The 56015-nt window shown below is 73.6% G+C and carries 54 protein-coding genes (2 of these 54 cut by a window edge); 30 read left to right on the top strand and 24 right to left on the bottom strand.

From position 1 onward, the window contains the following. Positions 1-113, bottom strand: partial view of an SDR family NAD(P)-dependent oxidoreductase gene (locus AC07FV_RS07490; protein WP_479085378.1) — the 5' end (the start) only. Its footprint begins 688 nt before the window's first position; the window shows 113 of its 801 coding nt (coding positions 1-113); its start codon is at positions 111-113; its stop codon lies off the left edge, out of view. Between the two features lie 45 nt (positions 114-158). Here AC07FV_RS07490 and AC07FV_RS07485 point away from each other — a divergent pair, with 45 nt between their 5' ends. Continuing rightward, on the top strand, positions 159-698 hold the full coding sequence (locus AC07FV_RS07485; RefSeq protein ID WP_479085377.1) for a hypothetical protein: 540 nt from the start codon (positions 159-161) through the stop codon (positions 696-698). Here AC07FV_RS07485 and AC07FV_RS07480 read toward each other — a convergent pair. The 4 genes from AC07FV_RS07480 to AC07FV_RS07465 form a co-directional block, all read right to left on the bottom strand. Beyond that, positions 682-1596: an SDR family oxidoreductase gene (locus tag AC07FV_RS07480; protein WP_479085376.1), complete on the bottom strand. Its 915-nt coding sequence runs from the start codon at positions 1594-1596 to the stop codon at positions 682-684. The two genes, AC07FV_RS07485 and AC07FV_RS07480, sit on opposite strands and share 17 nt — an antisense overlap. Before the next feature lie 153 nt (positions 1597-1749). Further along, positions 1750-2379: an MBL fold metallo-hydrolase gene (locus tag AC07FV_RS07475; RefSeq protein WP_479085374.1), complete on the bottom strand. Its 630-nt coding sequence runs from the start codon at positions 2377-2379 to the stop codon at positions 1750-1752. Next, complete coding sequence (locus AC07FV_RS07470) at positions 2379-3467, bottom strand: S-(hydroxymethyl)mycothiol dehydrogenase (protein WP_479085372.1); 1089 nt, start codon at positions 3465-3467, stop codon at positions 2379-2381. Before AC07FV_RS07470 ends, AC07FV_RS07475 begins: the two co-directional genes overlap by 1 nt. A gap of 184 nt (positions 3468-3651) precedes the next feature. Next, positions 3652-3936: a hypothetical protein gene (locus AC07FV_RS07465; protein ID WP_479085371.1), complete on the bottom strand. Its 285-nt coding sequence runs from the start codon at positions 3934-3936 to the stop codon at positions 3652-3654. A gap of 172 nt (positions 3937-4108) precedes the next feature. Between AC07FV_RS07465 and AC07FV_RS07460 the strand changes: the two genes are divergently transcribed. Then, complete coding sequence (locus AC07FV_RS07460; RefSeq protein ID WP_384697202.1) at positions 4109-4474, top strand: nuclear transport factor 2 family protein; 366 nt, start codon at positions 4109-4111, stop codon at positions 4472-4474. 14 nt (positions 4475-4488) lie between these two features. Here AC07FV_RS07460 and AC07FV_RS07455 read toward each other — a convergent pair whose 3' ends face one another. Beyond that, a complete protein-coding gene (locus tag AC07FV_RS07455; protein ID WP_479085370.1) occupies positions 4489-4989 on the bottom strand; it encodes a metallophosphoesterase family protein in 501 nt (166 codons plus the stop codon). 109 nt (positions 4990-5098) lie between these two features. Here AC07FV_RS07455 and AC07FV_RS07450 point away from each other — a divergent pair, with 109 nt between their 5' ends. Both AC07FV_RS07450 and AC07FV_RS07445 read left to right on the top strand, forming a co-directional pair. Further along, positions 5099-5611 (top strand): MarR family winged helix-turn-helix transcriptional regulator, encoded by a 513-nt coding sequence (locus AC07FV_RS07450; protein WP_479085369.1) that lies wholly within the window; start codon positions 5099-5101, stop codon positions 5609-5611. A 13-nt stretch (positions 5612-5624) separates the two neighbouring features. Beyond that, positions 5625-6209, top strand: coding sequence for a hydrolase (locus AC07FV_RS07445; RefSeq protein WP_479085368.1), 585 nt, complete (start codon positions 5625-5627; stop codon positions 6207-6209). Between the two features lie 140 nt (positions 6210-6349). Here the strand turns inward: AC07FV_RS07445 and AC07FV_RS07440 are convergent, their stop codons facing one another. Continuing rightward, positions 6350-6529, bottom strand: a complete 180-nt coding sequence (locus AC07FV_RS07440) for a hypothetical protein (protein ID WP_479085367.1) — start codon at positions 6527-6529, stop codon at positions 6350-6352. A 47-nt stretch (positions 6530-6576) separates the two neighbouring features. Then, complete coding sequence (locus tag AC07FV_RS07435) at positions 6577-9126, bottom strand: SpoIIE family protein phosphatase (RefSeq protein WP_479085365.1); 2550 nt, start codon at positions 9124-9126, stop codon at positions 6577-6579. A 200-nt stretch (positions 9127-9326) separates the two neighbouring features. Between AC07FV_RS07435 and AC07FV_RS07430 the strand changes: the two genes are divergently transcribed. Beyond that, a complete protein-coding gene (locus AC07FV_RS07430; RefSeq protein WP_479085364.1) occupies positions 9327-11477 on the top strand; it encodes a SpoIIE family protein phosphatase in 2151 nt (716 codons plus the stop codon). Positions 11478-11826: 349 nt separating this feature from the next. Here the strand turns inward: AC07FV_RS07430 and AC07FV_RS07425 are convergent, their stop codons facing one another. Further along, a complete protein-coding gene (locus AC07FV_RS07425) occupies positions 11827-13152 on the bottom strand; it encodes a S1 family peptidase (protein WP_479085363.1) in 1326 nt (441 codons plus the stop codon). Between the two features lie 568 nt (positions 13153-13720). Between AC07FV_RS07425 and AC07FV_RS07420 the strand changes: the two genes are divergently transcribed. The 9 genes from AC07FV_RS07420 to AC07FV_RS07380 all read left to right on the top strand — a co-directional run bounded on the left by AC07FV_RS07420 (position 13721) and on the right by AC07FV_RS07380 (position 23409). After that, positions 13721-13936 (top strand): type A2 lantipeptide, encoded by a 216-nt coding sequence (locus AC07FV_RS07420; RefSeq protein ID WP_311574573.1) that lies wholly within the window; start codon positions 13721-13723, stop codon positions 13934-13936. A 204-nt stretch (positions 13937-14140) separates the two neighbouring features. Beyond that, the gene (locus tag AC07FV_RS07415) at positions 14141-14947 is read left to right on the top strand and encodes a hypothetical protein (protein ID WP_479085362.1); all 807 of its coding nucleotides are present in this window, start codon (positions 14141-14143) and stop codon (positions 14945-14947) included. Next, the gene (locus AC07FV_RS07410) at positions 14944-17169 is read left to right on the top strand and encodes an NHLP family bacteriocin export ABC transporter peptidase/permease/ATPase subunit (RefSeq protein ID WP_479085360.1); all 2226 of its coding nucleotides are present in this window, start codon (positions 14944-14946) and stop codon (positions 17167-17169) included. The genes AC07FV_RS07415 and AC07FV_RS07410 overlap by 4 nt, the downstream gene beginning before the upstream one ends. A 1-nt stretch (position 17170) precedes the next feature. Then, entirely contained in the window at positions 17171-19993 is a 2823-nt protein-coding gene (locus tag AC07FV_RS07405) for an NHLP bacteriocin export ABC transporter permease/ATPase subunit (protein ID WP_479085359.1), read from the top strand. Between the two features lie 85 nt (positions 19994-20078). Beyond that, positions 20079-21089, top strand: coding sequence for a Ppx/GppA family phosphatase (locus AC07FV_RS07400; RefSeq protein ID WP_479085358.1), 1011 nt, complete (start codon positions 20079-20081; stop codon positions 21087-21089). A gap of 148 nt (positions 21090-21237) precedes the next feature. Further along, a complete protein-coding gene (locus AC07FV_RS07395; protein WP_479085357.1) occupies positions 21238-21417 on the top strand; it encodes a hypothetical protein in 180 nt (59 codons plus the stop codon). Positions 21418-21473: 56 nt separating this feature from the next. Next, positions 21474-22505, top strand: coding sequence for an iron-containing redox enzyme family protein (locus AC07FV_RS07390; protein WP_479085355.1), 1032 nt, complete (start codon positions 21474-21476; stop codon positions 22503-22505). Between the two features lie 30 nt (positions 22506-22535). Beyond that, positions 22536-23180, top strand: a complete 645-nt coding sequence (locus AC07FV_RS07385) for a HemK2/MTQ2 family protein methyltransferase (protein WP_479085780.1) — start codon at positions 22536-22538, stop codon at positions 23178-23180. After that, positions 23161-23409: a CDGSH iron-sulfur domain-containing protein gene (locus AC07FV_RS07380; RefSeq protein WP_383638241.1), complete on the top strand. Its 249-nt coding sequence runs from the start codon at positions 23161-23163 to the stop codon at positions 23407-23409. The genes AC07FV_RS07385 and AC07FV_RS07380 overlap by 20 nt, the downstream gene beginning before the upstream one ends. A 180-nt stretch (positions 23410-23589) precedes the next feature. On the opposite strand, the gene AC07FV_RS07375 is transcribed toward AC07FV_RS07380, so the two are convergent. After that, the gene (locus AC07FV_RS07375; protein WP_479085353.1) at positions 23590-24024 is read right to left on the bottom strand and encodes a protease inhibitor; all 435 of its coding nucleotides are present in this window, start codon (positions 24022-24024) and stop codon (positions 23590-23592) included. Positions 24025-24383: 359 nt separating this feature from the next. On the opposite strand from AC07FV_RS07375, the gene AC07FV_RS07370 reads away from it, so the two are divergent. Beyond that, the gene (locus AC07FV_RS07370; protein WP_383638235.1) at positions 24384-25553 is read left to right on the top strand and encodes a lactate 2-monooxygenase; all 1170 of its coding nucleotides are present in this window, start codon (positions 24384-24386) and stop codon (positions 25551-25553) included. An 81-nt stretch (positions 25554-25634) separates the two neighbouring features. Here the strand turns inward: AC07FV_RS07370 and AC07FV_RS07365 are convergent, their stop codons facing one another. From AC07FV_RS07365 to AC07FV_RS07345, 5 genes are all read right to left on the bottom strand, one after another. Continuing rightward, positions 25635-27242 carry an RICIN domain-containing protein gene (locus AC07FV_RS07365; RefSeq protein WP_479085352.1) on the bottom strand — a complete coding sequence of 536 codons (1608 nt, stop codon included), beginning with the start codon at positions 27240-27242 and terminating at the stop codon, positions 25635-25637. Between the two features lie 329 nt (positions 27243-27571). Beyond that, the gene (locus AC07FV_RS07360; RefSeq protein ID WP_356605024.1) at positions 27572-27949 is read right to left on the bottom strand and encodes a toxin Doc; all 378 of its coding nucleotides are present in this window, start codon (positions 27947-27949) and stop codon (positions 27572-27574) included. Between the two features lie 3 nt (positions 27950-27952). Next, positions 27953-28201 carry a hypothetical protein gene (locus AC07FV_RS07355; RefSeq protein WP_053140837.1) on the bottom strand — a complete coding sequence of 83 codons (249 nt, stop codon included), beginning with the start codon at positions 28199-28201 and terminating at the stop codon, positions 27953-27955. Positions 28202-28298: 97 nt separating this feature from the next. Continuing rightward, positions 28299-30545: a glycoside hydrolase family 9 protein gene (locus tag AC07FV_RS07350; RefSeq protein WP_479085350.1), complete on the bottom strand. Its 2247-nt coding sequence runs from the start codon at positions 30543-30545 to the stop codon at positions 28299-28301. 171 nt (positions 30546-30716) lie between these two features. Further along, the gene (locus tag AC07FV_RS07345; protein WP_479085348.1) at positions 30717-33803 is read right to left on the bottom strand and encodes a glycoside hydrolase family 2 TIM barrel-domain containing protein; all 3087 of its coding nucleotides are present in this window, start codon (positions 33801-33803) and stop codon (positions 30717-30719) included. 274 nt (positions 33804-34077) lie between these two features. Here AC07FV_RS07345 and AC07FV_RS07340 point away from each other — a divergent pair, with 274 nt between their 5' ends. Then, complete coding sequence (locus AC07FV_RS07340) at positions 34078-36456, top strand: SpoIIE family protein phosphatase (protein WP_479085346.1); 2379 nt, start codon at positions 34078-34080, stop codon at positions 36454-36456. A gap of 140 nt (positions 36457-36596) precedes the next feature. Beyond that, positions 36597-37253 (top strand): DUF4232 domain-containing protein, encoded by a 657-nt coding sequence (locus AC07FV_RS07335; protein WP_479085345.1) that lies wholly within the window; start codon positions 36597-36599, stop codon positions 37251-37253. Positions 37254-37276: 23 nt separating this feature from the next. Here the strand turns inward: AC07FV_RS07335 and AC07FV_RS07330 are convergent, their stop codons facing one another. The 3 genes from AC07FV_RS07330 to AC07FV_RS07320 all read right to left on the bottom strand — a co-directional run bounded on the left by AC07FV_RS07330 (position 37277) and on the right by AC07FV_RS07320 (position 39310). Beyond that, positions 37277-38245 (bottom strand): aldo/keto reductase, encoded by a 969-nt coding sequence (locus AC07FV_RS07330; protein WP_479085344.1) that lies wholly within the window; start codon positions 38243-38245, stop codon positions 37277-37279. A 78-nt stretch (positions 38246-38323) separates the two neighbouring features. Continuing rightward, positions 38324-38866, bottom strand: coding sequence for a flavoprotein (locus AC07FV_RS07325; protein ID WP_479085343.1), 543 nt, complete (start codon positions 38864-38866; stop codon positions 38324-38326). 9 nt (positions 38867-38875) lie between these two features. Continuing rightward, entirely contained in the window at positions 38876-39310 is a 435-nt protein-coding gene (locus AC07FV_RS07320; RefSeq protein WP_479085342.1) for a nuclear transport factor 2 family protein, read from the bottom strand. 138 nt (positions 39311-39448) lie between these two features. Here AC07FV_RS07320 and AC07FV_RS07315 point away from each other — a divergent pair, with 138 nt between their 5' ends. Then, positions 39449-40060, top strand: a complete 612-nt coding sequence (locus AC07FV_RS07315) for a TetR/AcrR family transcriptional regulator (RefSeq protein WP_479085341.1) — start codon at positions 39449-39451, stop codon at positions 40058-40060. A gap of 41 nt (positions 40061-40101) precedes the next feature. On the opposite strand, the gene AC07FV_RS07310 is transcribed toward AC07FV_RS07315, so the two are convergent. Further along, positions 40102-40542: a nuclear transport factor 2 family protein gene (locus tag AC07FV_RS07310; protein ID WP_479085340.1), complete on the bottom strand. Its 441-nt coding sequence runs from the start codon at positions 40540-40542 to the stop codon at positions 40102-40104. Between the two features lie 194 nt (positions 40543-40736). On the opposite strand from AC07FV_RS07310, the gene AC07FV_RS07305 reads away from it, so the two are divergent. Continuing rightward, positions 40737-41186, top strand: coding sequence for a nitroreductase family deazaflavin-dependent oxidoreductase (locus AC07FV_RS07305; protein ID WP_391970670.1), 450 nt, complete (start codon positions 40737-40739; stop codon positions 41184-41186). A gap of 64 nt (positions 41187-41250) precedes the next feature. Here AC07FV_RS07305 and AC07FV_RS07300 read toward each other — a convergent pair whose 3' ends face one another. Further along, positions 41251-42171: a cation diffusion facilitator family transporter gene (locus AC07FV_RS07300; RefSeq protein WP_479085778.1), complete on the bottom strand. Its 921-nt coding sequence runs from the start codon at positions 42169-42171 to the stop codon at positions 41251-41253. Positions 42172-42440: 269 nt separating this feature from the next. On the opposite strand from AC07FV_RS07300, the gene AC07FV_RS07295 reads away from it, so the two are divergent. Both AC07FV_RS07295 and AC07FV_RS07290 read left to right on the top strand, forming a co-directional pair. Then, the gene (locus AC07FV_RS07295; protein WP_479085339.1) at positions 42441-43466 is read left to right on the top strand and encodes a glutathione S-transferase family protein; all 1026 of its coding nucleotides are present in this window, start codon (positions 42441-42443) and stop codon (positions 43464-43466) included. Positions 43467-43514: 48 nt separating this feature from the next. Further along, a complete protein-coding gene (locus tag AC07FV_RS07290) occupies positions 43515-43817 on the top strand; it encodes a DUF4235 domain-containing protein (protein ID WP_053140797.1) in 303 nt (100 codons plus the stop codon). A 49-nt stretch (positions 43818-43866) separates the two neighbouring features. Here the strand turns inward: AC07FV_RS07290 and AC07FV_RS07285 are convergent, their stop codons facing one another. Then, positions 43867-44262, bottom strand: a complete 396-nt coding sequence (locus tag AC07FV_RS07285) for a VOC family protein (protein WP_479085338.1) — start codon at positions 44260-44262, stop codon at positions 43867-43869. A gap of 298 nt (positions 44263-44560) precedes the next feature. Here AC07FV_RS07285 and AC07FV_RS07280 point away from each other — a divergent pair, with 298 nt between their 5' ends. Together AC07FV_RS07280 and AC07FV_RS07275 are read left to right on the top strand one after the other, a co-directional pair. Next, complete coding sequence (locus AC07FV_RS07280; protein WP_479085337.1) at positions 44561-45511, top strand: NADP-dependent oxidoreductase; 951 nt, start codon at positions 44561-44563, stop codon at positions 45509-45511. A 124-nt stretch (positions 45512-45635) separates the two neighbouring features. Further along, a complete protein-coding gene (locus tag AC07FV_RS07275; RefSeq protein ID WP_479085336.1) occupies positions 45636-46022 on the top strand; it encodes an anti-sigma factor antagonist in 387 nt (128 codons plus the stop codon). On the opposite strand, the gene AC07FV_RS07270 is transcribed toward AC07FV_RS07275, so the two are convergent. Then, on the bottom strand, positions 45988-46941 hold the full coding sequence (locus AC07FV_RS07270; protein ID WP_361015077.1) for a ribose-phosphate diphosphokinase: 954 nt from the start codon (positions 46939-46941) through the stop codon (positions 45988-45990). The genes AC07FV_RS07275 and AC07FV_RS07270 overlap by 35 nt on opposite strands. Before the next feature lie 202 nt (positions 46942-47143). Between AC07FV_RS07270 and otr(A) the strand changes: the two genes are divergently transcribed. From otr(A) to AC07FV_RS07250, 4 genes are all read left to right on the top strand, one after another. Continuing rightward, positions 47144-49021, top strand: coding sequence for a tetracycline resistance ribosomal protection protein Otr(A) (otr(A), locus tag AC07FV_RS07265; protein ID WP_479085335.1), 1878 nt, complete (start codon positions 47144-47146; stop codon positions 49019-49021). A gap of 114 nt (positions 49022-49135) precedes the next feature. Further along, positions 49136-49798, top strand: a complete 663-nt coding sequence (locus AC07FV_RS07260; RefSeq protein ID WP_479085333.1) for a DUF4230 domain-containing protein — start codon at positions 49136-49138, stop codon at positions 49796-49798. 184 nt (positions 49799-49982) lie between these two features. Then, complete coding sequence (locus AC07FV_RS07255; RefSeq protein WP_479085332.1) at positions 49983-50546, top strand: VanZ family protein; 564 nt, start codon at positions 49983-49985, stop codon at positions 50544-50546. 131 nt (positions 50547-50677) lie between these two features. Then, positions 50678-51925 carry an RICIN domain-containing protein gene (locus AC07FV_RS07250; protein WP_479085331.1) on the top strand — a complete coding sequence of 416 codons (1248 nt, stop codon included), beginning with the start codon at positions 50678-50680 and terminating at the stop codon, positions 51923-51925. A 78-nt stretch (positions 51926-52003) separates the two neighbouring features. Here AC07FV_RS07250 and AC07FV_RS07245 read toward each other — a convergent pair whose 3' ends face one another. Further along, positions 52004-52240 carry a hypothetical protein gene (locus AC07FV_RS07245; protein ID WP_479085329.1) on the bottom strand — a complete coding sequence of 79 codons (237 nt, stop codon included), beginning with the start codon at positions 52238-52240 and terminating at the stop codon, positions 52004-52006. A 33-nt stretch (positions 52241-52273) separates the two neighbouring features. Next, positions 52274-53083, bottom strand: a complete 810-nt coding sequence (locus tag AC07FV_RS07240; RefSeq protein ID WP_384697308.1) for an SDR family oxidoreductase — start codon at positions 53081-53083, stop codon at positions 52274-52276. Between the two features lie 217 nt (positions 53084-53300). On the opposite strand from AC07FV_RS07240, the gene AC07FV_RS07235 reads away from it, so the two are divergent. The 3 genes from AC07FV_RS07235 to AC07FV_RS07225 form a co-directional block, all read left to right on the top strand. Continuing rightward, positions 53301-54332: a PHP domain-containing protein gene (locus tag AC07FV_RS07235; RefSeq protein WP_479085328.1), complete on the top strand. Its 1032-nt coding sequence runs from the start codon at positions 53301-53303 to the stop codon at positions 54330-54332. A 46-nt stretch (positions 54333-54378) separates the two neighbouring features. After that, positions 54379-55035 (top strand): HAD family hydrolase, encoded by a 657-nt coding sequence (locus tag AC07FV_RS07230; RefSeq protein ID WP_479085327.1) that lies wholly within the window; start codon positions 54379-54381, stop codon positions 55033-55035. Between the two features lie 61 nt (positions 55036-55096). Beyond that, on the top strand, positions 55097-56015 hold the 5' portion of the coding sequence (locus AC07FV_RS07225; protein WP_479085325.1) for an FUSC family protein. 272 nt of this gene lie beyond the right edge of the window; 919 of the gene's 1191 nt are visible here — the first part of the coding sequence; its start codon is at positions 55097-55099; the stop codon falls past the right edge of the window.

Here is a 56015-nt window from a genome sequence, read left to right as displayed (position 1 = left end):
AGCAGCACCCGGGCCCCCTCGGCGGCGAGCCGGCGTGCGGTGGCCGCGCCGATCCCGCGGGCCGCGCCCGTGACGAGTACCCCGTGGTCCGTGAAACGCCGTGTCTCCGTCATGGGCCCGACCGTACTGCCGCGCCGGTCGGGCAGTACGGTGCGTCCATGTCCGCGTTCCTCCAGCAACTCCCGGCTCTCCTCGGCGTCGTCGTCGGCGCGCTCGGTTCGTACCTCGCCGTGGTCCGCAGCGACGGGGCCCGGTTCCGCCGGGAGACCGCGGCACGCTGGGAGGAGCGGCGGCTCGCCGTCTACGCCGACTACGCGCGGACGCTGAAGACGTCCGTCACGCTGACGTACCGGGTCGCCGCCCACTTCGGCAACGACCCCCACCCGCACCCCCTGTCTCCGCAGGAGGCCGCGCCGGCGCAGGCCGAGGCCACGATCGCCCGGGACCCCGCCGGCGAGGCGCTGCTCCTGCTGGGCAGTGCGGAGGTGGTGGAGAAGGCGCGGGCCTGGGTCGTGACGGTGCTGGAGATGGAGCGCTTCCTGCGCGAGGAGACGCACGACCCGGGCGCCTGGCAGACGCTGCTGGAGCGGCAGCGCGCCGGACGCGAGGGGTACTACACGGCCGTGCGCCAGGATCTGGCCCTGCCGCCGGGTCATCCGGCCCGGTGGCCGCTGCCGCCCGTCAGCGGTAACCGGTGACGTCGGCCGGCTTGTCGGCGTCCTGGACCTCGACGAGATAGCGCCAGGCGTCCGGACGGCTGCCGTCGAGGTCGGTGAACCCGTACTCCTGGGCGAGAGCGCCGCTGGAGAGGGACCGGGCGTTGTGGCGCGCCACGTCCGGGTCGGCGGCGAGGGCCGTGACGGCACGGCCGACGTACCGGGGCGTCTCGGAGATGGCGAAGTGCGGGACACGGTCGAGGGCGTCGCGCCAGTTGTCCTCGCGCACGCCGAAGTGGTCGAGCATCATCTCCGAGCGCAGCCAGCCGGGGGTCAGCGCGACGGCCGTGGCACCGCGTGGTCCGAGTTCGTGGCCGAGGGCGAAGGCCATGCGCAGGACGGACGTCTTGGCGAGGTCGTAGAAGAAGGAGACACGGTAGTGGTCGCGGTTGTAGTCGTCGGTGCCGTCGGTGACCTCGACGACCAGCCCGCCGGGGTGGCGCAGCAGCAGCGGCAGCGCGTGGTGGCTGGTGACGGCGTGGGTCTCCACCGCCAGCCGCAGGAGTCTGAGCCCGTCGTCGAGATCGTGCTCCCAGACGGGGCTGTCCCACGCGAAGAGGTTCTCGCCGCCCCAGATGTCGTTGACCAGGATGTCGAGGCGGTTCTGCTCGCGGGCGATGCGGTCGACGAGCACGGCGACCTGCGTGGGATCGAGGTGGTCGGTGGGCACGGCGATGCCGTGCCCACCGGCCTCGGTGACCAGGTCGGCGGTGTCCTCGATGGTCTCGGGGCGGTCGTACTCCGAGCGCCGGGCGCGGGTGCTGCGGCCGGTGACGTAGACGGTGGCGCCGGCCGCGCCCAGTTCGACGGCGATGCCGCGTCCGGCGCCCCGGGTCGCCCCGGCGACGAGTGCGATCTTGCCTTCCAGTGACCGTGACATGTCCGGCCTCCCGTTTCTCCTCGTTCACGTGCCCGCATGAGCGGTCTCGTGATCGAGAGTGCCGTGGAAACCGGACAACTTCTGTCACCTTTTACGCGTGTCCCGTGCTTACCGCGGACCGCTCGCCGGGCTCCCCCGTCCCCATGGGGTGGATCAGTGCCCGCGGGCGATCCACTCCTCCAGGTGCGGTGCCTCGGCGCCCACGCTGGTCGGGTCGCCGTGGCCGGTGAGGACCTTGGTCGCGGGCGGGAGCACGAGCAGCCGGTCGCGGATCGAGTCGATGATGGTCGGGAAGTCGGAGTACGAGCGTCCGGTGGCGCCGGGGCCGCCCTGGAAGAGGGTGTCGCCGGTGAACACGGCGCCCAGGCCCGGGTCGTACAGGCAGACCGCGCCGGGAGCGTGCCCGGGGGTGTGCAGGACGGTGAGGTCGGCACCGGCGGCCTCGATGACCTGCTCGTCGGAGAGCCAGGCGTCGGGGTCCCGGTCGGGGTGGGTCTGCCGCCACAGCGGCAGGTCGTCCCGGTGCAGCCAGACGGTGGCGCCGGTGCGCTCGGCCAGGGCGGGCGCGGCGTTGACGTGGTCGTTGTGGGCGTGGGTGCACACGATGGCGGTGAGCCGCCGGTCCCCGACGGCCTCCGCGATGGCGTCGGCGTCGTGGGCGGCGTCGATGACGATCACCTCGTGGTCGTCGCCGACGAGCCAGACGTTGTTGTCCACGTCCCAGGTCCCGCCGTCGAGGCGGAACTGTCCGGAGGTGACGAGGCGTTCGATGCGGGCAACCATCACAGCACCACCACCGAACGCAGCACGTCACCGGCGTGCATCCGCTCGAAGGCCTGCTCCACCTCGTCGAGCCGGATCGTCTCGGTGACGAACTTGTCCAGGTCCAGGCGGCCCTGGAGATGGAGGTCGACGAGCATCGGGAAGTCCCGTGAGGGCAGGCAGTCCCCGTACCAGGACGACTTCAGCGACCCGCCCCGTCCGAAGACGTCGAGCAGGGGCAGTTCCAGCTTCATCTCGGGGGTGGGTACGCCGACCAGGACGACGGTGCCGGCCAGGTCGCGGGCGTAGAAGGCCTGCCGGTAGGTCTCCGGGCGGCCGACCGCCTCGATGACGACGTCGGCGCCGAAGCCGCCGGTCAGTTCGCGGATCGCCTCGACGGGGTCGGTCTCGCGCGAGTTGACGGTGTGGGTGGCGCCCATGCCCCGGGCGGTCTCCAGCTTGCGGTCGTCGATGTCCACGGCGATGACCTTCGCGGCCCCGGCCAGGTGGGAACCGGCGATCGCCGCGTCGCCGACGCCGCCGCAGCCGATGACGGCGACCGTGTCGCCACGGCCGACGTTCCCGGTGTTGATGGCGGCGCCGATGCCGGCCATCACCCCGCAGCCCAGCAGGCCGGCCACCTGTGCCGGGACGCCCGGGTCGACCTTGGTGCACTGCCCGGCGGCGACCAGCGTCTTCTCGGCGAAGGCGCCGATGCCGAGGGCCGGGGAGAGTTCCTGGCCGGTCGAGGCGAGGGTCATCTTCTGCCCGGCGTTGTGGGTGTCGAAGCAGTACCAGGGCCGACCGCGCAGACAGGCCCGGCATTTCCCGCACACGGCACGCCAGTTGAGGATGACGAAGTCGCCGGGGGCCACGTCGGTGACGCCCGCGCCGACCGACTCCACGACGCCCGCCGCCTCGTGTCCGAGCAGGAAGGGGAACTCGTCGCTGATGCCGCCCTGTTTGTAGTGCAGGTCGGTGTGGCACACCCCGCAGGCCTGGATACTGACCACGGCCTCGCCCGGGCCGGGGTCGGGCACGACGATCGTCTCGATCCGCACCGGTTCGTCCTTGCCCGGTGCGATCACGCCGCGTACTTCCTGCGCCATGGTCTGTGAACCCCTTCTTCGGCCGTTCCACGTTCCCTCCGACCCTACGCGCAACCGGTCGGCGAGGGGCGCCGCCGGGGCGTGGGCACGTCGGTGCCGAGGCAGCCGGCACGCGCCCGCCGTCGCACACGTGCGAGGGCCGCCCGTTGCCGGGCGGCCCTCGACGGCGGATGCGGTCCGGTCGTCAGCCCAGGGCGGGGACGACGCCGAAGACCGGGGAGACCAGGCCGGTGACCTGCTGGAGCTGGTTGAGGTCCTGGAGCCGGTGCAGCTGCTGGGAGGGCCGCGGCAGCTCGGCCCGGTCCTCGGCGGGCACGTCGCTCACCGCGAGCGAGTCCAGCGTCTTCAGCACGCTGAGTTTGCCGGCGCCCGGCGCGCCCCCGTCGGCCGCGCTCGCCATGGGCGCGGCGAGGCCGGTCACACCGGCGGCGAGCCCGACAGCGGCGACGATACGTCGTGTTGAGATCATGCCCGGTGCAACGCGGGCGGGCGGGCGGCGGACACGGGCGGGTGGTCCCGCTCACCCGTCAGGACCAGTGGCCCGGCCGCGTTGCCGCGGGAGCCCGGACGGAGGAGGCTCGAAGGAGGGGGCTCGGCGGCCCGTCCCTCCGCGGGCGGGCCGGACTGCGGAGGAGGACGTCATGGGTACCCACGCACGCTCCGGTTTCGACGTCGAAGCCCTGCGCCGGGGCATCGAGGGAGACACGGCGGCCCCCTTGGTGTCGCTCTACGCGAGGGACGCCGAGGTGCGCGTCGTCGACCGGTACGACCAGCCCAGCCGCCCCAAGGTGCTGCGCGGCCGGGACGAGATCGCCGAGATGCTCGACGACGTCTACACCCGCGACATGACGCACCGACTGGCGCGGTGCGTCGTCCAGGGCGACCAGGTCGCCTTCACCGAGGAGTGCACGTACCCGGACGGCGTGCGGGTGCTCGCGGAGTCGATGCTGTCGCTGCGGGACGGCGAGATCGTGGAGCAGACCACCATCCAGGCCTGGGACGAGTAGCCGGGGGCCGGGGCCTACCGTCTCGGCAGCCGGTGCAGTTCGACGTCCCGGAGCCTGCCGCCGGTGACCCCGGCCGTCATGTAGGTGCAGTACGGCTGCCGTCGCCGGTCGGTCGGCGACCCCGGGTTGAGCAGGCGCAGACCGGTTCCGGCGGTGGTGTCCCAGGGGATGTGGCTGTGCCCGAAGACCAGGACGTCGAGGTCCGGGAAGCGGGCGGCGCAGCGTGCCTCGCGGCCCTGGGCGGCGCCGGTCTCGTGGACGACGCCGAGACGCAGGCCCCCGAGTTCGGCCCGGGCCACCTCGGGCAGCCGGGACCGCAGGTCCGGGCCGTCGTTGTTGCCGTACACGCCGACGAGTCGACTGCTGCGGCTCTCCAGCAGGTCGAGGGTCTCGGTGTCGACCCAGTCCCCCGCGTGCACGACGACGTCGGCGCGCGGGATCTCCGCCAGCAGCCTCTCGGGCAGCTCCTTGGCCCGCTTCGGCAGGTGGGTGTCGGACATGAGCAGCAGGCGCACGCCTCCAGCCTACGGGCGGCCGGATGCCGGTGGCCTCCGCGGGCGATGGCCAGGCAGAACTGCACAGCCCGAACTGGACAGTCTTACCTGTCGGTTTTAGGATGGGGGCATGGACGCGCATGCCGCCGGAGGCGGTCCCGGGCCCGGTGCCGCCGGTACCGGGGAGGACGTCTCCGACACCGCCGCCCGTGCCGCGCACGAACTGCGCGTGGTCTTCAGCAGGCTGCGGCGCCGCATCCGGGAGGTCGCCCGGGACGAGGACCTCACGCCTCCCCAGGTGTCGGCGCTCACCCTGGTCGGCAAGCACGGCGCGGCGACCGCCAGTGCGCTGGCGTCCGCCGAGGGGGTGCGCCCGCAGTCGATGGCGGCCACGCTGGTCGCCCTGGACCGGCACGGTCTGATCCGCCGCAGCCCCGATCCCGCGGACGGCCGCCGGCAGCTGGTCACCCTCACCGAGGCCGGCCGCGCCCGCATGGAAGGCGACCGGCAGGTACGTGAGGAGTGGCTGGCCCGGGCCTTCCAGGACCGGTGCACCGCGGAGGAACGGGACACGGTCCTGCGAGCGCTCGCCCTGCTGGACCGGCTCACCCGGCCGGATCCCGGCGCTTCTCGATCCACCTGAAAGGCACCACCTCATGGCAGTCACCTCCCTCGACCCCCGCACCGCCCTCGTCGTGATCGACCTCCAGGCCGGCATCGTCGCCGCGCCCACCGCCCCGTACGGCAGTGCCGAGGTCGTGGCCCGCAGCGCCCGGCTGGCCGAGGCGTTCCGCGCCCGGGACCTGCCCGTGGTCCTGGTACGGGTCTCCTTCGCCGCCGACGGGGCGGACGCCGTGCCCGGCCGTACGGAGGCCGGTGGGGCGGGCGGCCCCCGGCCCGAGGGCTGGGACGTCGTCGTCGACGAACTCGCCGGTCACCCCGGCGACCTCACCGTCACCAAGCGCAACTGGGGCGCCTTCCACGGCACCGGGCTCGACGTCCGGCTGCGCCGCCGCGGCGTCACCCAGATCGTGCTCACCGGCATCGCCACCAGCATCGGTGTGGAGTCGACCGCCCGCGCCGCGCACGAACACGGCTACCACGTCACCCTCGCCACCGACGCCATGAGCGACATGGACGCCGAAGCGCACCGGAACAGCGTCGAGCGGATCTTCCCGCGCCTCGGCGAGACCGGCACCACGGACGAGATCCTGGAGCTGCTGGCCAAGACGCACCACTGATCCGCGGTGGGCCGCCCGCGTCGCTCGGTGGCCCTCAGTCGCGTGCGTTGCGTCGCGGTGGGCCGTGAACGGCCCGGACGCGCACCGCGCCGGCCTGCCGGCCGGCGCGCCGGGCGGATGCTACCGCCCCCGGGGCGGAGTCAGTCCTCGCCCCTGACGATGTTCGACTCCTGTCCCGGCCGCGGTGCGCGAGTCGAGCCGTCGTCCTCGACGGCCGGTATCCAGGTGCGTACCGCGCCCCGGCCTCTGAGGCGCCGGGCCGCCGACCACCCCGTCTCCAGACGGCGGACAACGGGTTTGTCGCCGGTTTCGGTGGTCATGGGTGCATCATCTTCCTTCTGTGTCCGGTCTGCGTCCAGGAGGACCGTCACCCTGCGGGTCCCCGGGTGTGCCCCGGGGAAACACCGGTCTCAGGTGCCCCTGGGGGCGCCCCCTCGGCGGGAGCCCGGCGCACGGGGATCTCGCTCCACACCTGCTTGCCCCCGCTGACCGGCAGCGTCCCCCAGGTCGCCGACATCGCCTCGACGAGGAGGATGCCCCGCCCCCCGGTGGCCTCCCAGCCGATGCTGGTCGGTTTGGCGGGCGTACGGGGCGAGGCGTCGGCGACCGCGACGCGCAGCCTGCCGTTGATCAGGGTCAGATCGAGACGGACCTGGCCGTCGGTGTGCACGAGGGCGTTGGTGACGAGTTCGGAGACGACGAGGAGCACGCCGTCGATGTCGTCGTCCGGCACGCCCCAGGAGCGCAGGACGCGCCGGGTGAAGCGGCGGGCGTGCCGCACCGCCTCGGGCAGCCGCCACACCGACCAGCTCTCCCGCAGGGGGCGCACCGCCATGCCGTCGTAGCGCACCAGCAGCAGGGCGACGTCGTCGCTGCGGCGGGCGTTGCCGAGCAGGGCGTCGGCGACCAGCCCGAGGTGGACGGGATCGGAACCGGCCAGGGCGTGCGCGAAACGGTCCATGCCCTCGTCGATGTCGGCGTCGGCGGACTCCACGAGACCGTCCGTGGTGAGGGCGATCAGCGTGCCGGGCCGCAGCCGCAGCGGGCTCATCGGGAAGTCGGCCTGGGTCACCACGCCCAGCGGCGGGCCGCCCTCCGTCTCCGCGATCTCCGTCGTGCCGTCGGAGTGGCGCAGCACCGGCGGGGGGTGTCCGGCCCGGACGCACCAGGCCGAGCCCTCCTCCATGTCGAGGTCGACGTAGACGCAGGTGGCGAAGAGGTCGGTCTCCATGTCCATGAGCAGCCGGTTGGCGTGGGAGACCACCACGTCCGGCGGGTGGCCCTCGACGGCGTAGGCGCGCAGGGCGGTCCGCATCTGGCCCATGAGGGTGGCCGCGGCGGCGCTGTGCCCCTGGACGTCGCCGATGACGAGGGCGACGTGGTGGTCGGGCAGCGGGATCACGTCGTACCAGTCGCCGCCCAGCTCCAGTCCGGCCGTGCTGGGCAGGTAGCGGGCGACGGCGACCGCGCCGGGCAGCTTCGGCAGGCGGCGCGGCAGCAGCTGGCGCTGGAGCATGCCGACCAGTTCGTGCTCGGCGTCGAAGGCGTGGGCGCGCATCAGGGCCTGCCCGGCGAGGCCGGCGGACGCGGTGAGCAGGGCGCGTTCGTCGGGGCCGAAGTCGTGCGGGGTGTCCCAGCCGATCAGACAGGCGCCGGCCATCCGGCCGCCGGCGGGCAGCGGCAGTACGGCCAGGCCCCCGGGGCCGACGTCGGCGAGGGCCGGCTCCAGCTCGCCGGTGCCTGCGGGCCAGATCCGGGCGCGGCCCTCGCGCAGCGCGGCGGCGAGGGTGGGCATGGCCCGTACCGGCGCGTCGGGCCACTCGGTGCGCCATTCCAGCCGCCACAGCTCGGGCCAGGACTCGGGCTCGGGCGGGTCGAGGACGGTGACGACGAGCCGGTCGTTCTCCAGCTCGGCCAGCGCGATCCGGTCGGCGCGCAGCGGTCTGCGCAGCGCGGCGACCACGGCCTGGCTGACGTCGCGGACGGTGCCCGCGGTGGCCAGCGCGGCGGCCAGCCGCTGGACCCGGGCCACGTCGGTCACGTCGGGGCGCAGGGTGGAGGCGTCGACGACGGTACCGGCGAGACGGGCCGGGCGGCCCTCTCCCTGGGGCAGCAGGCGTCCGCTGAGCCTCAGCCATCTCGGCGGGCCGGTGGGCCGGAGCACCCGGAACTCCAGCTCGCGTTCGCCGATGGACAGGTGGTCGGCCTCCGTCACCGACATCAGCGAGGGCAGGTCCTCGGGCACGGTCAGGGCGAGCAGCGTCTCGACCTTGCCGTCGAACTCGCCGGGCGCGAGGCCGAACAGGCGCAGGATGTCGTCGCCGACCTCGACCCGGCCGGTGTCCATGGCGAGGGTGAAGGCCCCGGGCCGCAGCTCCCCGCCCTCGGGGGCCGCGGCCGGGGCGGGGCAGGGGACGGCGCCGGCGACCAGTTCCAGGCAGGCCCGGTCCTCGGCGTCGAAACCGTCCGGGCGTTCGGTCAGGGCGAGCAGGCAGCCGCCGTCGTTCCCGTGCACGGGAAGGGCGGCGAGGGAGAAGCCGCTCGACGGCACGTGGCGCGACTCGGCCGATCCGGCGAACTCCTCGGGGCCGAGCCACACGGGTGTGCCGCCGCGGTGGGCGTCCGCGACCGGGGAGCCCCCGGCCGCGGGGTAGCCGTCGCGTACGCCGTACAGGGTCCGGGGCACGCCGGCCGACTCGGCCAGGCACAGCAGCTCGCGGTTGCCGCCGGGCGTGTAGAGGGCGGCGAAGGAGGCACCGGCGAAGACCAGTGCCTGTTCCAGGACGCGGCGCAGCCGCTCGCCGCTGTCCGGGCCGGAGGCGATCGCCCTCAGGGCACCCTCGGCACGCAGCCTCCTCGATCCGCGTTCCCCAGCGCCCTCACCGACCACGCCGCCATTACAGCGCTTGTGGGACATCGGCGCAGCCCCTGTGCGCGGGAAACCGGAGGATCGGGGCACGGAGGGGCCTTCCGGGCGCCCCGCGGGACGCGAGGGAGGGCGGGCACCGGGGTCGGCCGCACGCGCCGGGACGTGCCGGGGCCGTGCTCGCCGTGCGCGGCGGGCCCGCGGGGAGGAGATTTGAATCCGGGGGTTGCCGTGCCCGGGCGTGCGAGGAGGTGGTCGGCGTGGCCGACGATCAGCCCTCCGCCGCGGCGCCCGGCGCCGAGAGCGCGCCGGGCGGCCATCCGGTGCTGTCCCTCGCGCTGGCCTCGATGATGGAGGCCGTCCACGCGCACTCCGGCGCGGTCTACCTGCTCGGCGCCGATCCGCCGGTGCTGGAGATGGCGGTCATGGCGGGCCTGCCGAGGGCCTTCGCGGCGCCCTGGGAACGGGTGACGCTGCACGCGCCGGTGCCCGTGGCGGACGCGGTGCGTGAGCGGCGGACGGTCTGGGTCGGCGACGAGGAGGAGATGGCGCGGCGCTACCCCCGGGTCGCGGTGGTCCTGCCCTATCCGTTCGCCATGATCGCGCTGCCCGTCGCGACCGAGTCCGCGGCGTACGGTGCGGTGTTCCTGACCTGGCCCGGCGCCCGTCCCACGGAGCTGTCCGAGCAGGAGCGCCGGCAGCTGACCGCGGCCTGCGAGCGGCTCGCGGTGCGGCTGGAGCGGGCGGCCGCGGCGAGCGTGCCCGTGCACCCGGAGCCCGATCTGCTGGCCGCCCCGGTGGTCGGCGGCGCGCCCGGCACGCTGGGTTCGCTGGAGGCCGTGCGGATGGTGGGGCGGCTGCCGTACGGGTTGTGCTCCCTGGACCTGCACGGCCGGGTGGGGTTCGCCAACCCGGCCGCCGCCGACCTCATGGGCGTACCGGTCGGGCAGTTGATCGGCACCCAGCTGTGGACGTCGGTGCCGTGGCTCAACGACCCGGTGTACGAGGACCGGTACCGGGCCGCGCTGCTCAGTCAGCACACCACCTCCTTCGTCGCGCTGCGTCCGCCCGGCGACTGGCTCTCGTTCCGCCTCTATCCGACCCGGACCGGACTCAGCGTGCGGATCAGCCGGGCCCGGGGGGTGTCGCGGCCGGGGCCGGCCGGGGCGGTGCCGGAGGGGGCCGCCCCGCCCCGGCTCGTGACGATCTCCCAGGTGGTCAGCCTCACCGGCGCGCTGTCCGAGGCGGTGGGGGTGCGGGACGTGGTGCAGTTGATCGCCGACGAGATCGCGCCGACCGTGGGCAGCCAGGGCCTGGTCGTCCTCGGCTCGCGGGCCGGGCGGCTGCACGTCCTCGGGCACCGCGGCTATCCGGACCCGCACGCCGCGGAACGCTTCGACGGGACCCCGCTCACCGAGGCGATCCCGGGGGCGCAGGTCCTGCGGACGGGGGTGCCCGCGTTCTTCGAGTCCTGGGAGCAGCTGGAGCGTCTGTACCCGGCGCGACGGGGCACCCACGACGGGTTCGCGGCCTGGGCGTTCCTGCCGCTGATCGCCTCCGGTCGGCCGGTGGGCACCTGTGTCCTCGCCTACGCGCGACCGCACTCCTTCACCACGGAGGAGCGGGCGATCCTGACCAGCCTGGCCGGGCTGGTCGCGCAGGCCCTGGACCGCGCCCTGGTCTACGACGCCAAGTACCGCCTGGCGCACGGGTTGCAGGACGCCCTGCTGCCGCACTCGCTGCCCGCCCTGCCCGGTGTCGAGGCCGCGGCCCGCTATCTGCCGGCCACCCGGGGCATGGACATCGGCGGCGACTTCTACGACCTGGTGCCGGCCGGGGGCAGGCCGGTGGCGGTGATCGGGGACGTCCAGGGGCACAACGTGACGGCGGCCGGGCTGATGGGCCAGGTGCGTACCGCGGTCCGCGCGTACACGGCCGTCGGCCAGGCACCCGAGGAGGTCGTGAGCAGCACCAACCGGCTGCTGATCGACCTGGGCACCGAGCTGTTCGCCAGCTGTCTGTACCTGCGGCTCGACGCGGCCCGCGGCCGGGCGACGCTGGCCCGCGCGGGACATCCGCCGCCGCTGCTGCGCCGTCCGGACGGGCGGGTGGAGGTGCTGGACGTCGCCGGCGGGCCCCTGCTCGGCATCGACCCCTCGGCCGCGTATCCGTGCACGGAGATCGACCTGGCGCCCGGCTCCCTGCTGGTCCTGTACACGGACGGCCTGGTGGAGTCCCCCGGCACGGATTTCGAGGACGCCCTGGCCGACCTGGGGCACCGCCTGGCGGGCGCCGGCGGCCTGCCGCTGGACGCGCTCGCCGACCACCTGGTGCGCGATGTGGCCGGAGCGGAGGAACGCCTCGACGACATCGCCCTGATGCTGCTCCGGGCGCGGGGCTGAGGCGGGGGCGCATGGAGGGCCGTCGGGGGTGCGGGTCTCGGCCGGGACGGGACGGGGGTGCTTCCGGCGGCGGGCGGCGGTCCGCCCCTCCCGCCGGAGGAGCGGACCGCCCACCACCGGCCGGCCCTCGAGGAGCCGGCCGGGGCGGGTGAATCGCCCCACGTCCCGAGGCGCTCGGCGGCGGGCCGTCAGCCCGCCGAACAGGTGAGCGCGCCGGACGGTGATCCCGTCGGACGGTGAGCCCGCCGGACCGTCAGCCCTTCGGACCGGGAGCCCGTCAGCCCCTCGGACCGTCAGCCCGTCGGACCGTCAGCCCGTCGGACCGTCCACCCGTCAGCCCCTCGGGCCGTCAGCCCGTCGATCCGGGCCCGTCCTCGTGGCCGGCGCCCGTGCCGTCACCGACGTCGCCCGCGCCCGCACCGGCGTCACCACCGGCTCCGGCGCCACCGGCCTGTCCGTCGTCGGCCTGGTCGCCACCGCCGACGGCGTCACCGGCCCCGCCGCCCTCTTCCGCGCCGGCCTCGCCGCCCGCCTGCTCGCCCGCGTCGCCGGGCGCGTCACCGCCCAGGGTGGCGCCGACCGCCTCCAGGGCGGTGGTGACCGGCTGGAAGAAGGTCTCGCCGCCGACGGCGCAGTCACCGCTGCCGCCGGAGGTCAGTCCGATCGCGAGACCGTCCTGGGTGAACAGGGAGCCGCCACTGTCGCCCGGTTCGGCGCACACGTCGGTCTGGATGAGGCCGGTCACCGTGCCCTCCGGGTAGTTGACGGTGGCGTCCAGGCCGAGGACCTGGCCGTCGGCCAGTCCGGTCGTACTGCCCATGCGGAAGACCTGCTGACCGACCGTCGCCTCCGCGGCCCGGCTGATCGGGACGGTCTGGTCGCCGAGGTTCACCTCGCTCGGTGCCTCGGTCGCCGGGTCGTCGTACCGCACGAGCGCGAAGTCGCCCTCGCCGGGGAAGACCGCCTGGTCGACGGTGGCGATCGGCTGTCCGCCCTGCGCGTCGGACCACTGGTCGTCCGCGACTCCGCAGTGACCGGCCGTCAGGAAGGCGGGCGCGCCGTCGCCCGCGGTGACGTTGAAGCCGAGGGAGCAGCGCGCGCCGCCGCCGAAGATGGCGTCCCCGCCCGAGGCGAAGGTCTTGAAGGTGCCGGCGGACTTCCGGATGGTCGCCATGCCGGGTCCGAGGCCGTCGACCGTGGCCTCCAGCCGGTCCCACTCGGCGCCGGTGACCGTGCTGTCGGCGGTGACCAGGATCCTGTTGGTGCGCGGGTCGATCGCCCACGCGGTGCCCGGGACGCTCGCCTCGGACGTCAGGGTCCGCGCGCCACCGCGCAGCTCGCCCATGCTGTTGTCGACCTCGCGGACGTCGGCGCCCGCCTTCTTCGCCTCCACGATGACCTGGTTGTCGTCGCCGGGCACGACGTTGACGACGAGCTGCTGCTCGCCGGCGTCGTAGTAGGAGCCGGCGAAGGCGTCGCCGAGCAGGCCGGCGAGTTGTGAGGCGAGATCCGACGCGTCCGCCGCCTTGAGGGTCCTCGGCGCCGCCGTGCCGCCGGCGGACCCCTCGTCCTGCGAGGCGTTGGCGTGCGGCAGCAGGACGGCGGCCGCGCCGAGCGCCACCACGCCGCCTGCCGCGATCGCGGCCCTGCGCTTCGGAATTCGCTTGTGACTCAACCTTCTCGACCTCCTGGGACGGGGTCCGTGCCGCCGGTCCGGCAGCTGTCGGGGGAGCGCCTGGATGGCTGTTGGTACGCACGGGCCCGACGGGCCGTTCAAATGCGCCGGAACAGCACGGTCCGTGACTGGTCGGCGACGTTCCGTCGCGATCGGGAGCGGAATCCTGGCTTCAGCGAATCTGCACATCGAATGCCCAACCCGGTCACCCCCACTGGGGGATCTGCACAAGCGCACCGCGCCCTCCGCGCCCCCGGGACCGAAGTGCCGGATTCACCGCCCGCGGGCAAGGGCTCGCGGGGGTCGATGTCGCGGGCCGTGTGAAGAAGTGGCCGCCAAGGCGTGAGAGCCCCTGCACGGATGGTTGCCCAAGCCTCGCAAGTGCCCTGGTGGGAGGGGGTGATGGAGTGGAACCGCGGACCGGCCGCGTGCTTTGATCCATCGCACCGCGGGGGCCGCGGAGGGCTCCGGAAAAGGGCGCCCGGCGCCCGCGGTCGCGGCCGTCATCTGTCCCCAGAGGGGGGCCGCTCCCCCCTTGTGAATTGGCTATACGAAGGGAAGTTCCCCCATGAACTCCACCCCCCAGGTTGAGACCGTCGAGATCTCCGACGCCGAGCTCGACAACGTCTCCGGCGGTCTGTCCGTGAACGCCGTCGGCACCGTCACCGGCCTGGTGGACGGCATCGCCCCGGTCTCGGGCCTGCTCAACACCGCGATCGGCACCGTCGAGGGCGTCACCGGCCTCAACACGGCCCCGGTCACCAACCTGGTCGCCGGTCTCTGATCGCGCCTCTGTGCCGCTGAGTCCCGGAGCCACCCAGGCTCCGGGGCTCTTCGGCCGTTCCTCCACGGCTTCCGCGGCACCTGCCACGGCTCGCTCCGTGGCTCCGTCCACGCTCGCCTCCGTGGCTCCGTCCACGCTCGCCTCCGTGGCTCCGTCCACGGTCGGTTCCGTGGCTTCGCCGGAAAACCCTGGGATACGTCCGACGTGCAGTTCCGCCAACAGGCCCTCGCCAAACTCCAGTCACCGGAGGAGCTCGACCTCCCGGTGCGCTTCGCCCGCCCGCAGGGCTGGGTGGTGCTGTCCGTCACCCTCGTCGCGATGGCCGCCGCGTGTGTGTGGGCGGTGGGCGGCTCGGTGACCTCCACCGTCGAGGCGTCCGCGATCCTCACCCACGGACAGGGCAGTTACCTTCTCCAGAGCCCGGTGTCCGGCCAGGTCACCGCGGTCCTCGCGCGTCAGGGCGAGCGGTTGCCCGCCGACTCCCCCGTGCTGAAGGTCCGCACCGCCGAGGGCGAGAGCGTCGTCCGCACCGTCGACGCCGGCCGGGTCAGCGCGCTCGCCGCCACCGTCGGCCAGATCATCGGGACCGGTGCGAACGTCGCCTCGGTCGAGAAGGTCGCCCACGCCGACGACCCGCTCTACGCCACCGTCTACGTCCCCGCCGAGAAGGCCGCCGCCATCCCCGCACACGCCTCCGTCGACCTGACCGTCCAGTCCGTCCCCGCCCAGCAGTACGGCGTACTGCACGGGAAGGTGCAGTCCGTGGACCGCTCGGCCCAGTCGGCGCAGACCATCTCCGCCTTCCTCGGCGACAGCCAGCTCGGCGAGCAGTTCACCAAGGAGGGCAGGCCGGTGGCCGTGACGGTCCGGCTGACCACCTCGAAGTCCACCCGAAGCGGCTACGCGTGGTCGTCCGCGGACGGACCGCCCTTCGGACTGACCTCCATGACCATGGCCTCGGGCTCCGTCCGGCTGGCCGACGAGCGTCCCCTCGATTGGCTGCTGCCGTGACCACCGCACAGGAGACCCGGGGCAGACGCCGCGCCGTCCCGCCGAAGCGCAAGGTACCCAAGAGCGGCCGGACCAGGACCGTACGCACCCCGACCGTGCTCCAGATGGAGGCCGTGGAGTGCGGCGCGGCCTCCCTCGCCATGGTGCTCGGCCACTACGGCCGGCACGTCCCGCTGGAGGAGCTGCGCATCGCCTGCGGCGTCTCGCGCGACGGTTCGCGCGCGAGCAACCTGCTGAAGGCGGCGCGCGGTTACGGCTTCACCGCCAAGGGCATGCAGATGGACCTGGCCGCCCTCACCGAGGTGACGGCCCCGGCCATCCTCTTCTGGGAGTTCAACCACTACGTCGTCTACGACGGCGTGGGCCGGCGGTTCGGCCGCCGCGGGGTGTTCATCAACGACCCGGGCAAGGGCCGCCGCTTCGTCACCCTGGAGGACTTCGACACCAGCTTCACCGGCGTCGTCCTGACCATGGAACCCGGCGAGGACTTCACCCGGGGCGGGCGCAGGCCCGGCGTGCTCGGCGCGATGCCGGCCCGGCTGCGCGGCACCGCGGGCACCCTGCCCGCAGCCGTGCTGGCGAGCCTGCTGCTGGTGGCGGTGGGCGCCGCGGTGCCCGCGCTCAGCCGCACCTACATCGACATGTTCCTGATCGGGGGGCAGACCTCGCTGCTGGGCGTGCTCTTCACGTCGATGGCCGCCTGCGTGCTCCTCACCGTGGTGCTGACCTGGCTCCAGCAGGCCAATCTGCTGCACGGCCGCATCATCTCCTCCACCCTCTCCAGCGCCCGCTTCCTGCGCCACCTGCTGCGGCTGCCGGTGACCTTCTTCTCCCAGCGCAGCCCCGCCGACCTGGTGCAGCGCCTCCAGTCCAACGACGCGGTCGCCGAGACACTGGCCCGCGACCTAGCCGCCGCGGGCGTCGACGCGATCGTCGTCGTGCTGTACGCCGTACTGCTCTACACGTACGACCCGCAACTCACCTTCGTGGGCATCGGCGTGGCCCTGCTCAACATCCTCGCCATGCGGATCGTCATCCGGCTGCGCGCGACCCGTACGGCGAAGCTGCGGGCGGACACGGCGCGGCTGACCAACACCGCGTACACCGGCCTCCAGCTGATCGAGACGATGAAGGCGACCGGCGGCGAGGACGGCTACTTCCGCAAGTGGGCGGGGCAGCACGCCACCACGCTGGAGGAACAGCAGCGGCTCGGCGTGCCGAGCGCCTGGCTGGGCGTGGTCGCGCCGACGCTCGCGACGCTCAACAGCGCGCTGATCCTGTGGATCGGTGGCCTGCGCGCCGTGGAGGGGCACATCTCGGTGGGTCTGCTGGTCGCCTTCCAGGCGCTGGTGGTCCGCTTCACCGCCCCGCTGACCCGGCTGAACGGCGTCGCGGGCCGCATCCAGGACTTCGCGGCCGACGTGGCCCGGCTGAAGGACGTGGAGAACTTCCGCACGGACCCGCTCTACGACCGGCCCGGCGGGGTCGACTCGACACGCCGGCTGCACGGCCATGTCGAACTGCAGAACATCTCCTTCGGCTACAGCCCCCTGGACAAGCCCCTCCTCAGCGGTTTTGACCTGACCGTCGGGCCGGGGCAGCAGGTGGCCCTCGTCGGCGGTTCGGGCAGCGGCAAGTCGACGGTCTCCCGGCTGATCTCGGGGCTCTACGCCCCGTGGGACGGGGTGATCCGCGTCGACGGGCAGCGCATCGAGGACATCCCGCGCGGGGCCCTGGCGTCCTCCGTCTCCTTCGTCGACCAGGACGTGTTCCTCTTCGAGGGGTCCGTCCGCGACAACGTGGCACTGTGGGACCCGTCGGTCCCGGACGACGCCGTCGTGGACGCGCTCCGGGACGCCGCCCTGTACGACGTGGTGACGCGCCGTCCGGGCGGCATCCACAGCCGGGTCGAGCAGGACGGCCGGAACTTCTCCGGCGGGCAGCGCCAGCGCCTGGAGATCGCGCGGGCCCTGGTGCGCCGGCCCAGCATCCTCGTCCTCGACGAGGTGACCAGCGCGCTCGACGCGGAGACCGAGCAGGTGGTCATGGACAACCTGCGGCGGCGCGGCTGCGCCTGCGTGGTGATCGCGCACCGGCTGAGCACCGTGCGGGACAGCGACGAGATCGTCGTCCTGGCCCACGGCACGGTCGTGGAACGCGGACGGCACGAAGAGCTGGTGGCGCACGGCGGCGCGTACGCGGCGCTGGTCAGGGAGCGGTGAGATGACAGCGGTGCACGAAGGACAGGGCGACGTCGTCCTCGGGGCGCTCGGCTCGCTGGGCACCCGCGTCGACTGCGCCGGGTTCGGCCGCCTCGACCTGGAGGGTCCGCAGGTGCTGTGGCTGGTGGCGTCCGGCGCGGTGGACCTGTTCGCGGTGGACGCCGGGCAGCAGGGGCACTGGCACCACCTGGGCCGCCTGGAGGCGGGCTCGGTGCTGCTCGGGCCGGTCACCGGACCCCAGCACACCCTGGTCGCGCGTCCGCTGCGGGACTGCGTGGTGCACCGCATCGGCCTGCGCGAGCTGTACCAGCCGGCGCACACGCAGACGTGGTCGTACGACGAGTACGGCAACCCCCAGTACGTTCCGCCGACGACGAGCCCGCTGGAGTACGCCCTCGCCCTCGGGGTGGGCCGCGGCCTGACCGTCCTCTTCCAGGCGCCGATGGCCGACGAGCGGACCGCGGCGCCCTCGGACGACGACGTGTTCTGGATGCAGGTCCCGCCGGGCAGCGTGCAGTACGGCGCGGTGTACGGCGACGAGGCCACCGCCGACCTGCTGATGGACCCGGCGCTGTGGCAGAGCATGGTCGACCAGCAGTACCGGCTGCTGACCACGCTGGACCGCTGGATCGAACAGCTGGAGCGCACCCACGAGACCCGCACGGCGGCCGGCATCAAGGCCGGCGAGGCGGTGCGCGCCCGGGCCGACCGGACGTTGCTGGCCTCCATCGGCAAGCCATCGGGGCAGCGCGCCACGGCCGCCGACGCCGACGCCACGTACGCGGCCTGCGAGCTGGTCGCCCGTGCCGCCGGCATCCCGCTCGCCGAGCCCGCGCGGAGCGACACCGGCAGCGACCGGATCGATCCGGTGGAGCGGGTCGCCGTCGCCTCGCGCCTGCGCACCCGGACCGTCAGGCTGGAGGGCCGGTGGTGGCGGGACGACGTCGGACCGCTCGTCGGCCACCGGGCGCTGTCCGGCGCGCCGGTGGCGCTGCTGTGGCGGCGCGGCGGCTATGTGGCCGTCCATCCGGCCACCGGCCGGGAGACGCCGGTCGAGAGGGCGAACGCGGAGGAGTTCGAGCCCCGCGCGGTGATGTTCTACCGGCCGCTGCCCGAACGCCGGCTCAGCCCCCTGCGGCTGCTGCGGTTCTGCCTCCAGGGCACCCGAGGTGATCTGACCGCCCTGCTGCTCGGTGGGCTGGTGACGGTGGCGATCGGCGCGCTGGTGCCGATCGCCACCGGCAAGGTGCTCGGCGAGTTCGTGCCGAAGGCGCAGACCGGGCTGATCGTGCAGGTCTGTCTCGCGGTGATGCTGAGCAGTGTCGTCGCGGCGGCCTTCATGCTCCTGCAGAACCTCACCATCCTGCGGTTGGAGGGCCGCATCGAGGCGACTCTCCAGCCGGCCGTGTGGGACCGGCTGCTGCGGCTGCCGACGACGTTCTTCACCGAGCGCTCCACGGGTGAGCTGGCGAGCGCCGCCATGGGCATCAGCGCCATCCGCCGGCTGCTGGCCGGGGTGGGCCCGACCGTGGCGCAGTCGGTGACCGTCGGGGCGATGAACCTGGGGCTGCTGCTCTGGTACAGCGTGCCGATGGCGCTCGCGGCGATCGGCATGCTGGTGGTCGTCGCCGCCGTCTTCCTCGGGCTCGGCCTCTGGCAGGTGCGCTGGCAGCGGCGGCTGGTCAAGCTCACCAACAAGCTGAACAACCAGGCCTTCCAGACTTTGCGCGGTCTGCCCAAGCTGCGGGTGGCGGCGGCGGAGAACTACGCCTACGCGGCGTGGGCCGAGCAGTTCGCGCGCAGTCGTGAGCTACAGCAGCGGGCGGGGCGGGTCAAGAACCTCAACGCGGTGCTCGGCGCGGTGTACCTGCCGCTGTGCACGCTGCTGATGTTCATGCTGCTGGCCGGTCCGGCACGCGGTTCGATGTCCGCGGCCGAGTTCCTCACCTTCAACGCGTCGGTGACGATGCTGCTCACCTCGGTCACGCAGGTGACCGGCGCCTTCGTGTCGGCGGTGGCCGCGCTGCCGCTCTTCGAGGAGATCAGGCCGGTCCTGGACGCCACGCCGGAGGTACGCACGGCCAGCACCCGGCCGGGCCCGCTGTCCGGGGCGATCGAGGCGCGGCGGCTGTCGTTCCGGTACACCGACGACGGGCCGCTGGTCCTGGACGACGTGTCCTTCGAGGTGCGGCCGGGCGAGTTCGTGGCGGTCGTCGGTCCCAGTGGCTGCGGCAAGTCGACCCTGCTCAGGCTGCTGATCGGCTTCGACCGGCCGCTGTCGGGCAGCGTCCTGTACGACGGGCAGGACCTCGCCGCACTGGACCGGTCGGCGGTGCGCCGGCAGTGCGGGGTGGTGCTCCAGCACGCCCAGCCCTTCACCGGTTCGATCCTGGACGTCATCTGCGGCACCGAGGCCTACACGCCGGAGGAGGCGATGGCGGCGGCCGAGATGGCCGGCCTCGCCGAGGACATCAAGCGGATGCCGATGGGCCTGCACACGATCGTGTCGGGCAGCGGCGCCGTCTCGGGCGGTCAGCGGCAGCGGCTGATGATCGCGCAGGCGCTGATCCGGCGGCCGCGCATCCTCTTCTTCGACGAGGCGACCAGCGCCCTGGACAACGAGACGCAGCGCACGGTGATCGAGTCCACCAAGGCCCTCAACGCCTCCCGCGTCGTCATCGCGCACCGCCTGTCCACGGTGCTGGACGCCGACCGCGTGATCGTGATGGAGGACGGCAGGGTGGCCCAGCAGGGACCGCCGGCCGAGCTGCTGGCCGACACGGGGGGCCGGCTGCACGAGCTGGTGCGGCGGCAGCTGGCCTGACCGGGGCGGACGGCCCGGCGCGGTTTCCGGCCTCCTCGGCCGCGGGGCCCGTTGGACCGGCGCGTTAGTGGGTACCTGAGCCCTCATGCGGATCAGCGTGGTGGACGTGGGGTCGAAGACCGTCCGGCTCATGGTGGCGGACGCGGAGGGCGGGGTCCCCCTGCCGGTCCACACGGCCAAGTGGCGGCTGCGGCTCTCCGAGCAGGTCAAGCCGGGGGAACCGGTGCCCGAGGAGGCCGTGGAGCGGCTGGTGGAGGCGGTCGACGGCGCGAACAGGACCGCGGCCCGGTGGGGCGCGGCGGGTCCGCTGGCCTTCGCGACCGCGGTGGTGCGTGCCGCGCCCAACCGCCACGAGGTGCTGCGCACCGTCCGCAACCGCACCGGCGTCGCGCTGTGCACCCTGCCCGGCGAGGTGGAGGCGGAGCTGACCTTCCTGGGGGCCCGGCGCTGGATGGGCTGGCGGTCCGGTCCCCTCGCCCTGCTCGACATCGGCGGCGGCTCGCTGGAGGTCGCCTTCGGCCGCGGACGGCTGCCGGACTTCGTGGCCTCGCTCCCCCTCGGCGCGGCGCGGCTGACCCACGAGTTCCTGGAGGGCGGCGAGGACGCGGTGCCGTCGGAGCAGATACGCGCGCTGCGCCGCAGCGTCCGCCATCAGCTGCGGGACGTGGCGGCGCGGATCCGCTGGGAGGGGCCCCGCACCGCCGCGGCCACCTCGCGGACCTTCCAGCAGCTCGGACGGCTGTGCGGGGCGTCGCCGGGCCGGCACGGCCCGTTCGTGGAGCGGCAGATGCGCTGCTCGGACCTCGGCGAGGCGGCCGGCCGGCTGGCCGCGCTGACCGCCGCGGAGCGCGCCCGGCTGCCCGGCATCTCCGCGCCCCGGTCGGCCCAGAGCGTGGCCGGGGCGGTGGTCGGCCACACCGCGATGAAGCTGACCGGGCTGGAGACGGTCACGCTCTGTCCCTGGGCGATCCGCGAGGGCATCCTGCTGCGCCACATCGAGGACGGGCCGTCCTGGTGGGCGGAGGTGACCCGGCGCAGTGACGAGGTCACCGCACCGGCCCCGGTGCCCCTGCACGTCGCGACCACCACCAGCTGAGACCCACGCACCCCCCACCGCCCGCCCGCACGGGCGACCGGCAACCAGCAACCAGAAACCAGCAACCAGCAACCAGAAACCAGCAAACAGCAACCAGCAAGCCGAACTGGCCGACGAGCCAGAAGCCCTACGAGGAGAGGAGACACCCGTGTCCCACAACGGAGAACACACCCACGAGCAGCCCGAGACCGCCGTCGAGGAGGTCCTGCGCGAAATCCGGGACGGCAGGCCCCGTGACGCGGAGTCCGACGACGAGCCGCGCCGGGGCGAGGCGGGGGACGCCACCTCGCCGAACACCGCCGCGCAGCAGGACGCGGAGGGAGAGTGACGCGGGACTCCGTCCCGGCGGGGGTGCCGAGGCGAGGGCCGGGTACTCGCGGCGCCATGGAGTACGACCGCGAAGGACCACAGTTGCCGATGGCCCGGGGCCCGCTCTCCGCGGCCGTCGGCTCGTATCTGCTCGGGGCCGGCCTGCTGCCCGCACCGGAGGCCGTCGCCGCCGCCCCGGCCTACGGCGACGACCTTCAGCTCGCCCTGTACCAGTGCTACGAGCTGCACTACCGGGGCTTCGCCGGGGTGTCCCCCGACCTCGAATGGGACCCCGACCTGCTGCGCACCCGCGCCGCGCTGGAGGACCGCTTCCTGTCCGCGCTGCGCGCCGACACCCAGGTCCACGACACCGTGGAGGACGCGGTGGGGGCCCTGCTGGTGGAGCCCGTCGACGGCAAGGGCGTCAGCCACTTCCTGCGGGACGAGGGCGAGCTGTGGCACGTGCGCGAGTACGCGGCCCAGCGCTCCCTGTACCACCTCAAGGAGGCCGACCCGCACGCCTGGGTGCTGCCGCGGCTGTGGGGGCGCGCGAAGGCGGCGATGGCGGCGGTGGAGTTCGACGAGTACGGCGGCGGCCGACCCGACCGGGTGCACGCCCGTCTCTTCGCCGACCTGATGACGGACCTCGGTCTGGACACCACGTACGGGCGTCATCTGGACGCGGCGTCCGCCGAGTGCCTGGCCACGGTGAACATGATGTCCCTCTTCGGCCTGCACCGGTCGCTGCGCGGCGCTCTGGTGGGTCATTTCGCGGCCGTCGAGATCACCTCGTCGCCGGGTTCCCGGCGGCTCGCCGAGGCGATGCGCCGCACCGGCGCCGGACCGGCCGCCGAACACTTCTACGACGAGCACGTCGAGGCCGACGCGGTGCACGAGCAGATCGTCCGGCACGAGGTGATCGACGGCCTGCTGGAGCAGGAACCGCACCTCGCGGCGGACGTCGCCTTCGGCATCGACGCCACCGGCCACTTGGAGGACCGCTTCGGCGCCCGGTTGCTCGCCGACTGGCGGGCCGGCCGCTCGTCCCTGCGCACCCCGCTGCCCCGGGCGTCCCACGAGGCTTCCGAAACCTCCCATATTTCGTGACTGTCGGGGTACGTGGCTTCCGTGAACTACATGGTGCTTCCGGGCGTCTACGCCCCTCAGGAGGACACCGCCCTGCTGGCCGGGGTGCTGTCCGACGAGTCGCTCCCACCGGCCGCGTCCGTGCTGGACGTGGGGACCGGCACGGGCGCCCTGGCCCTGGCCGCGGCCCGGCGGGGCGCACGCGTGACCGCGGTGGACGTGTCGTGGCGCGCGGTGTGCGCGGCCCGGGTGAACGCCGCCCGGGCCGGGCTGCGGATCCGCGTCCGGCACGGCAACCTCTTCACGCCCGTACGCGGTGAGACCTTCGACCTGGTGCTGGCCAACCCTCCGTACGTGCCGGCTCCGGGCGGCGGCCGCCGGCCGCGCGGTGCGGCGCGGGCCTGGGACGCGGGGCACGACGGCCGCCTGGTCCTGGACCGGATCTGCCGGGAGGCACCCGCCCTGCTGCGGCCCGGCGGTGTGCTGCTGCTGGTGCAGTCGGCGCTCAGCGATCCCGAGCGGACCGTCACGCAGCTGCGCGAGGCCGGCCTCAAGGCGGCGGTGACCCGGCGGCAGCGGATCGCCTTCGGGCCCGTGGTGCGCGGCCGGGAGCGCTGGCTGCGGCAGCGCGGGCTGCTGTCCCTGGCCGAGAAGGAAGAGGAACTGGTGGTCGTCCGTGCCGAACTCCCCGTCTGAGACTCCCCGCCCGACCGGTGACGCGCGCCGGGTCAAGGTGCAGCGCCGTGGGCCGCTGCTGGTGGAGGGCCCGGTGGAGGTGGAGCTGGAGGACGGGACCACGGTGTCCTCCGACCGCTTCCAGGTCGCCCTGTGCACCTGTCGGCGGAGCCGGCGCTTCCCCTGGTGCGACACCAGCCACCGCGCCCGGACGTCCGGCACCGGCGAGGGGCCGGCGGCGAAGGACTGACCGGGCGGCGGTGGCCGATCGGCCGGCCGGCTCCGGACAGCCTCCGGACAGCGGAGAACGGCGGACGGCCCCACTCCGTCCGCCGTCCCCGGTTCGGGACCGCGCGTTCCGTACGGCAGCGCTCGCACTCCCCAGTAGCGAGCCGCCGGTCACGCCGCACGGGCCGGGCGGTCCCGGTCCTCAGAACGTGAAGACGCTGCTGCTGCCCGCGTTCTTCACGCACTCGTTGGCGAAGGTGCGCTCGTAGGAGAGGCGCCGGCCCTGCCAGACCCCGTCGACGGTGACGACCACGGGGGCGTACTCCCGGGTGCACATCACACCGGTGTCCGCTGCCAGGGCGTCGAAGTCACCGCCCGCGCCGCGCAGTTCGGCACAGGCCGAAGCCGTTGCCGGGTGGGTTCCGGAGGCCGAGGGCGCGCAGGTCAACGTGACCGCGCGCAGGGGTACGGCGGTGGCAGCGCTCTCTCCGTGCCCGATGGTCAGCACGAGGGCCGAGGGGGCGTGGAGCGACGCGGGGGCGGTGGCCGGGGAGGCGAGTGAGGCCCCGGCGAGGGGCCCGCAGACGGCGGTGGCCGTCAGGCCCAGAGTCGCTGCCCAGCGCGCGGTGTTCCGCATTGTGTGCATCCTTCCGCTCGTTTCGAGGGTGATGCCGGCCCGGCTCGGTCGGTGCCGGAACGGCGAGCGCGAGTCTGCCGAGTCCGTCGCCGAAACTCATATCGACCCCATGCGTTTCGGTAACCTTGCGTATTGAATCAGTGGCGCGAAGTCACAGAATTCGAACGTTCCAAGTCCGGAACAGGGCGGTTCTTGATCGGTCATTGAGGCGTGAACTGGCCGGATGGCGTGATCCGCGCGTTTACCGATAGGCCTGAAACACTCCCGAAACAGACCCGTTCGCCCGGCGGGCCGCCTCGACATACTCGCGGGTATGGTGCTGGCGGCGCGAGCTCGACGACGAGAGGCGGGAGCCTGGGATGGCGAAGCACTGGGCGGATTTCCAGTACGAGATCTATCTGAACGGGATGACGGGCGCCGTACCGCGCCTGCCCACCGACCTCACCCGGCTGGAGGAGCTGGCCGAGCGGCGGCTCGGGCCGGGCCCGGTGGGGTACGTGGCGGGGAGCGCGGGCGACGGCAGCACCGCCCGCGCCAACCGGGCGGCCCTGGACCGGCGTCGGATCGTGCCGCGCATGCTGCGGGACGTGCACGAGCGGGACCTGTCGGTCGAGGTGCTGGGCCGCCCGCTGCCCGCCCCGCTGGCGCTGGCGCCGGTCGGGGTCCTGTCGATCATGCATCCGGACGCGGAACCCGCAGCCGCCCGGGCCGCCGCCGCCCAGGGCGTGCCGTACGTCCTCTCCTCGGCGTCGAGTACCCCCATGGAGCAGGTCGCCGAGGCGATGGGCGACGCCGAACGGTGGTTCCAGCTCTACTGGCCCAAGGACCGCGAGGTGGCCCGCAGTTTCCTGGGCCGCGCGAAGGCGGCCGGGTACAGCGCGCTGTTCGTCACGCTGGACACGCCCCTGCTGTCGTGGCGGCCGCGCGATCTCGACCAGGCGTACCTGCCGTTCCTGCACGGGGTGGGCACCGCCAACTACTTCTCCGACCCGGCGTTCAGGGCGGGTCTGGCGAAGCCGGTGCACGAGGACCCGAACGCGGCGGTGATGCACTTCGTCGGCATGTTCTCCGATCCCGCCAAGTCCTGGCCGGACCTGGCGTTCCTGCGGGAGAACTGGGACGGTCCGATCGTGCTGAAGGGCGTTCTGCACCCGGACGACGCGCGGATGGCGGCGGACGCGGGGATGGACGGCGTGGTGGTGTCCAACCACGGCGGCCGTCAGGTGGCCGGTTCGGTCGCGGCGGCCGACGCCCTGCCGCGGGTGGTGGAGGCGGTCGGCGACCGGCTGACCGTGCTGTTCGACAGCGGTGTCCGCACCGGTGACGACGTCTTCAAGGCCCTGGCGCTCGGCGCGCGCGCGGTGCTCCTCGGCCGGCCCTACGTCTACGGGCTGGGCCTCGACGGACAGGCGGGTGTCGAGCACGTGATCCGCTGCCTGCTCGCCGAACTCGACCTGACCCTGGCCCTGTCGGGGCACTCCTCACCGGCCACCCCGGGCCCCGACGACCTCGTCGCGCATCCCGGGTGACCGACTCCGTGAAGCGGGACGGCCGGGAACCGCCCCCCGGCGGCCCTCACACCCCTCGTGCCCGTGGACCCGCTACGGCTCTCAGCCGCCCGGCAGTTCCACCGCCCGCGCGTCCGGGGCACCGGTGCCGGCGATGGACAGGGAGGCCTCCGCGGTCGGCACCGGCTCGGTCCGCCAGCGCTGGACGGGGGAACCGTCGCGCACCTTGACGACGACGTCGGCGTCCGGCGCGGTGGAGGTGGCGGCGAGGGCGAGCTGCCGGTCCCGGCGGGGCACCAGCTCCTCCTCACCGGTGAGGTCGTACCGCACGTCCCCGCCCCGTTCGGTGCCGATGTCGGCGCAGGTACCGAGAACGACGACTCCGGCGTCCGCCTGTGAGTCCAGGCAGAGCCCCGGGTCGGCGACGCTGCGCAGCAGCCCGTCGTCCTCGTGGGTCCACTGCTGGGTCCACGCGTCGGAGCACGCCGCCAGCCGGGCGCCCGCGCCGGCCTTCGGCTCGTGGCGCACGTCGAGGCAGAGTTCCGCGGCGACGTTGCGCAGCCGGGTCCGGTCCGGTGCCGTGGGCAGTCCCGCCGAGCCCGGGGGTTCGGGGCGGCTGGTGCCGGAGGCGGCCGTGTCGCCGCCGACGGCGCTGGTGGAGGCGGCCGGGTCGGCGCCACCGCCGTCGTAGGACCACACGCTCACCACCAGCGCGATGGTCAGCACCCCGGCGGACGCGGCGCCGAACTGCCTCAGCAGCGCGCGGCCGGAGCGGGGCCGGCCGGGCAGCCGGCGCACCGGCAGGGGCACGCGGGCCAGCAGGCGGGGGCGCCCGCCCCGGTGCCGTGCGGCGCCCTTGGCGAGGGCGCCCAGGCTCGCGCGCGCCGGCCGGGAGTCGAGGTAGCGCCGGGCGCCCCAGCCCAGGACCGCCTCGGCGATCAACGTGCCCAGCCCGCGCTCGAAGTGGCCGAGCTGTTCGGCCGCGTGCCGGCAGTGCCGGCAGTCCGCCAGGTGCTTGCGGACGTCGGGCAGCAGGGCTCCGCCCCGGCGGATGGGGACGTCGAGGAGCCGGCCGTGGAAACGGCAGTCCTGGGTCGGCGCGAGCTGCCGGTGGGCGTCCAGACAACCCTCGCGGAATTTCTCCCGCGCGTGGGCGAGGGCTGCCGACGCGGTGTCGGTGTCCATGCCGAGCAGCCCGGCCGGGACGCTTATGGGCTCGCCCTCGACCTCCGTGTGCCACAGCAAACAGCGGGCCGGACCGGGAAGGGCCGCGAATGCCCGCGCGGCCAGGGTGCGGTTTTCCGGAACCAGGGACTTCGCCGCCCGCATACCCCGTCCCCCGGCGGGTTTGAGCAGCTGCGGGAGAACGCTGGACACGCCCTCGTCCGCGGACCACTGCCGAACCGTGTCCCGGACGGCCACCAGCAGCCTCGGACGCAGGGCCGTGGCCGGTTCCCCCTGCGCCAGCCGGTCCAGGACCCGGTGCCAGGCGGCGGCGGTGACCATGGCCGTGACCTGCGCCGACGTGGCGAGGCAGAGGGTCGCGTAGTCATGGGCGGGCTGCCAGTGGCGGGCCATCAGCAGCGCCGCCGCCCGGGAGGCGGCGCTCTCCGGGCCGTCCCTCAGCCGGGCGGCCAGCAGCTCGTCGGACTCCCCGGAATCCCCGCCGGAGGGCGGGTACGCGGGCCGAGGGGGGTGGGGGGTGGGCACTGAGACTGTTCCTTCCCACGCGCAGGTGACGCAGAAGTCCTGGTCGCCGAAAAGGAGACCCGAATGGTGTGTACCTTTTCGACGCGGCGAGGGGAGCGTGAATTCGCCATGGCGAAATTCGGACCTGGTCCGTCAAAGCGCGTGCGAGACCCGGCCTTTACCCCCCGCACGGGTGCTTCACTCTCGCACAAACCACTCATGGTCAACAAGGCGACCGGGAAGCCCGGGCCTTCTTTGAAAGAAGGTCAGATTCCGGGGAATTGATGGACCGTACACGGGCTTTCGGCCCTGCGCGGACGCCCGTCTCGCCGAATCCGCGCGCCGGCCGGTCAGATCTGCCAGGAACGGAGCCGGTCGGCCGCGCCGTAGACGTCGGCCTTGCCGGACATCAGGTCGCGCGCGAGGTCGACCAGGGCGCCGTAGGGCGGGTCGATGCCGACATCGCTGGCGTACATGTAGGCCACGGCGGTCGCGCAGGCGAAGCGGGCGTTGGCCGAGGGAAGCGGCTTGAGCACGGCGAGGGCGTGCAGCAGCGCGGCGGCCCGCCAGGCCGGGTCGGAGTCCACGCCGAGGCGGGGCGGGTCGACGCGATGCCGGGCGACGGCGGCGACCAGCGCGGAGAAGTCGTTGACGACGGGCTGCTCCGGCAGTACTTCCTCGTGGCGCTGGAGCAGCCAGGGCACGTCGATGTGCAGGACCGGTGCCATGGGTCAGGCGGCCCGCCCCTCGCCCTGGACGGGCGGTGGTTCGTCGTCCGGGAAGGCGGCCGCGAACTCGTCGGCGTGGGCCGAGAAGAACCGACGGAAGGCCTCGGCACCCTCTTGCAGCGCCCGGTGCCGGGCTATGTCGGCGGCGGCGGCCTCCCGCACGAGCGCCTTCATCGACGTACCGCGTTCCTTGGCGATCTGCCGCAGGTCCTCAAGCTCGCGGTCGCTGAACTCCACGTTCAGGGCTGGCATGCCTCCCACGGTACCGCGCGGGTACTGACCCGTAAATAGCAGCAGGTCAGAGCCGTGGCACGACGGTACCGCGGGAGGCGGGCAAGCAGTGGTGCGGTCAGCCCTGGTCCGCCACGAAGGAGGCCATCCGGGCCAGTGCGGCGTTCCAGTTGATGGTGTGCTCGTTGGTCGACCAGGACTGGATGTCGTCGATGAAGCAGAACTGGGCGACGCAGCCCTGGAGTTTGCTCTGCGCGTAGGGGTCCTGGATGCTCGAGTTCGGACCGCCGGACAGGGTGCCGTCGGGCGGGGCGGGCAGCGTCGGGTCGAGCTGCTTGGCGTACCAGCGGCTGTGCTGGTTGTGGGCGTTGACCTCGCCGTAGCCGGTGACGTACGACATGTTCAGCGCGTTGCGGCCCAGGATGTAGTCCATGCTCTGGAGGGCTCCGTCACGGTACTTCGAGCCGCCGGTGATGTCGTAGGCGGTGGCGAGGACGACGGCGTTGTTGAGGATCTGGTGGCTGGAGCCCCAGTCGTAGACGTTGCCCGCGGGCGCGTACGGCATGCCGTACGGGTGCGCCTTCAGCGTGGCCAGGTAGCGGTCGGCGCCCTGGACGACGGACCGGCGGACCTGGTCCCGGCCGGGGAGCCGGTTCGGCACGGTCGCGAGGTCCAGCCGGGCCGCGGCCGCGGTGCGCGCCCAGTCGAAGCCGATCGGGCCGAAGATGTCGGCGGTGTGGACCGGGGAGTTCAGCACGTGGTCCTTGAAGTCACGCTCCCCCGTGGTCAGGTACAGCTCGGCCGCCGCCCAGTAGAACTCGTCCTCGACCTGGCCGTCGGGGTAGGCCCCGCCGCCGATGCCGTCGTTCTCGTCGGCGAGCACGTCCGGGTGGGCGAGGGCCGCGGTCCAGGCGGTGCGGGCCGCGTCGAGCGCCTTCGCGGCGAACTCCCGGTCGTAGGGGCGGTAGAGGCGGGCCGCCTGTGCCGCCGTCGCGGCCAGGTTCAGGGTGGCCGCGGTGGTCGGCGGGTGCAATTCGCGCTTCTGGGGGTCGTCGTCGGGCAGCAGCGGCAGCCCGGTCCACGCCTCGTCGTGGATCTTGTGGTGGGCCATGCCGGCCAGCGGCCGGCCGTCCGGCACCTGCATCTTCAGCAGGAAGTCCAGCTCCCAGCGGACCTCGTCCAGGATGTCCGGCACCTTGTTGCCGCTCTCCGGGATGGCGAGGGTGCCGTCACCGAGCTTCGACGGCTCCCCGGTGCGGGCGTGCAGCGAGCGCTCGTAGGTGCTGAGCAGTTCCCAGGTGGAGATGCCGCCGTTCACGACGTACTTCCCGTGGTCGCCGGCGTCGTACCAGCCGCCGGAGACGTCGAGGGTGTAGTCGCACTCGCCGGGCCGGCAGGGGACCTCGGTGTCGCCCTGGTTGGGCGCCACGCCCACGTGCCCGGCCGGGCGGGCGTAGCCGGGGCGCAGGTCGTCGCTGATGGCGATGCCGCTGCGCTGGGTGTAGTAGTACTTCGCGGAGTCGGTGCGCAGCCGCTCGTAGGCGGCCGTGCCGATGTCGAAGGGGCGGCTGGTCTCGCCGTCGGCGACCAGGGTGTAACCCGCGCCGCGCGCGGTGTGGCGGCCGAAGTCGATCGAGTGGACGTTCTGCCCCGAGGAGGCGTCCACGCCGCGCGGCACGCTCCAGCCCTGGGCGACGGTCCGGCCGCCGCCGTCCTTCAGCCGCCACGGCAGGCGCGCGGTGGCCTCGGTGACGAGGGTGGCGTTCTTCGGGCCGGACGGCAGGTAGCCGACCTGGTTGACCCGGACCCGCGGCCCGGTGTCGGGCACGTGCGGCTCGGGCGCCACCCCGCCCAGCAGGGACACGTCGTCCACGCAGAACCGCCAGGGGTCGGGCGTGCCGCCGAGCTGGAAGCCGACCTGGCCCTGGGTGGTGTCGACGGGCGAGGTGAAGGTGTACGAGTAGGTGTTGCCGGAGACGCTCAGCTGCGGGCTGACCTCGTAGTAGGTGTCGTACGGGGCCACCGACAGGCCCACGATCGCCCGGACCACGTGGTCGGCGGGCGCGCCGGTCGCGGAGAAGGAGAACCGGTACGACTCCCCCGCGACCAGGGTGACGTCGTTCTGGCCGACGGCCGCGTCCCAGCGGTTGGCGGTGCCGCCGGGGGCGTCGGCGCACAGCCGGCCGTCGGACACGCCGGCGGTGACGTTGCTGCTCGACCACCAGGATGCGGTGCCGTCGTCGAAGGTGCCGTTCTTGACCTGCTCGGTCTCCTCGGCCCCGGCCGGGGCGGCGGGCACCGCGGTGACGGCCGCCGCCAGCAGAGCCGTCAGGGAGACGGCGAGTGCGGTTCTGCGTCTTTTCACGTCTGGGCTCCTCATGGGAGGTGCGGGGGGTGACGCTCACGTCGATGGGAGGGCGCCCGCCATGAATGGGAGCGCTCCCAAAAGGGATCGCAGGCCATGCTTGTGGCAGACATGACACCCCGTCAACGGTCCGGACGGGACTGGTTTCCCGTCCGGACCCCGGGAGCGGCGTCAGGCCGTGGGCGCCTCCAGCCGGCTGATGCGGACCGCTCCCTCCACCTCGCCGGGGTGGCGGCTGGTCATCGTGAGCCGGACGCGGGAGCCGCGTACCGCGCCGAAGGTGATGACGGTGGGCGCGTCGGAGGCGGTGGCCCAGTCGGTCCGCGTCCCCTCCGCCGCGCGCCAGGCGCGGCCGTCCCAGACGGCGACCTCGACCGTGGCGGGCAGGCTGTGCCGGCCGTCGACGGTGAAGGACACCTCCAGGCGGTCGTACGTGCGCCGGCGGCCGTGGTCCACCGAGACCCAGTCCTCGCGGCGGGCTCCCTCGAAGGCGGGCAGCAGGGCGGTGGCCGCCTTGTGGAAGCCGTTGGACCAGCCGGTCGCCGGGTCGCCGTCGAGCATGGCGCCGGGAAGGGTGTCGGGGCGGCCGGAGTAGCTCGCGTCCGCGTGCGGGTGGGCCACGGGGGCCGGGTGATCGGCGCGGAAGCGGGGGGCCGGCGTGGTCGCCGGGTCCTCGGCCCGGCGCGTGCGCACGGTCGTCGTGCCCGGGCGCAGCCCGTCCGCGCGGGCCGTGACCCGGAGCGTCCCGGGCCCGGTGCCCGACCGCACGATGGCCAGGGCCTTGCCGTGGAAGGCGGTGCGGGTGCTCGCCTGGTAGCGCTCGGCGCTCTCCTGGCGGCCGTTGTCCACTCCGGCCAGGGAACCGCCCGCCACCTCGAAGGAGAGCAGGTGCTCGGCGCCGGGCACCACCACGCCGCGCCGGTCGACCACCTCGGCGGTGACGAAGACCAGGGAACGGCCGTCGGCGGCGACGCTCCCGCGGTCCGGCGTCAGGCGCACGGCGTACGGGGCGCCGGCGGTGCGCAGGACGTCGGTGGCGACCACCCTGCCGTCCCGCCGGGCCACGGCCTTCAGCTCGCCCGGCTCGAAGGGGACCGTCCAGGCCAGGTGCAGTTTGCCGGCGCTGCCGTTCGGACTGGTGTAGCTGCCGGGGTAGGGGCCCTCGGTGAAGGTCTTGTCGTCACCGGTGGCCTCGGTGGTCTCCAGGTAGGAGCGGCCGTCGACGGTCCTCTTGGTGTCGAACGCGCGGATGCCCAGGGACCTCCCGTTCAGGTACAGCTCGACGGTGGCGACGTTCGCGTACGCCCAGACCTCGACGGTGTCGCCCTCGCGGTGGTTCCAGGTGGCCGGCAGCAGGTGGACCATCGGCTCGTGGGTCCACTGGCTCCGGAACAGGTGGTACATGTCCTTGGGGAAGCCGGCGGTGTCGACCGCGCCGAAGAAGGAGGCCTTCACCGGGAAGACGTCGTAGGGCGTGGGCTCCCCGATGTAGTCGATGCCGGACCACAGGAACTGGCCGGCGAACCACTTCCGGTCCCGGTCCTTCTTGTGGCCGTACTCGCCGCTCATGGTCCAGGAGGCGAGGTTGTTGTCGTAGGACGAGGTGGCCCGCCGGCCCGGGGTCTGGTTCTCGCCGGTGTTGAGGTGCTCCGGCTCCTGGTAGGTGCCGCGCGTGGAGGTCTCCGACGACGACTCGGACTCGAAGAGGAACAGGTGCGGGTAGGCCGCGTGCAGGTCGTCCACCGACCTGGCGGTGTTGTAGTTGAGGCCGAGGCCGTCGAGCTTGGCCAGCATCAGGTCGGCCGCGGAGCCCCTGGCCGGCATGCGGCGGTACTTGTCGGAGCCGATGACCAGCGGGCGGGTGTCGTCGGCGGCGCGGATCGCGTCGATGATCCGGTCGGCCATCGCGAGCCCGGCGGTGGAGGTGGAGTCGGGGACCTCGTTGCCGATCGACCACATCACCACGGCGGGCGAGTTGCGGGCGGCGAGCACCATCTCGGTGGCGTCCGTCTCGCACCACTCGTCGAAGAACCGGCCGTAGTCATAGGTGTTCTTGCCGGTGCGCCAGCAGTCGAAGGCCTCCACCAGCATGATGATGCCCAGCTCCTCGCAGACCTCGATCATCTCGGGCGCGGGCGGGTTGTGGGAGGTCCGGAAGGCGTTGACCCCCATCGACTTCATGAGGGTCATCTGGCGGCGGATCGCGTCGGTGCTCACGGCGGCGCCGAGCGCCCCGAGGTCGTGGTGCAGGTCGACGCCCTTGATCTTGGCGTACCTGCCGTTGAGGTGGAAGCCCTCCTCGGGGTCGACGCGGAAGGTGCGGATGCCGAACGGGGTGCGGTAGGTGTCGACGACGCGCCCGCCGACCCGCAGTTCGGTGTGCAGGGCGTACCGGTGCGGTGTGGCGAAGTCCCACATCCGGGGGCGCTCGACGGTGAGTTCGTGCGTCTCGCTCACGTCCGCGGTGACGTCGACCGTGGAGGTCGCGCGGGCCACGGTGCGTCCGTCGGAGTCCTTGACCGTCGACCGGATCTCGACCTCGCGCGCGGTACCGGTCGTGTTCACGACCGACGTCGCCACCCGGACGACGGCGCGCTCCTCGCTCACCCGCGGTGTGGTGACGTACGTGCCCCAGCGCCGTACGTGCACCGGTTCGGTGACGACGAGGCGGGCCTCGCGGTAGATACCGCTGCCGGAGTACCAGCGGCTGCTGGGCAGCCGGTTGCGCACCCGCACGGCGAGGACGTTCTCGGTGCGGCCGTCGGTGTGCACCAGGTCGGTGAGGTCGAGGGCGAAGCCCGTGTAGCCGTAGGGGTGGCGGCCCGCCTCCCGGCCGTTGCAGTGGACGTGGGCGTCCATGTACACGCCGTCGAACTCGACCGAGATCCGCTTCCCGGCGAGGGCGGACGGCAGGGTGAAGGCGAGGCGGTACCAGCCGAGGCCGCCCGGGAGGAATCCGGTGCCGCTGGTGGTGCCGTGCTCCGTGGTGGGCGCCTGTTCGATGCTCCAGTCGTGCGGGACGGCGACCTCGCGCCACGCCGAGTCGTCGTGGGCGGGGTCGGCGGCGCCGGTCGTGTCGTCGGCGGCCCCGTCGGGGTCGGCGAGCAGGAAGCGCCAGCCGTCGCGCAGGGGGATGACGGCGCGGCCCGCACGGGCCGCCGACGCGTCCGCGGCCGAGGCCGGCGGGGCGCCGAGCACCGCTGTGGCCGCCGGTGTCGCAGCGGAGGCGATCAGAACCGTTCTGCGCGTGACCGTCATGACGGATCTCCCTCGTGGACAACAGAGCAGGACAACAGGGATCAGAAACACTCGCAACTGATCGCGACCAAACAGATTCTGACGTCGCGCCACATGCGCTCGTCAAGAGCGCAGAAAGCCTTTTCTGTCCCGTGCGGCCCGCCGAGCCGGTGGCCCCTGAGGCGCCGGGGCTCCGCGGGCCCTGTGGTTCGGGTCCGTACGGAGCGCGGACGCACTAGGCTGGTCTTCAGGTGACGCGCTGTTCACCATGGGTGTGCGCAATGGAGTGGCGACGATGAGTCCGGTCAACCCGTCCGACGATGCCGCCACGGCCCGCGTCGTCGTCGACGACTCCGGCACCTTGCGGGAGTGGAACGAGGGCGCCCGCCTGCTGCTGGGCCATCCGGCCGCCGATGTCGTGGGACGCCCCGCCGCCGTGCTGCTGGCCGACGGCGCAGGCGACCCCCGGCCCCGCCCCGGCGAGGAGCGCTGGAACGGCACACTGGCCCTGCGGCACCGCGACGGGCGCACCGTCTCCGTGTGGGTGCTCGCCCACCGCAGACCGTCGCCCGACGGCGCCCCAGGCACGTGGCTCGCGGTCTCCCCGCTGGACCGCGGCCCCGAACGCCCGGAGGACCCTCTGGTCGCGGCGGCCCTCGCCCAGTCCCCCTGCGCCACGATGATCTTCGACGACAGGCTTCGGCTGCGCGATGTCAACAACGTCATGGCCCAGCTCCTCGGTCTCCCGGCGGACCGCGTCCGCGGTCTGCGGCCCACCGACCTCGGCAGCCGGCCGCAGAACACGGAACTCGAACGGCGTCTGCGGCAGGTGCTCGACACCGGCCGCACGGACGACATGCACACCCACCTCAAGGCCACCGGCGAGAGCCGCGCCCACGCGTGGCACGCGCGGATCGCGCCCCTCAGCGACGCCGGCGGGCGGGTGCGCGGCGCCTGCGTGAGCGCCCACGACTTCACCGAGCAGCACCTGTCCCGCGAGCGACTGCACCTGGTCAACGAGGCGAGCGTCCGCATCGGCACCACGCTGGACGTGACCCGTACCGCACAGGAGCTGGCGGACGTGTGCGTCCCCGCGCTGGCGGACTTCGTGAGCGTCGACCTGCTGGACGCGCAGGAGCACGAGGGTGAGCCCGCCGCCGTGCCGGCGCCGCCGGTGGGCCTGCGCCGGGCCGCCCACCAGTCGGTCAACCCGGGGTGCCCGGAGGCGGTGGTCGAGCCGGGACGCCTGGACGTCTACCCGGCCGGGTCGCCCCAGGCAGAGTGCCTGGTCGCGGGCCGCGCGATCATCGCCGAGGTGCCCAGCGGCGATCTGGAGCGCTGGCGGGAGTGGGACCCGCTGCGCGTCCGGCGGGTCGAGGAGTACGGCATCCACTCCACGATGTCCGTGCCGCTCCAGGCCCGCGGCACCACCCTCGGCGTCGCGGTGTTCACCCGGTTCCGGCGGCCGTACCCCTTCACGGACGACGACCGGCTGCTCGCCGAGGAGGTCACCGCCCGCGCCGCCGTCTGCATCGACAACGCCCGCCGCTACTCCCGCGAGCGGGAGTCGACGCTGACCCTTCAGCGCAGCCTGCTCCCCCGCTGGCTGCCGCCCACCGCGGCGGTGGAGGCGGCCTCCCGCTATCTGCCGGCCGCCCGCTCCGGGGTCGGCGGCGACTGGTTCGACGTCATCCCGCTGTCCGGGATGCGGGTGGCGATGGTCGTCGGGGACGTCGTCGGCCACGGCATCCAGGCCTCGGCCACCATGGGCCGGCTGCGCACCGCGGTCCGCACCCTCGCCGACATCGACCTGACGCCCGACGAACTCCTCACCCACCTCGACGACCTGGTCGTCCGGCTGTCCGAGGAGTCCGGCGACGACGGCACCGGCGAGGTCGGCGCCACCTGCCTGTACGCGGTGTACGACCCGGTGTCGCGGCGCTGCTCGCTGGCCCGGGCCGGACATCCGGCGCCGTTCCTGGTCCCGCCGGACGGCCCGCCCCGGCAGATCGACCTGCCCTCCGGCCCGCCGCTGGGCGTGGGCGGGCTGCCCTTCGAGTCCGCCGAGCTGGAGCTGCGTGAGGGCAGCGTGCTGTCGTTCTACACCGACGGGCTGGTGGAGAGCCGGGAGCGGGACGCCGACGCCGGCCAGGCGCTGCTGCGCGAGGCGCTGGCCGCTGCCACCGACTCGCTGGACGCCCTGTGCGACCGGGTACTGCACGCCCTGCTGCCGTCGGGCGGCGCCGCCGACGACGTGGCCCTGCTGCTGGCCCGTACCCGGGGGCTGCCCGCCGGCCAGGTCGCCACCTGGGACATCCCGAACGACCCGTCGCTGGTCGCCCCCGTCCGCAAGCAGGTCGTCGAGCAACTGTCCGTCTGGTCCCTGCTGGAGGCGTCGTTCACGGCCGAACTGGTGGTGAGCGAGCTGGTCACCAACGCCATCCGGTACGGCTCCCCGCCCATCCGGCTGCGGCTGATCCACGACAGGGCGACGCTGATCTGCGAGGTATCCGATTCCAGCCACACCGCGCCGCACCTGCGCCGGGCCAAGACCTGGGACGAGGGCGGCCGCGGTCTGCTGCTGGTGGCCCAGCTGACCCAGCGCTGGGGCAGCCGGCACACGACCGAGGGCAAGACGATCTGGGCGGAACTGGCGCTGCTCGGCGAGGAGTGACCCCGGGGGCGCGCGGCGGCGGGTACCGGGCGCGCCCTCGTTTCCCGGTCCGCGCGGCGGGACACTCGACGGCACAGGGCGTACGGTGCCGTCCCGCGCGGCGGGCCGTGCGCGGGACCTCACGGGAGTGCGGAGAAGCGATGGCGAACACGTCCCAGCCCCTGCGCCGAACGGCCCTGCCGGCGAGTGCGCTCGCGCTCCTCGGCGTGCTGACCGCGTGCGGGAGCGAGAGCGGTACGACGGTCCCGGGCACCCCGCGCGCCACCGGGGCCCCGACCACGACCGGCGCGCACTCCGGTGCCGGCAGCGCCACCGCGCCCGCCGAGGGCACCGCGCCCAGCCACACCGCGGGGTCGGCCTCCGCCTCGGCCCGCACCGACGGCCGCTGCCACACCTCCGAGCTGCGGGCCGCCGTCGGGCGCGTCGACCCGGGTGCGGGCCAGCGGAACTTCCCGATCGTGCTGACGAACATCTCCGACCGCACCTGCACGGTGTACGGCCATCCGGGCGCCGCCTTCGTGGACGCGTCCGGCAAGCAGGTGGGCGCGGACCCCGACCGCGTGCCCTCCTCCCCCGAGACGCTCACGCTGCCGCCGGGGAGGAGCGCGTGGGCCGGGTTGTCCTTCTCCAGTCCGCAGATCAGCGGCGCCCGCACCGCGACCCCGGCGGCCCTGCTCGTCACCCCGCCGGACGAGCGGGACCCCCTCGAGGTCGCGTGGACGGCCGGCGAGGTCCCGGTGGGCGGCGACGGGGCGTCCGTGTCCGTCACCGCCCTGGAAGCGGGGACCGGGCCCTGAAGTGACGGGGCGCCCCCGGGGGATCAGTGACCGGCGATCGGGTGCGGCGCGTAGGGCCGCTCCAGCTCCTCGGTCTCCTTCTCGGTCAGCGTCAGTTCGACCGCCGCCACGGCGTCCTCGAGATGCCGCGTCTTCGAGGCGCCGATGATCGGCGCGGTCACCGCGGCCCGGTGCAGCAGCCAGGCCAGGGCCACCTGCGCGCGCGGCACGCCGCGGTCGCCGGCGATGCGGGTGACGGCGTCGACCACGGCACGGTCGCCCTCCTGGTAGAGGGTGCTGCCGAAGTTGTCGGTGGCGCTGCGCTCGGTGGCGGTGTCCCAGTCGCGGGTGAGGCGGCCGCGGGCGAGCGGGCTCCAGGGCAGCACGCCGACGCCCTGGTCCGCGCAGAGCGGCAGCATCTCCCGCTCCTCCTCGCGGTAGAGGAGGTTGTAGTGGTTCTGCATGGACACGAACTTCGTCCAGCCGTGCCGCTCGGCGGTGTACTGCATCTTCGAGAACTGCCAGGCGTACATCGAACTGGCGCCGAGGTAGCGGACCTTGCCCGCCTTGACCAGGTCGTGCAGCGCTTCCATCGTCTCCTCGACCGGCGTGTGCGGGTCGAAGCGGTGGATCTGGTAGAGATCGACGTACTCGGTGCCCAGGCGGCGCAGGCTGTGGTCGATCTCGGTCGTGATCGCCTTGCGGGACAGCCCGCCGCCGTTGGTTCCGGGCCGCATCCTGCCGTGCACCTTGGTCGCGAGCACGATGTCGTCGCGGCGGGCGAAGTCGCGCAGCGCCTTGCCGACGATCTCCTCGCTGGTGCCGTCCGAGTAGACGTTGGCCGTGTCGAAGAAGGTGATGCCGGCGTCCAGCGCCTGCCGGATCAGCGGGCGCGAGGCCTCCTCGTCGAGGGTCCACTCGTGCGTGCCGCGGTCGGGCACACCGTAGGTCATGCAGCCCAGGCAGATCCGCGAGACGTCCAGGCCCGTCGAGCCGAGCTTCACGTACTGCATCGTTGCTGCTCCTGTCTTCGGGATCATCGGTGACAGTCGCGAGCGTACGTCCTCGTGCGGACTCGAAGGGCGGGCGGGTCAGCGCGGTTCGAGCAGGTCCAGCGCCTGTTCCCAGGCGAAGTCGGGCCGGGTGCCGTCCGCGGCCGCCTCCCCGGCGTACGGGTCGCCGAAGCGCACACCCATGCCGCGCAGTCGGGCCAGGCTCTCCCGGTACGCGGGGTGGGAGGCCAGCGCGTCGGCGACGCACGGCAGCACGGCGACGGGGACGCCCAGTCCGCAGGCCTCGCACAGGGTGGCCAGGGCCAGGGTGTCGGCCAGGCCGGCCGCCCACTTGTTGACCGTGTTGAAGGTGGCGGGCGCGACGACGACGGCGTCCGGCGCCGGGAAGGGCCGCGGATCGCCGGGGCGGCGCCAGGCGGAGCGGATGGGGCGGCCGGTCCGTGCCTCGACGTCGGCGGCGTCGAAGAAGCCGTCCATGGCGACCGGGGTCGCGAACACCCCGACCTCCCAGCCGCGTTGCCGCGCGGCGGTGATCAACGCGGGGACGCCCGAGGCCACTCCGGCGGCGCACACGACGACGTAGAGGAAGGGTCTCGCGGCGCTCCCGGCCTGTTCGCTCACCCCGGAACCCTACTGAACGGTCCGGGGGCCGCGGATGCTGCGGTCCGACTCCTCGATGGGGACGTCGTTGATGCTCGCCTCCCGCCGGGTCATGAGGCCGTGCTCGTCGAACTCCCACAGCTCGTTGCCGTGGGAGCGCCACCACTGGCCGTCGGCGTCGTGGGACTCGTAGCGGAAGCGGACGGCGATGCGGTTGCCGTCGAAGGCCCACAGCTCCTTGCGGAGCGCGTACTCGTGCTCGCGCGCCCACTTGGCGGTGAGGAACTCGACGATGGCCGGGCGGCCCGTGAGGAACGTGTCGCGGTTGCGCCAGACCGAGTCCTCGGAGTAGGCGAGCGCGACCCGGTGCGGGTCGCGGGTGTTCCAGGCGTCCTCGGCCGCCCGCACCTTCCGGGCGGCGGTCTCGCGGGTGAACGGCGGCAGGGGCGGACGGTCGGTCGTCATGGCGGAACCTCCGGGAAGAGCGGCGGAGAACGCTCGTTCTCATGCACGGCTGCTACCGTAGGAGAACGCGCGTTCTCCCGTCAAGGAAGCAGGTCGGAGCGCGCGTGAGGCACACGGCGCTTCCGGTAAGGGGTCACCATGGACGGCGAGGCCGCCCGCGAGCGGGTGCTGGACGCGGCGGAACGGCTGTTCTACGCGCGGGGCGTCCAGGCCGTCGGCATGGACGACGTCCGCGGCGACTCCGGCGTCTCCCTCAAGCGCCTCTACGGGCTGTTCCCGGCCAAGGAGCAGCTGGTGGTGGCGTATCTGGACCGGCGTGACGTCCGCTGGCGGGGACGGCTGGCGGAGTACGTCGAGCGGCACCCGGAGCCCGGCACCCGGATCCTGGCCGTCTTCGACTGGCTGGGGCAGTGGTTCGCCGAGCCCGGCTTCCGCGGCTGCGCGTGGATCAACGCGTACGGCGAACTGGGAGCCACCTCGGCGCCGGTGGCGGACCGGGTGCGGGCGCACAAGGAGGCGTTCCGCGCCTTCCTCGACCGCCTGGCGACCGACGCGGGACTGCCCGCCGCGGTGGGCGGGCAGCTGTTCCTGCTGGCCGAGGGCGCCATGGTCGCGGCGGGCGTCGCGGGAGGCACGGGGTCCGCCCGGGAGGCCCGCGAGGCGGCGCGCGTCCTGCTGGCCGCCGCGGGGGCGGAGGAGGGCGCGCCCTCGTCGTCGGATGCCGTCCGGGGCGTCGACACGGCGACGTGACGTGCGGCCGGGTCGGTGGCGGGTGCGTACGCCGGACGGTCCTAGGGGGTGAACGCCCGGGCCACGGTGAGGCTGTCCTCGTACACGTGGTGGCGGACGACCAGGCCGCTCCGCACGGTCAGGTGCAGGGCGAAGGCGGCGCGGTAGGAGCGCCCGGTGGTCGCGGCGGTCTGCCGGATCTCGCCGAGCACCACCGCGTCCTCCCCGTCGACCAGGACGCGCTCGATGCGGGTGTCCGCCCCGCCCGGCACGTGGTGGGCGGCGAGCAGGCGGTAGTGGTCGGCGGCGTCCGCCCGGGTGCGCCGGTGCCGGATCCAGGGGGTGGCGGCGCGGCCGTGCTCGTCCTCGGGCCAACTCAGCCGCCAGTCGGCCGACTCGTCGTACAGCTCGGCGATCCGGTCCGGGTCGCCCTGCGCGATCCGGCGCAGCAGCTCCTCGACCGTGGCGCGGGTGGTCGTCACGTCACCGGGGGCGGTGGTCATGGCCGGCGTCTCCTTCGGGTGGGTCGTCGTGCGGACGAGGACGACTGTGCCGCACGGCCGCCGGTGGCGCGATGACGCGTGAGGTCATTGCGCCGCGGGAAGTGCACGGGGGTAATGCGGTAAGGATGGACGCGGCGCCGCCGGATCCACCGCGGTGCCGGTCAGCCGTACGACGCGATGATGGGACGGATGCCATGCCTCTTGACGGCGAGTACGAACCCAGCCCGACGCAGTGGGTGCGCGAACAGGTCGAGCTCTACGAGAGCTCCGGCGGTACCAAGGGCACGACCCTGATGGACACGGGGATGCCGGTCATCGTGCTCACCACTAGGGGCGCACGGAGCGGCAAGATCCGCAAGACGCCGCTGATGCGCGTCGAGCACGAGGGCCGTTACGCCGTGGTCGCCTCGCTGGGCGGGGCGCCCAAGCACCCGGTCTGGTACCACAACATCAAGTCCGACCCCCACGTGGAGTTGCAGGACGGCCCGGTGAAACGGGACATGACGGCCCGTGAGATCACCGGCACGGAGAAGGCGGAGTGGTGGGAGCGTGCCGTCGCGGCGTACCCGCCCTACGCCGACTACCAGAAGAAGACGGACCGGGAGATCCCGGTGTTCGTCCTGGACCCGGTCGACGGGGACTGAGCCGGCGGGCGGAAGTTTCTCCGAAGCCGTGCGCATGGTCCCGTCGATGCCGGGAACGCGTGCTTCAGGCCCCGCCGCGCTCCCCCGTCGCGGCGGGGCTTTCCGCTGCCTCCTCGGCCATCCGGTCGGTGACGTCGAGGAAGATCTGCCGCGCCTCCGGCACGGTGCGCGCGATGGAGCCCTTGATGCGCACGGCGACCTCCTCCACCCGCTCGCTGTCCAGACCGGGCACCAGGTCGATGCGGGCGGCCACCAGGGTGGAGTCCAGCCCGGTCTTCATGGTGAACAGGGCCTCGACGCTGTCGATCTCCGGCTGTGCGCACAGCAGTGCCCGGATGCGGCCGCTGGCCTCCGGGTCGGCGGCCTCGCCGATCAGCTGGTCGCGGGCCTCGCGGCCCAGCCGGTACGCCACGAACACGAGCAGCGCGCCGATCGCGAGCGAGGCGCAGGCCTCCCACACCACCTGTCCGGTGACCATGTGCAGGGCCATGCCGGTCATCGCGAGGGTCACGCCGAGCACCGCGGTGCCGTCCTCGGCGACGACCGTGCGCAGGGCCGGGTCGCGCAGCCCGGTGGCGAGCCCGCCCTGGCTCCGCACCTGGTGGAGGGCGCGCAGCAGGGAGGCTCCCTCCGCGAGCAGGGCGACGCCGAGCACGATCAGCCCGGCCACGTAGCCGCCGAGTTCCTCCTGGGCGCCGGTGCGCAGGGCCTCGACCCCCTGGTAGAAGGAGAAGCAGCCACCCATGACGAAGATGCCGACGGCCGCCAGCAAGGACCAGAAGAACCGCTCCTTGCCGTATCCGAAGGGGTGTCGGCGGTCGGCGGGGCGGCGGCTGCGGCGCAGGGCGGCGAGCAGGAAGACCTCGTTCAGGCTGTCGGCCACCGAGTGCGCCGCCTCCGACAGCAGCGCGGGCGAGCCCGCCACGAGTCCCCCCACCGCCTTGGCGGCGGCTATCACCAGGTTGGCCGCGAGCGCGACCAGCACCGTGACACGCGTCCTGCGGTCGGCACCGGCGTCGGTCTCGCGCGCCGTCGTCCCGTGGTCCGTGCCGTCGCTCCCGCGCGCCGTCCCGTGGTCGGTCCCGTGGTCGGTCCCGTAGTCCTTCTTGTCTTCCGAAGCTGTCCCAGTCACGAGGGCCCGACTGCCCTCGGCCGGCCGGGCTCACACCCGCCTTGTGGGTGGCCCACCAGTGCCGACCGCCGAAAACGGGGAACGCGTCCTGGGGAGCACACGAACGACCGGAAGGCGGGGCCATGAGCGGTGACGGCGGAACGCCCGGCAACAGCGGCTACGGCAGGAAGGCGTTCAAGCGGTCCAGGAGCCACTTCGCGGACCGGATCACCGCGGACGGCCGGGACGGCTGGCCCGTGGAGCCCGGCCGCTACCGGCTGGTGGTGAGCCGTGCCTGTCCGTGGGCGAGCCGCGCCCTCGTCTCACGACGGCTGCTCGGGCTGGAGGACGCCCTGTCCCTGGCCGTCGCCGACCCCCTCCAGGACGACCGCAGCTGGCGCTTCACCCTGGACCCCGACGGCCGCGACCCGGTGCTCGGCATCCGCTTCCTCAGCGAGGCCTACGACCGACGCGAGACCGGCTACCCGGGCGGGGTGAGTGTGCCGGCGGTCGTGGACGTGCCCAGCGGGCAGCTGGTCACCAACGACTACCAGCAGATCACCCTGGACCTCGCGACCGAGTGGACGTCCCTGCACCGGCCGGGGGCACCCGACCTGTACCCGGACGCCCTGCGCGACGAGATCGACGAGGTGATGGCGGACGTCTACGAGGACGTCAACAACGGCGTCTACCGGGCGGGGTTCGCCACCGGTCAGGAGGAGTACGAGACGGCGTGCGCGGGGGTGTTCCGACGCCTGGAGGCGCTGACGCCCCGGCTGGAACGGCAGCGCTACCTGGTCGGTGACACGATCACGGAGGCGGACATCCGGCTGTTCACCACACTCGTGCGTTTCGACGCCGTCTACCACGGTCACTTCAAGTGCAACCGCTGGAAGCTGACGGAGAACCCGGTGCTGTGGGGGTACGTCCGCGACCTGTTCCAGACACCCGGCTTCGGCGACACCGTCGACTTCGACCACATCAAGCGCCATTACTACCAGGTGCACACCGGCATCAACCCGACCGCCGTCGTGCCCCTGGGCCCGGACCTCTCCGGCTGGCTCACGCCCCATCACCGGCAGGAGCTGGGCGGGCGGCCGTTCGGCGACGGGACCCCACCGGCGCCGGTCCGCGCCGACGAGGCGGTCCCGGCACCGGGCGGGCCCTGACCGTACGACCGACCGACGACACACGCATCCGAACCCGAGGAGACCCACGTGGGCAAGAAAAAGAAGAAGACGCTCCCCCTCGCCTACAAGCCCGTCGGCTTCGTGCTGGGCTGGGCGGGCGGCGCGCTGGCCGGGATGGCCTTCCAGAAGACGTGGAAGGTGCTCCGGCACGAGGACGACGCGCCCGACGCGCTGGACCCGGACCGCGGCTGGGGGGAGATCCTGCTGGCCGCCGCGATCCAGGGCGCCATCTTCGCCGCGGTGCGCAGTGCGGTGGACCGGACCGGGGCCAAGGCCATCGAACGTTCGACGGGCGTCTGGCCGACGGACGGCAAGGGCGGCCGGGACTGACCGGACCCCAGGGGCCCGGCCCTCCCCGTCGCCGACGGCACCCGGCAGGTCAGCCCTGCTTGGGTGCCGTCGGCGCGACACCGCGGCGCATCGTGAACGAGTGACCCGCGGGATCGGAGAAGCCCCGCTCCTCGTACGGGCCGGGCGCGTCCTTGGCCTCCAGCGGACGCCCGCCGAGCCCCACGACCCCGCGTTCGGCCTCGTCCAGGTCGTCCACGACGAAGTCCAGGTGTGCCTGGAGCGAGTTCTCGGGGCGGGGCCAGCTCGGCGGGGTGGCGTTCACGTCACGCCGGAACGCCATGCGGAAGCCGCCGGCTCCCCGGATCTCGATCCGGTTGGCGGTCGCTTCGGTCTCTTCCCCGCCCAGCAGCTCTTTGTAGAACTCGGCGAGCCGCTCGGGTTCGGCGCAGTCGAGCACCACGACGCCCGCGTTGACCAGTGCCATGTCTCCTCCGGAGGATTCGGGGCCGCGGGGCGTACGTGTCCCGCGCCCTGTACCTTGCGGATATCCCGGCCCGGCCGAATCAGTCGGAGGGCGGCCAGGGCCGTCGCGCACGAGGCGGCGCGGCTCCGACTCGCCCGTCGCGCGCGGGACTTGGGTGCGCCGGCGCCGGGGAGTCATCGGCCGGGATCCCTGGGAGATCAGTTTCGGAGTGCCGCGGACGTCAGGATCCCGTCACGTTCCCGCAGCGGGCGACCGCACCGTCTCCCCGACGTGGCGCGGCGAGGCAAGCTGGGTGACCATGAGCGACGTGAACACCATGCGAGCCATCAGCCAGGACGTCCTCGGCGGTCCCGAGGTCCTGAAGGAAGTGCGGGTCGAGCGCCCGGAGCCCCGTCCGAACGAGGTGCTGGTCCGGGTGCGGGCCGCCGGGGTGAACCCGACCGACTGGAAGCACCGGGCGAACGGCGGCTTCCTCGGCGAGCCGCCCTTCGTACTGGGCTGGGACGTCTCGGGGGTGGTGGAGGCGGTGGGGATCGGCGTCGCCGCGTTCCGGCCCGGCGACGAGGTCTTCGGCATGCTCTCCTACCCGTTCGGCCACGGCTCCCACGCGGAGTACGTCACGGCCCCCGCGCGCACCTTCGTGCACCTGCCGGCCGGGGTCGACCACGTCGGGGCCGGGGCGCTCCCGCTGGTCTCGCTGACGGCGTGGCAGGCCCTGGTGGAGCGGGCGGACGTCCGGCCGGGGCAGCGGGTGCTGATCCACGCGGCGGCCGGCGGGGTGGGACACGTGGCGGTGCAGATCGCCAAGGCGCGGGGTGCCCATGTGATCGGCACCGCCAGCGCGGCCAAGCACGAGTTCCTGCGCTCCCTCGGGGCGGACGAGACGGTGGACTACCGGGAGACGGACTTCGCCGAGGCCGTGAAGGACGTGGACGTCGTCCTGGACACGATCGGCGGTGACACGTCCCTGCGTTCGCTGCGTGTGCTGCGTCCGGGCGGGATCGTGGTGTCGATCCTGCCGGTCGGCTCGGAGGAGTTCTTCGAGGAGGCCGAGCGGCTCGGCGTGCGGGCGGTCCGGATGCTCGTGGACGCCGACCGGGCCGACATGCGGGAGATCGCCCGGCTGGCCGAGTCCGGGAAGCTGCGGGCCACCGTCGCGGAGACGTTCCCGCTGGCCGACGCGGCGCAGGCGCACGCGCTGGGCGAGACCGGCCGCACCACGGGCAAGATCGTCCTCGTGGTCGACTGATCGACCTGTGAGCAAATCTCGATGACATATGTCATTCGAACATGCTCAAACTCGCTCGATCGGGGTAACTTCCGGGGCGGAGTCATCAGTTGAGCCACCGGAACAGGCTGGAGGCAAGGTCGCCGTGCGGCAGGAACCCGCGTCGTCCACCCGGCATCTGCACGTGCGCCACGAACGCGGGCACACGGTGCTGGAGCTCCGGGGTGAGATCGACATCGCGTCGGCCGCGGAGGTCGCCCCGCTCCTGGACCGGGAGGCGGGGCGCCCCGGCGCCCGGATCGTGCTCGACCTGGGCGGGGTCGACTTCTTCGACTGCTCCGGCCTGCGACTGCTGTACCGGGCCCGTCGCCGGGCGCTGGACCACGGCGGGCAGGTGCACCTCGTGTGCACCCACCCGCTGACCCTGCGCATGCTGCGGATCACCGGCCTCGCCCGGCTGCTGCCCCCGCGGGCCACCCTGGAGGAGGTGCTCGGCGTCACCCGCCCGGCGGAGGGTCGAACAGGGCACTGACCGACTCGCCGTTGTGGATGCGGCGCACCGCCTCGGCGAGCGCGGGGGCGATCGACAGGACGCGCAGCTTCTCCGTGTGGTCGTCGGCCGGCACCGGCACGGTGTTGGTGCACACGATCTCCAGCACGTCCGGCTGGTCGCTGAGCCGCTTGAGGGCGCCGGACGCGAACAGCCCGTGCGTGCAGGCCAGGCGGATGGTGCGCGGCCCCGCCTCCCGCAGCCGGTCGAGGAGTTCGAGGACCGTACTGCCCTTGGCGATCTCGTCGTCGAGGACGATGACGTCGCGCCCGGCGACGTCCCCGATCACGGCGTTGATGCTGACCCGGTCGTCGGCGTAGCGCTGCTTGGCGCCGGCCGCGACCTGGGCGCCGAGCATCCGGGCGAACGCGGCGGCCTCCTTGGCGTTGCCGAGGTCCGGCGATACGACCGTGGTGCGGGACAGGTCGTACCGCCGGAAGTGCGCGGCCAGTTCGCGCAGCGCGTGCAGGTGGTCGACCGGGACCGAGAAGAAGCCGTGCACCTGGGGCGAGTGCAGGGTCATGGCCAGCACCCGGCCCGCGCCGGCCGCCACCAGCAGGTCCGCCACGAGGCGTCCGCCGAGCGAGATGCGCGGCGCGTCCTTCTTGTCGGAGCGGGCGTAGGAGTAGTGCGGCATGACGACGGTGATGCGTCCGGCCGACGCCCCGCGGGCCGCGTCGCACATCAGCAGCAGCTCGACGAGGTGCTCCTGGACCGGCTTGACCAGCGGCTGCACCAGGAAGACGTCCCGCTCCCGGCAGTTGGCCCGCAGCTGCACCTCCAGGCAGTCGTTGGCGAACCGGCTCACCCGGGTGGGGCTGAGAGGTACGCCCAGGTGCGCGCAGACCTCCTCGGCCAGCTCGGGGTGGGCGCTACCGCTGAACACGGCGATGTCTCGCACGGACGCTCCTCGCGTGATCCTGTCCGGATGCTGTCCGGCCGGGAGCCTCAGCTTACGGATATTCGGTTGCCGCGGCCCCGGGGGCCGGGGCCATGATGAGGGCCGCCCGCGTCCCCTCAGGTCAGGATCCCCCGCATGCGCCGACTCCTCGGAATCACCCAGTGCCCCTTCCGGCCCACGGTTCCCGAGGACTCGACACCGCATGCACGTCCCGAACACCCTGAACATCGGCATCCTGGCCCACGTCGACGCCGGTAAGACCAGTCTCACCGAGCGGCTCCTCTTCGATCACGGCGCCGTCGACCGGCTCGGCAGCGTCGACGCGGGCGACACCCGCACGGACGACGGCGGGATCGAGCGCCGCCGCGGCATCACCATCCGCTCCGCCGTCGCCGCCTTCACCGCCGGCGACACCCAGGTCAACCTGATCGACACGCCGGGGCACTCCGACTTCGTCGCCGAGGTGGAGCGCGCCCTGGAGGTCCTCGACGGGGCGGTCCTGGTGCTGTCCGCCGTCGAGGGCGTGCAGGCGCGCACCCGGGTGCTGATGCGCACGCTGCGGCGGCTGCGGCTGCCCACCCTCGTCTTCGTCAACAAGATCGACCGGACCGGGGCGCGCACCGAGGAGCTGCTCGCCGACGTCCGGCGCCTGCTGACTCCGCACGTCGCGCCGTTGACCGGGGTCACGGACGCCGGCACCGCGGACGCGCGCGTCACGCTCCGCCCGCCGGACGGGCGGACCGCCGAGGCGCTGGCCGAGGTGGACCCGGACATCCTGGCCGCGCTGGTGGACGGCCCCGCACCGACCGCCGGGGAGCTGGCCGCCGCGCTCGCGGCCCGCACCGCCGACGGCTCCTTCCACCCGCTGCACCACGGCTCCGCCCTCGGCGGGCAGGGCGTCGCGGAGCTGGTCGAAACCCTGGTCCGGCTGGTCCCGCCCGCCTGTCGCCCGGCGGCCGGTTCCCCGGGCCCGCGCGGCACGGTCTTCGCCGTGCGCCCCGCACCCGACGGCGAGCGGACGGCGTACCTGCGGCTGCACGACGGTGAGGTGCGCCCACGCCAACGGCTCACCTTCCTGCGGCGCGAGGCCGACGGTCGGACCACCGAGGTCTTCGGCCGGGTGACCCGCCTCGACGTGATCGGCGGGCCCGGGACGCTCACCGCCGGCAACATCGCGGCCCTCACCGTGCCCGGCGGCCTGCGCGTCGGCGACCGGCTCGGCGCCCGGACCGACCGGGCCCCGCAGTTCGCGCCGCCGACGCTGCAGACCCTGGCCCGGGCCCGGCACCCCGGGCAGGCCGCGGCGCTGCGCGCCGCCCTGCTGGCCCTCGCCGACCAGGACCCGCTGCTGCACGTCCGGCCGGTGGCGTCGGGCGCCACGGCGCTGCTCCTGTACGGGGAGGTCCAGATGGAGGTGCTGGCGGCGACGCTGGCGGAGGACTACGGCATCGAGGCGGACTTCGCACCGGGCCGCGCCCGGTTCCTGGAGCGTCCGGCCGGCACCGGGGAGGCCGCGGAGGAGATGCCGTGGCTGGACCGCACCCGGTACTGGGCCACCGTGGGGCTGCGCGTGGAGCCGGGCCCGCACGGCTCGGGCGGGGTCTTCGCCCACGAGACGGAACTCGGCGCCCTCCCCCGCGCCTTCCACCAGGCCGTCGAGGAGACGGTTCACGCCACCCTGCTGACCGGTCTGACCGGGGCGCCGGTCACGGACTACCGGGTCACGCTGACGCGCTCCGGGTTCGATTCGCCGGTCAGCACCGCCGCCGACTTCCGCGGGCTGGTCCCGATCGTGCTGCGGCGGGCCCTGGAGCGGGCCGGGACCAGGCTGTACGAGCCGCTCCACGCGTTCGAGGCGGAGGTGCCCCCCGACGCGCTGGCGCCCGTGACGGCCCGGCTCGCCTCGCTGGGCGCGCGGTTCACCGGCACGGCCGGCCGCGCCGACGGCTGGCTGGTCACCGGCGAGCTGCCGGCCCGGCGGGTGCGGGAGGCGGAGCTGGCGCTGCCGGGCCTCACGCGCGGGGAGGCGGTGTGGTCCTCCCGGCCGTCCGGGGACCGTCCGCTGAAGCCGCCGCACTGACGTGGGCCATCGCGCGCTCCTCCGCTCCCCCGCCGCCGCTCCGGGCTCCGCCAACTCCCCGGTCTGCCCGGGGAGATGGAGGGCATCAGGTCAGTAGGAAGGAGGGCCGTCGCCATGACGACTCCCATCAGGAAGCTCCCCGGGCGGGTGCCCGGCTGGGCGAAGGTGCTGGGCGCGCTCGTGCTGGTGCTCGTCGTGCTGTTCGCGGGACTGCGGCTGAGTGTCGTACCGGGGCTCAAAGACCTGTTCGGCACCGAGACCCAGGACCGCTCGGGTCCGGCGCTGCTGGAGTCCATCCAGGACATGAGCCGCTACGAGGCCGCGTCCGGCAACTTCCAGGTCGTCGTGGACCTGGAGAAGGACACCAAGTTCCTGCCCGACGCGATCCGCGGCAGCCGCACCCTGTACGTCGGGGCGGGCACCGTCGGCGCCTACGTCGACCTCGGGAAGGTGGCCGAGGACGACGTGACGGTCGACGAGGACCGCACCTCGGCCACGCTGCGGCTGCCGCACGCCGCGCTCGGTGAGCCGGCCCTCGACCCCGACCGCTCGTACGCCGTGTCCAAGCAGCGCGGGCTCCTCGACCGCCTCGGTGACCTGTTCTCGGACAACCCCAACGGTGAACAGGCCGTGCAGAAGCTGGCGGCCCGGCACATCGGCGAGGCGGCGAAGGACAGCGAACTCAGGGCCCGCGCCGAGACCAACACCACGGCGATGCTCCGGGGCCTGCTGCGCTCGCTCGGCTTCGAGAAGGTACAGGTGACCTACGGGTCCTGAGCACCCGTCCGGCCATGGCGGCGAGGGCCCGGCGGCGACCGGAGTGTCCCGGCCGGGCGGGGGAAAACGGAGGAGGCGGACGCGGCCGGGTCCCTGGACCGGACCCCACGGCCCGACCGGCATCCTCGGCGAATCGGCGGGCAACCGGCCCACCACGCGAAGACTGTGACGACTGGAGGACCGAATGGCTCGTGCCGCCTCGGGGCCGCGTTCCCTGCTGCGCCCCCGCGCCGCCAAGACACCGCGACCCCGCACCACCAAGGCGGAGGGGCCCGACCGTCGCGAACGGCGCCCGCTCCCCCTCCCGTTGCGCCTGCTGGCGACGGCGTGCGCCTTCGTCTTCATGGTGGCGTTCGCGGTGGTGCTGGCGCGACTGACACTCAACCCCTCCCCCGCGTCGGAGGCGCTGACGCACACCAACATGCACCCCGGCAGGTCGCTGAGGGCCTATCTGGACCAGCCCGCGCTGCGCGACGCCGTCAAGCAGATCGGCGGCAACATCCTGCTGGGGGTCCCCTTCGGCGTGCTGGTCCCGGTCGTCGCCCCGCGCACCCGTGGGCTGCTGCGGGTGCTGCTGCTGACGGCGGTCGTGATGCTGCTGGTCGAGTTCGCCCAGGGCGCCCTGGTGACCGGTCGGGCCTTCGACATCGACGACGTCATCCTCAACAGCACGGGTGCGCTCATCGGTTACCTGCTCCTGGGCCGGCGGATGAGCCGCGCGGTGCACGCGCGCAAGCCCCGCGACTGAGGGAAGGTCAGATGGTCCGTACCAAGGTATTGACCGCCCCTTAGCTCACTACTTAAATCAAGAGGAGACACCCTTACCCCCCACCTCGGTCGGCGCTCCCCTCCCCGGGACGCCGTACGGAAGGGAGAGCCGTGGCACGTCCACGCCTGCTCCGCAGATGTCTCCTCGCCGCCGCCCTGTCCGCCGGGCTGGCCGCCTCCCTGGTGTCCGGCCCGGCGCAGGCCGGTCCCGAAACCGCCGGATCAGCCGCCGCCGCGCCCGCGGCCGTGACGTTCTCCGACACCTTCGACGGACCCGCCGGCGCGGCCGTCGACTCCTCCAAGTGGCAGATCGAGACCGGCGACAACGTCAACAACCACGAACGGCAGTACTACACCGCGGGCAACCGGAACGCGGCGCTCAACGGCCAGGGCCAGCTGGTCATCACAGCCCGCAAGGAGAACCCGGCCAACTACCAGTGCTGGTACGGCACCTGCCAGTACACCTCGGCCCGGCTCAACACCTCCGGCAGGTTCACGGCGCAGTACGGACACGTCGAGGCCCGGATGAAGGTGCCGCGCGGACAGGGCATGTGGCCCGCGTTCTGGATGCTCGGCACCCCGGTCAACTGGCCGGACTCCGGCGAGATCGACATCATGGAGAACGTCGGTTTCGAGCCCTCCACCGTGCACGGCACGCTGCACGGCCCCGGCTACTCCGGCGCCGGCGGCATCGGCGCCGGCTACACCCTGCCGGGCGGCCAGGCCTTCGCCGACGGCTTCCACACCTTCGCCGTCGACTGGGCGCCCGACTCCATCACCTGGTCGGTCGACGGCAACGTCTACCAGCGGCGCACCCCGGCCGACCTGGGCGGGAAGCAGTGGGTGTTCAACAGGCCGTACTTCCTGATCCTGAACCTGGCGGTCGGCGGCTACTGGCCCGGCGACCCGGACGCCTCGACGGCCTTCCCGCAGTCGCTGGTGGTGGACCACGTGTCGGTGACGACGAGCGACTCGGGCACGGGCGGCGCGATCCGCGGCCTGGCCGGCAAGTGCGTGGACGTCGCCGCGGCGAACTCCGCCAACGGCACTCCCGTACAGCTCTACGACTGCAACGGCACGGCGGCCCAGCGGTGGACGGTGGGCGCCGACGGCACGGTCCGGGCGCTCGGCAAGTGCCTGGACGTCAACGGCGGCGGAACGGCGGACGGCACGGTGGTCCAGCTGTGGGACTGCAACGGCAGCGCGGCCCAGCGCTGGGTCGTCACCGGCGCCCGCGACATCGTCAATCCGCAGGCCGACAAGTGCCTCGACGTGGCGGGCAACAACTCGGCCAACGGCACCCGGCTGCAGATCTGGACCTGCACGGGCGGAGCCAACCAGAAGTGGACGGTCGGCTGAGACACCCGGGTGCGGCGAGGGCCCGTCCGATGCCTCCCGTGGCCGCCCACCGGGCGACGGGGCGCCGTCGGGCGGGCCTCAGTGCGGCTTCCAGGTGAACTTGTCGCCGCCCACCCAGCGGACCACGTCCGGATCGTCGAGGTCGTGGACCGTGATGCCGAAGGCCGCGGCGGCCTCCAGGACGTCGGTGACGGCCCTGGCCTCACCGACCACCTGGCCGTCGATCTCGACGATCCGGAACGGCGGCGTACCCGGCTGCACCCGGAGCACGACGATCCGCGGTCTGCCGATGTGCGGGGTGTCGATTTCGGTCATGCATCGAGGGTAGGCCGGGCCCTCCGCTCCCGCTCAGGGCCGCCGCCAGGCGTCGCTCGTGAGATGGGAACCGGCCATCGGGCCCATCCGGAGCATGCCGCCGTCCACACTCCACGAGGCTCCCGTGACGTAGCCGGCGTCGGGCCCGGCGAGGAAGGCGATCACCGCGGCGACCTCGCGTGCGTCGCCGGGCCGCCCGAGGGGTACGCCCGGACGGCGCTCGGTGTGCGGGTCGGTGTCCTCCTGGCCGGTCATGGGCGTGGCGATCTCGCCGGGCGCCACCGCGTTGACCGTGATGCCGTGCTCGGCCAGTTCGATCGCCATCACCTGGGTGAGCAGGCCGAGCCCGCCCTTGGCCGCGCAGTACGGGGCGGCGCCCACCCGCGGCTGGTGCTCGTGGACAGAGGTCACGTTGACGATCCGGCCGCCCTCCCCCTGCCGGATCATGCGCCGGGCTGCCTTCTGCCCGCACAGGAAGGGACCGGCCAGGTCGACGTCGAGGACGTGGCGCAGGTCGTCCAGGCCCAGGTCGAGGAAGGGCGTGGCGGTGCCGGTCCCGGCGTTGTTGACGAGGACGTCGATCCGGCCGAGCCGCTCGCACAGCGCGTCGACCGTGTCCGCGGCCTCGGGAAGCCGGGTCAGGTCGACCCGGGCGGTCTCCGCCCGGCGGCCCAGGGCCCGCACCTCCCGCGCGGTCCGCTCGGCGCCCTCCCGGTCGGTGTGCCAGGTGACGCCGACGTCCATCCCCGCCTCGGCCAGGCGTACGGCGGTGGCGCGGCCGATGCCGGAGTCGGAGCCGGTGACGACGGCCACCTTGGCGTCGGACGGGCTGGGGGTGGGCATGACGGACCTCCTCTTCGGCGCTCCTCGGTTCCCGGGCCCCGCGCTCGGAGCGGCGCGCGGGGCGTCGCAGTACCCGGGTCCGGTGCGGACAAACCGGCCGCCCCTGGTGCGGAGCCCCGGCGGCTGGGGAACCCTGGACGTGCCGCAGGAGTGTGCGGGAGCGCGGAAGGCTCCGCCGCCGCGGTGGCAGTCCGGAACGGAGCGGGAGGAGGCGCCGATGGAGCCCGTCGAGGCGCTGGAGCGGATCGCGTTCCTGCTGGAGCGGTCCCAGGAGCCGACGTACCGGGTTCGCGCCTTTCGCACCGCGGCCCGGGTGCTGGGCGAGTTGTCGGCCGCCGAGCTGCGCGAGCGGGCGGGCTCCCTGGAGTCGCTGAAGGGGATTGGGCCCAAGACGGCGCAGGTGGCGCGGGAGGCACTGGCCGGGGAGGTGCCGGGCTATCTGGCGAAGCTGGAGGGCGGGGCCGACGCCCCGCTCGCCGAGGGCGGTGAGCGCCTGCGGGAACGGCTCCGCGGGGACTGCCACCTGCACTCCGACTGGTCGGACGGCGGCAGTCCGATCGAGGAGATGGGCCGGACCGCGGCGGCGCTCGGGCACGAGTGGGCGGTACTGACCGACCACTCGCCGCGGCTCACGGTGGCGCGCGGCCTCTCCCCCGAGCGGCTGCGCGAGCAGCTCGACGTGGTGGCCGCGCTCAACGAGACCTGGGCGCCGTTCCGCCTGCTGACCGGGATCGAGTGCGACATCCTCGACGACGGTTCGCTCGACCAGGAGCCGGAACTGCTGGAGCGGCTCGACGTGGTCGTGGTCTCCGTGCACTCCAAGCTGCGGATGGACGCCCGTGCGATGACCCGCCGCATGGTGGCCGCCGTACGCGATCCGCACGCGGACGTCCTCGGGCACTGCACCGGACGGCTGCTGACCGGGCGGGGGCGGCCGGAGTCGGAGTTCGACGCGGACGAGGTGTTCGCCGCCTGCGCGGAGTCCGGGACGGCCGTGGAGATCAACAGCCGGCCGGAGCGGCTCGACCCGCCGCGCCGGCTGCTGCGCCGGGCGGTGGCGGCGGGCGCGCTGTTCTCCGTGGACACCGACGCGCACGCGCCCGGTCAGCTGGACTGGCAGATCCACGGGTGCGCGCGGGCCGAGGAGTGCGGGGTGCCGGCCGAGCGTGTGGTCACCACGTGGTCGCGGGAAGAGCTGCTGGCCTGGACCCGCGAGGGGCGCACGCCGTCCGGAGTGGCGGGCCGCTGACGTGGTACCCGTCGGACGATCCCACGGACCACGAGAGGAACAGTGCATGGAACGGGCGGCCGTGTTCGACGTCGACGGGACCCTCGTCGACACCAATCACCTGCATGTGACGGCCTGGTGGGAGGCGTTCCGGCAGGCGGGGCACCGGGTGCCGATGCACGCCGTCCACCGGGCCGTGGGCCTCCCCTCCACCGACCTCGTCGCGCATCTGCTGGGCGAGGACCGGGACACGGACCGGGACGCGGAGCTGAGCGCCGCCCACAAGGCGCTGTACGGGCAGTACTTCGACCGCCTGCCGGCCCTGCCGGACGCCGGCGCGCTGCTGCGCCGCCTGGCCGGCGACGGGTGGAAGGTGGTCCTCGCCACCTCCGCGGGCGGACCTGAGCTGGGCGCGCTGCGGCGGGCGATCGACGCGGACGACGCGATCGCCGCCACCGCGAGCGCCGACGACGTCGACGCGGGCAAGCCGTCCCCCGAGCCGGTCGAGCACGCCCTGGACCTGGTGGGGGTGCCGGCCGAGCGGGCGGTGTTCGTCGGCGACACCGTCTGGGACATGCGGGCGGGCAGCCGGGCCGGGGTGCGCTGCGTGGCCGTGCTGTGCGGCGGTCTGCCCCGCGCCGACCTGGAGGAGGCGGGAGCGGACGCGGTGTACGCCGACCCGGCCGCCCTGCTCGCCTCCCTGGAGCGGAGCCCGTTCGGATGAGCCGCCGAGGTGTACGTCACGTACGGACGTGCCGGCCCGTGACGCGGATACCCGGTACCGCATGACCGCTGTGACGGAGACGGGCAGGCAGAGACTGAGGGGGTGGCGGCCGTGGGACGCGGCGTGGCGGGAGGTGTCGGCCGTCGGGCGGGCCGCCCTGGCCGCCGGCCGGGGGCCGGGCCGTGAGCGGGACCTGGTCGTCCAGTCGCTGAAGGCGGCCGGCGCGGCGCTGCTCGCCTGGCTCGTGGCGGGTGTCTGGATGGACGATCCGATGGCGCTGATGGCGCCCTGGGTGGCGCTCGTCCTCGTGCAGGCCACCGTCTACAGCTCGGTCCGGCTGGCCGCCCAGCAGTTCGCGGCGATCTGCGCCGGGGCGCTGGTGGCGTCGGGGGCGCAGGTGCTGACCGACGACAACACGGGGGCGCTGGCGCTGTCGCTGCCGGTGCTCATGCTGGTCGCGAACTGGCCCCGCTTCGGACAGCAGGGCATCTACGCGGCCACCACCGCCGTGTTCGTCCTCCTCTCCGGCACGGCCGTCTCGGCCTCGGCGGTCGGGCACCGGCTGGGGCAGGCGGCGCTCGGGGCGTTCATCGGCGTGGCGGTCAACGCCCTTGTGCTGCCCCCGATCCATCTGCGGGACGTGCGGGAGAACCTGTCGGCGCTGGCCCGGGAGGCGGGTGACGTGCTGCACAACGTGGCGGACGACATGCGCAAGAGCGAGTGGGACGCGCAGACGGCGACCGGCTGGTCGAGTGACTCCGCGCGGTTGCAGCGGCGTGTGGAGGCGCTGAGGTCGGCGCGGTCCTGGAGCCAGGAGAGCCTGCGTCTGACCTCGGGCCCGCTGCGGGTGCTGAACCGGGCGCCCGGCGCCGTCCCGCCCGAGGAGGAGGACCAGCGGTGGAGCCGCGTCACCGGGCACATCACGGCCCTGATCCGGACCTTGTCGGTGGCGGCGGACGAGCACCGCACCCCCGCTCCGC

This window comes from Streptomyces sp. NPDC045956 (genome assembly GCF_056430705.1).
Note: the sequence above shows the minus strand (reverse complement) of the source record. Positions and strands in the feature narration are given on the sequence as shown.

Coding starts and splice junctions, on each gene's coding strand:
- AC07FV_RS07440 (WP_479085367.1), bottom strand. CDS start 6,529: ATGACCACCGAAACCGGCGACAAACCCGTTGTCCGCCGTCTGGAGACG.
- AC07FV_RS07370 (WP_383638235.1), top strand. CDS start 24,384: ATGGCGAAGCACTGGGCGGATTTCCAGTACGAGATCTATCTGAACGGG.
- AC07FV_RS07235 (WP_479085328.1), top strand. CDS start 53,301: ATGGAGCCCGTCGAGGCGCTGGAGCGGATCGCGTTCCTGCTGGAGCGG.
- AC07FV_RS07470 (WP_479085372.1), bottom strand. CDS start 3,467: ATGGCGCAGGAAGTACGCGGCGTGATCGCACCGGGCAAGGACGAACCG.
- AC07FV_RS07320 (WP_479085342.1), bottom strand. CDS start 39,310: ATGACGACCGACCGTCCGCCCCTGCCGCCGTTCACCCGCGAGACCGCC.
- AC07FV_RS07335 (WP_479085345.1), top strand. CDS start 36,597: ATGGCGAACACGTCCCAGCCCCTGCGCCGAACGGCCCTGCCGGCGAGT.
- AC07FV_RS07400 (WP_479085358.1), top strand. CDS start 20,079: ATGCGGATCAGCGTGGTGGACGTGGGGTCGAAGACCGTCCGGCTCATG.
- AC07FV_RS07480 (WP_479085376.1), bottom strand. CDS start 1,596: ATGTCACGGTCACTGGAAGGCAAGATCGCACTCGTCGCCGGGGCGACC.
- AC07FV_RS07390 (WP_479085355.1), top strand. CDS start 21,474: ATGGAGTACGACCGCGAAGGACCACAGTTGCCGATGGCCCGGGGCCCG.
- AC07FV_RS07435 (WP_479085365.1), bottom strand. CDS start 9,126: ATGTCCCACAAGCGCTGTAATGGCGGCGTGGTCGGTGAGGGCGCTGGG.
- AC07FV_RS07305 (WP_391970670.1), top strand. CDS start 40,737: ATGCCTCTTGACGGCGAGTACGAACCCAGCCCGACGCAGTGGGTGCGC.
- AC07FV_RS07460 (WP_384697202.1), top strand. CDS start 4,109: ATGGGTACCCACGCACGCTCCGGTTTCGACGTCGAAGCCCTGCGCCGG.
- AC07FV_RS07255 (WP_479085332.1), top strand. CDS start 49,983: ATGGCTCGTGCCGCCTCGGGGCCGCGTTCCCTGCTGCGCCCCCGCGCC.
- AC07FV_RS07375 (WP_479085353.1), bottom strand. CDS start 24,024: ATGCGGAACACCGCGCGCTGGGCAGCGACTCTGGGCCTGACGGCCACC.
- AC07FV_RS07245 (WP_479085329.1), bottom strand. CDS start 52,240: ATGACCGAAATCGACACCCCGCACATCGGCAGACCGCGGATCGTCGTG.
- AC07FV_RS07485 (WP_479085377.1), top strand. CDS start 159: ATGTCCGCGTTCCTCCAGCAACTCCCGGCTCTCCTCGGCGTCGTCGTC.
- AC07FV_RS07340 (WP_479085346.1), top strand. CDS start 34,078: ATGAGTCCGGTCAACCCGTCCGACGATGCCGCCACGGCCCGCGTCGTC.
- AC07FV_RS07465 (WP_479085371.1), bottom strand. CDS start 3,936: ATGATCTCAACACGACGTATCGTCGCCGCTGTCGGGCTCGCCGCCGGT.
- AC07FV_RS07240 (WP_384697308.1), bottom strand. CDS start 53,083: ATGCCCACCCCCAGCCCGTCCGACGCCAAGGTGGCCGTCGTCACCGGC.
- AC07FV_RS07405 (WP_479085359.1), top strand. CDS start 17,171: ATGACAGCGGTGCACGAAGGACAGGGCGACGTCGTCCTCGGGGCGCTC.
- AC07FV_RS07260 (WP_479085333.1), top strand. CDS start 49,136: ATGACGACTCCCATCAGGAAGCTCCCCGGGCGGGTGCCCGGCTGGGCG.
- AC07FV_RS07310 (WP_479085340.1), bottom strand. CDS start 40,542: ATGACCACCGCCCCCGGTGACGTGACGACCACCCGCGCCACGGTCGAG.
- AC07FV_RS07295 (WP_479085339.1), top strand. CDS start 42,441: ATGAGCGGTGACGGCGGAACGCCCGGCAACAGCGGCTACGGCAGGAAG.
- AC07FV_RS07445 (WP_479085368.1), top strand. CDS start 5,625: ATGGCAGTCACCTCCCTCGACCCCCGCACCGCCCTCGTCGTGATCGAC.
- AC07FV_RS07450 (WP_479085369.1), top strand. CDS start 5,099: ATGGACGCGCATGCCGCCGGAGGCGGTCCCGGGCCCGGTGCCGCCGGT.
- AC07FV_RS07420 (WP_311574573.1), top strand. CDS start 13,721: ATGAACTCCACCCCCCAGGTTGAGACCGTCGAGATCTCCGACGCCGAG.
- AC07FV_RS07330 (WP_479085344.1), bottom strand. CDS start 38,245: ATGCAGTACGTGAAGCTCGGCTCGACGGGCCTGGACGTCTCGCGGATC.
- AC07FV_RS07280 (WP_479085337.1), top strand. CDS start 44,561: ATGAGCGACGTGAACACCATGCGAGCCATCAGCCAGGACGTCCTCGGC.
- AC07FV_RS07475 (WP_479085374.1), bottom strand. CDS start 2,379: ATGGTTGCCCGCATCGAACGCCTCGTCACCTCCGGACAGTTCCGCCTC.
- AC07FV_RS07360 (WP_356605024.1), bottom strand. CDS start 27,949: ATGGCACCGGTCCTGCACATCGACGTGCCCTGGCTGCTCCAGCGCCAC.
- AC07FV_RS07385 (WP_479085780.1), top strand. CDS start 22,536: ATGGTGCTTCCGGGCGTCTACGCCCCTCAGGAGGACACCGCCCTGCTG.
- AC07FV_RS07315 (WP_479085341.1), top strand. CDS start 39,449: ATGGACGGCGAGGCCGCCCGCGAGCGGGTGCTGGACGCGGCGGAACGG.
- AC07FV_RS07230 (WP_479085327.1), top strand. CDS start 54,379: ATGGAACGGGCGGCCGTGTTCGACGTCGACGGGACCCTCGTCGACACC.
- AC07FV_RS07345 (WP_479085348.1), bottom strand. CDS start 33,803: ATGACGGTCACGCGCAGAACGGTTCTGATCGCCTCCGCTGCGACACCG.
- AC07FV_RS07285 (WP_479085338.1), bottom strand. CDS start 44,262: ATGGCACTGGTCAACGCGGGCGTCGTGGTGCTCGACTGCGCCGAACCC.
- AC07FV_RS07355 (WP_053140837.1), bottom strand. CDS start 28,201: ATGCCAGCCCTGAACGTGGAGTTCAGCGACCGCGAGCTTGAGGACCTG.